This is a genomic window from Planctomycetia bacterium (assembly GCA_034440135.1).
Lineage (GTDB): Bacteria > Planctomycetota > Planctomycetia > Pirellulales > JALHLM01 > JALHLM01.
This window is the reverse complement of sequence record JAWXBP010000293.1, coordinates 1-47,067: the sequence shown is the minus strand read 5'-3', so window position 1 is coordinate 47,067 and position 47,067 is coordinate 1. Positions and strand designations below refer to the sequence as shown.

Genomic DNA, 47,067 nt, shown 5'->3' with positions numbered 1-47,067 from the left:
TGCGAAAGCAACCCTGCGAAGACGCCCTTCGATCGCCGAATTTCCCAACGCCGATTGCCGCAACCGCGGGCTCTATCAATTTCGCGTCCGCGGCCTGACTAAGGGGCATGCGGCCGAAACCCGCAGCACTACCATGATTCCCGTGGTTATCGGGGACATGTCCGCAGGCTCCTATACGATCGTTCGGCAGTTGGAATATGAAGCAATGCACCTAGTCGCACCGGCAACTGCTACGACAACGCTGCGATGGAACGCTTCTTCTGGTCGCTCAAGCACGAGTGGACTAAGCACGAGAAGTTCGACACGCCAGCAGCCGCGCGCTTGAGCGTGTTCAAATACATCGAAACCTTTTACAATACCGAGCGGCTCCACCAGGCCCTCGGCTACCAGTCACCGACCCAATTCGAAGCCGATCACGCCCCGGCCCAAGCGGCGTAACAAACTAACCCCGCCGCTGTCCGAAAGTCCGAGGGTGTCGCACTTCCATCGAATCAATAGAGGCGGCTGGCACTTTCATAGTCCGCTCACGCTTCTGGCTCCAAGTCTGTATTGGCGTTAGACCTAACCGCCGTTTCTCGCCGCCAATCCGTCGTTGACGATTCGCACTCCCCCGGGCTAGACTAGGCGATGGATGAAACGATTTGGGAAATTCTGTCCCAAGGCTAGTCGTGGGTTGTTTGGCCGGGCTCGGCGGACCGATGCTCTTGTGCCCCTCGCGGCGTGAATACTGACGTTTAGGAGCGAATTTGACGGAGACTTTGACCCCGCCCGCGACTGGCTTCGCGGAACTCGGACTTTCGGACGTGATGCTCGCCTCGCTCGACGCGGCGGGCTACCTGGAGCCGACCCCCATTCAGGCTGGCCTGATTCCCCGCGCCCTGGCCGGGATCGACGTCCTGGGACAAGCCCGAACGGGTACCGGCAAAACCGCCGCCTTCGCGATTCCGATTCTGGAACGGCTGCGGCCGCATAGCGAAGTCCATGGCACTCAGGCCCTCGTGCTCGTGCCGACGCGCGAGCTGGCCGTGCAGGTGCGCGAGGAGATCGCCAAGCTGGCCCACGGCCGCAAGACGCACATCGTCGCCCTGTACGGCGGCAAGCCGATTCGCGGGCAGATCGAAAAGCTCAAGCGCATCACCGAGATCGTGGTCGGCACGCCGGGGCGCGTGATGGATCACATGGCCCGTGGCACGCTGGTACTCAGCAACCTGCAATGCGTGGTGCTGGACGAAGCGGACCGAATGCTCGATATCGGCTTCCGGCCGGACATCGAGAAGATTCTGCGGCGCTGCCCGGACTCGCGCCAGACATTGCTGCTAAGCGCCACAGTGCCGCCGCCGGTGGAGAAGTTGGCGCAGCGCTACATGCGCGATCCGGAGACGATGAACTTCTCGCCGAAGGACGTCACGGTCGACACGATCACACAATACTATTTCACGGTCGATCGTGATCGCAAGTTCGACTTGCTCGTGAAGTTGCTGAAGCGCGAGCAGCCGACGCAGGCGATCGTGTTTTGCCGGACCAAGCAACGGACCGACAAGCTGCACGAACATCTACGGCGCAAATGGCCGGGCGTCGATTGCATTCACGGCGATCTGCAACAGAGCTCCCGCGATCGGGTGATGAAGGCCTTCCGCGAAGGCAAGATCGCCTGCATGGTGGCGACCGACGTCGTGGGGCGCGGCATCGACGTCAGCAACATCTCGCACATCATCAACTACGACATCCCGCAGTTCTGCGACGACTACGTCCACCGCGTCGGCCGCACCGGCCGGATGGGACGCGAAGGCGTGGCCTTCACCTTCGTCTCGCCGGAAGAGGGCGGCGAGCTGACCCGCATCGAGATGCGCATCAACTCGCTGCTGGAACGCGCGGAACTGGAAGGTTTTCAACAGTCCGACAAGCCGCAAGGGACGCCAGAAGAAATTGCCGCCGCGGAAGCGGAACAAAACGGCGAACAACCGCCCGCCACGCCGAAGATGGGCCGCGGGGGACGCGCGCCGCGAAGGATTCGCAAGGCGCTGTAGGGCCGCTCCTCGCGCGCTGTTGTGGCACGGTCTCCCGACCGTGCCACGGTGCGGCCTTGCTAAGTACACCCGCATAAAGTTTGATGCGGGGTGCCACTGGCGGCTTGTCCGCCAGTGCTGGAGTTGGGCTTGCTATCGAGACCAAAACCGCACTGGCGGACAAGCCGCCAGTGGCACCCATCACATTGTTACTTCTGCGTGTGCACTTAGTCAGGGAGACCTTCGGTCGGGCGGGTGATACGGTCGGGAGACCGTGCCACAACCTGGCTAGTGCCACAACTTGTAGACGTTGCAGAGCACCCGCCATGGCGCGCATGAACCAACTTGGGCAGCCGATTGGCGAGGCCTTGCCGGATTGGTCGCCGCCGCCGTGCCCGCCGCGCGCGGTCATCGAAGGCAACTTTTGCCGACTCGAGCCGCTCGACATCGATCGCCACGCCGAAGCGCTGTTCGCCGCCTACGCGGCTGACGTCGAAGGGCGGGGCTGGACGTATTTGCCTTATGGTCCGTTCGCCACGCTCGCGGTGTTTCGAGACTGGATACGTCAATCGTGTCTGGGCGATGATCCTTTGTTTTTCGCTGTGATTGACCAGGCCAGCGAGCAGCCGGCCGGCGTCGCGAGCTTGATGCGAATCACGCCGGCCAGCGGTTCGATTGAAGTCGGGCATATTCACTTCGCTCCCAAGTTCCAGCGCTGCCCGGCGGCCACCGAGGCGATGTTTTTGATGATGCGCCGCGCCTTTGAGCTGGGCTATCGTCGCTACGAATGGAAATGCGACGCGCTCAATCTTCCGTCGCGCGCGGCCGCGCAACGCTTGGGCTTCTCCTTCGAAGGCAGCTTCCGCCAGGCGACTGTCTACAAAGGCCGCAACCGCGATACCGCCTGGTACGCGGTGATCGACGCTGATTGGCCCGCGCTTCGCGAAGCGTTTCAAGCGTGGCTTGCGCCGGAGAACTTCGACAGCGACGGGCAACAGCGCGTGCGGCTTTCGGAACTGACGGCGCCGATTCTCAACGGGCACGGATGAAGCGACGGCGCACGTTCATTGTTGTGACGCGTGAAGTCAGAACGATTTGCAGTTAAGGGGAGTTAGCGCGGAACAACACACGGCTTGTCACTCCCGCTCCTCCGAGAGTCGCTTTACGTGCATGAGCACCCTGTCGTGAACCCGGTGAATCAACACGTCGGACCATGCCGACCAATACCATTGAGGGAACATTTCTGATCGATACCAGGTTCGCCCTTCCAATCGCGTCTTCGCGTTGGGGAGGCTAACTAAATGAAACTCGCCACGCGTCGTGCGCAAGAAGCCATCCAAATGAGGCGGATGAATGTCCCGATAAAGACTCAGTTCATGCATAGGCGCGGCCTGTTTGGTGACATTGAACGCGAGTCGGCGTGGTTCGTCCCAAACCGTGATCGGTTCAACAAACGCGCCGGTACTGAACTCACAATGGCGGATAGCACCGACGCCCTGGCCAACAATCCTCGCACGTTCCGGACAGGCGATGCCCCAATTGAAGTACCACGCCCGTTCTTGCGGAAGGTCGGGAAAGGCCACGACGTTCGTCCACACGGCCGATGGTGGTGCGTCGATCTCCACAGTTGTCAAAATCACTCGTTCCGGGGCTTTCGCCAACCAAGATTCACCGACCGCCCAAAGGGGCAATACGAAGACCACCGCTGCAAGGTCGGCGCCACTGCGACGAGACGCATCGGCAATCGCTTTCCCCAATAGTCCGCCAAGGGTAGCCACCGAAACGACCATCGGCGCAGCCATCGCGAGACAGACCACTCCTTCCAGGGCGAACAAGAGCATGGCGACGCAGCCGAAAAACGCGGCGGCTCCTCCAAGGCATGCCGACGCCAAATAAGTCCGTGGCACGCGACGATTGTATAGATAGGCGGCGCAAGCGCCCATCAACAGCGGCGTGCCGAGAAACAGCGACGCGCCATAAGTAGCCAAGAGATAGACACTGATCCAGACCATGAAACCGCCGAGTATTAGACTTACGGCGACAGAGAGAGCGGCGTTCAGGGGGCGATCCCGCTCTTCGGTTGGCCTCGGGAACAACGTCCAGTAATCGCCCGGTTGGCTTGGCAAGCAACACATTGCCAACATGAACAGCAGATTGACAAGCGGAATCAAGACGATAAATCCGAGCCAAGGGGAACTGCCCGCGTCCGCTGATCGACGGATGCTCATTGAGACGGCGATCCAGAGAAACGGCAACGTCCATAAATAAAGCACCCAGGCCAGCCACTCTGGCGCCGGGCGCACTAGAGACTCGCGGGACGCAAGCAGCGGATTGATGAAATCCCACGGCGTGAAGATCGTGGACGCGAACTGCCAGAAGATCAGTGCCTCCACGCCATACTTGAGAATCATCAACAGCAGACCGCTGCCCGCATAAGCCGCCGGTCCCACTCGCTGGGAAACTCCAAACCACATTCCGATTGTTTTCAAATCGCTGATTCTGCGCATCGTTACTGCGTCCCAATCGTTAGGTCAAATGGCTTGTGGCGACTGCTATTCGACGGGTGATCCTGCATCCTGAACGCCGACGCCCATTCAAGAGTAACCGAGAAATCTGCAAACGTATAACGCCTTTGCCGTTAATGTTCATCCACAGCGTCGGTTGAGGCGACGTCGGGCGACAAATTGCACAATCGACAGAGAGGTCCCATGAATCAAGAAGTTGCACAAAACCGCGGGCGGCAGTTTAAGCTAATCGGACTTTTCCGGTACGTGACCATTTGCGGAGTATTGGCAGGGCTATCAGGATTTCTTGGAATCGGAACCAGTCTCTGCTTGATGTGCTTCGCCTTGGCATTGGGGGCGGGACAAGGTGCTTTGGGACTGGTGGCGCTCGTCGGCGCGTCGTTTGCCGCGGACATGCGAGAGATTGTGCCTGGCGATCAAGCCTTGGGAAGGCAATTTGCGTTACTGCTAACAGCCGCAGCACTGTGCGGTTGGTATCGGCTGAGCGCCGGTGGTTCCGAGTGAATCCGTCGTCACGGAGGAACGATCGCCGACGAGTTTCAGATACAGAAGGTTCAATGCCAGCGATCCCGGAGGGCTCCGAACAAACTCGCGCGTGCCGCGAGTATCGTCCGCATTACCACCAAGTCCGACTCGGCTCCCAGGGCCAGTAGCTTTTTCTTCGGCCGCCGAAGCGAAGCTCCAGGCCGGCGGTGATGGCGATGTTGTTCGTTGATTCCACGTCGTGGCCGCCGGCGAAGGCGTAGTGGTTGGTAAGGTCGAAGCGGAGGGCCAGGCGTTGGTCGATGCGGTACTTCGCACCGATGCCGATCGGGATCGCGAAGAGCGTGTCTTTGGCGCGGTAGCCGGTGTCGTCGGTGAAGTCGTGTTGCAGGAGCCCGAGGCCGAGCGTCAGGAACGGCCGCAATCTGGATTCGCCCCACGGGTAGTACATGAAATCAAAGTCCCAGGCGGTGACTTCGTTCTTGTCGAGGAACACGGCAGGGTCGGTGGCGCTGAGATTCATCTCGACCAGGCCGAGGCGCGTTTCCAGGCCCCAATACTCGGAGAAGTCCCAACCGAAACGCCCGCCCACGAACACGCCCGGTTCTTGCTCAACGCGTCCGCTGATCAATTCCGTGCCGAACATGCCGCCGACGAAACCGCCGATGGAGAGCGGGCGGTTCGTCCAACTGCGGGTGCGCTCCGGCGCGCGGAGTCGTTCGAAAAGCTCCGATGCGTCGTGACGCGTATGATGCCAACGGCGCCGCAGACGATGCCCCGCGCCGCGCACGCCGGGCGGGCATTCATCTCCATACTCTTCGTAGCCTTCGTCGGGCGCGAACTCCGACGCCACCCAATCTTGTTCCGGTTCCACGAAGGGAGCGTCGGCGAGCGGTTTCTGTTCGGTGGGAACCGCCTCGATTTCCACTTCGGCGCTCGTCCGTTCAATCTCCGGCAAGATGCGGAGCGATTGGGCGACGGCAGGCGCGCAGTAGTTGAGAGCCGTGATTGCGGCCAGCAACGCCGTACTCAGCTTGCGCCAACACGCCATCTGCGCGCACCATGCCCAGGTAGGGAACGAGGGGGCGGGATTATGGAGAGGCGGCGCGGCGACGTCAAGGTAGGTTGAGATTCTCCAGTTAACGCACTTCGCGCCGGGGGACTCGATTGACTCCGCTAAGCCGCTAAACCGCTAAGCCCAGGGAAGGCCCCAATAGTCGTCACCATTGGCAACGACAAGTGTGGCCTTCCCTGGGTTTCTTCCTGCGCAGCGAGTTATGGAATAGCAAAACCTAGGGAAGGCCTCCCTTATCGATGATGATAGCGACGACTTCGCGGGCCTTCCCTGGGCTTGGTGGAAACGTCGCTTGCTGAGCAGATGCATTCTCGCCTTGTGGCGAAGTTGGCGTTTCGCTATTTCTACGCCGCCTTGCGGATATCAGGGGGTGAACGGCTGCGCGCCTGGGAGTTGGCGTGCTGGTCCGCGGGTTGTTGTTTTTCCATTCCATCGCGCTTACGGAACGAGCCCGAATGATCGGCCTTCGCGTCCACACGTGGTCGAAACATCTCCTGCTTGGGGTGTTGGCGGCGCTCGGCGTGCAACTCGGCCTGTTGGGAGCACTGCGCGCGCAGGGTCCAGCCTCCGGCCCGCCTGTCGCCGCCGGACAGTTACCACCGCCGCCCCAGCCGAGCCCGATTGTCGCGGCGGAAGCAGTCCCGGCCGGCAAGCCGACCGCGCCGAACGTAGCCGATATCCGCTTGGACGGCATTCCCGAAGGGCAACTGGCGCGTGTGATGAAGCACGTCGCGCAGAACGTGCGAACCCGCGCTGGACGCCCGTTTGTCGCGGAACAAGTAGAAGAAGATGTGCGGCGATTGATCGCCACTCGGCGCTACGTTGACGTCGATACCCTCTATCAAAACACGCCCGACGGGCAGATGATCGTGATTTTCCGGCTGGTCGAACGGCCGACGATCGAATATGTGAAGTACGTCGGCAACAAAGTGAGAAGCCGCGTGCTGGGCAAAAAAACCGGCCTGAAAGAGGGCATGGCGAAGGACCCTTATTCCGTCGATGAAGCGCGGCGGAAGCTGGAGGAGTTTTATCAGGAGAAAGGCTACAGCCGCGCGCAAGTCACGGTGATGGAAGGCAACGATCCGCAGGACCGCGGCGTGATCTTCCTCATCAACGAAGGCGGCAAGCAGAAGGTTTGGAAAACGGAGTTCGAAGGCAACACGATCGTCAGCGATGGACGACTCAAGACGCTGGTCCAATCGAAGCCAGGCATTCTGTGGATCTTCCGCGGGCAAGTGAATCGCGATGAGATCGAAGAGGATAAGAACCGACTCTCCGCGTACTACCGCAGCCTGGGCTTCTTCGACGCGCGGATCGGGCGACGGCTCGACTATGACGAAGCACAGAAATGGCTGACGGTGACCTTCGTGATCGACGAAGGCGTGCAGTACAAGGTGCGGAACGTCTCGATCGTCGGCAACACGAAGTTCGCGGCGGACGGATTGAGCCGAGACTTCAAGCTGGTAGCCGGCGACTATTTCAATCAAGCGAAGATGAACCGCGACGTGGCCGACTTGCAAGACAAGTACGGCATCCACGGCTACGTGTTCGCGGCCGTGGAAGCGACGCCGACCTTCAATGACGAGCAAAAAGGCGTACTCGACCTCATCTACCGACTGGACGAAGGGCAGCAATATCGCGTCGGCCGCATCGATCCGATCATCAAGGGCGACCATCCGCATACGCGATTGTCGACCGTCTTGAATCGCGTCTCGATTCGCCCCGGCGATATCATGGACCTGCGCGAATTGCGCAATAGCGAACGACGGTTGAAGGCTTCCGGCCTATTCGTCGTCGATCCCTCGCAGGGGGAACCGCCGAAGATCGTGTTCAAGCAGCCTGAAATGGACGAAGGCCAAGTGGCAGAACGTCCGCAGAATCCGAACAATTTCCGTGGCCAAAGCCCGGACCCGGAACGCGCCGAGGGCATGATCTCGGCCTTCTCGGATCGTGTGCGCGGCGCAACGACGCGCAGCGCCGTGATGCCCATTCACCCGAACGCGTTGCCGCGTCAGCCGCGGCCGCCGGTGCGGGTCTCACCGCCACCGCCGCCACAGATTCGCGGTCCACAAGATCGCGTTCCGTTGCGCGTCGATACGTCGCGGGTGCGCGGACAAAGCCCCGGCGAACACGTCTGGGGACAGGCGCCGCAACAGCCTTCGGGGCAGAAGCTGGTGTCGCAACGTCCGCCCGTCAACAACGCGCCGGGAGGATACCCGACGACTTGGCGTCCAGGAAATCAGCCCGTCTACACCGCGCAGAACGCGCCGAACGGTGGGTACGCGGCGTCGCCTTATCCGCAGTCGAACGCCGCCCCCAGCACGGTCTATCAGCAGTCCGCGCCAGGCGCCTATTCCTCGGCGCCCAACTATGGCGTGCCGCAGACCATCGCTCCGGCGCCAGGCGGCTATCCGGCCACCGGCCCGCAGGGCTACAGCCTGCCGCAAGGGGGCGTGCCGACCTATGAAGGTGGAGGCCCGGCGCTTTCCGGTCAGCCTGCGCCGACTGGCACCGAACTCTATCCGCAAGGCGGTTACGGATTCCTCGGCACGGGCGATCCGACACAAGGTCCTTCGATTCCGACGACGCGCGAACTGCCGACGTTGCCGATCGTCCCCACAGTCGAAGAAACGCAAACCGGGCGATTGATGTTCGGCGTGGGCATCAACTCGAACGCCGGCGTGGTCGGCAACATCGTGATCGACGAGCGCAACTTCGACATCTTCCGCGTCCCGCGGAGTTGGGAAGAGATTCGCAACTTCACGGCGTTTCGCGGCGGCGGCCAGCAGTTTCGCATCGAGGCAGTGCCGGGCAATCAGTTGCAACGATACATGATCACCTTCCGCGAGCCGTACTTGTTTGACTCGTTGGTGAGTTTCGGCCTGAGCGGCTTCTTGTTCACGCGGCAGTATTTTGGCTGGAATGAAGATCGCATCGGCGGACGCGTGAGCTTCGGCTACCAGTTCCCGCATCGCCCCGACTTGTCGGTGAACCTGGCGCTCGGCGGGCAAAACGTAGAAGTCAAGAATCCGCGATTCCCCAGCCCGCCGCAGGTGATCGACGTGTTGGGCGACAACGCGCTCTACACGGCGCGGCTATCGCTCATGCACGATACGCGCGACAGCGCGTTTCTGGCCACCGAAGGACACATGTTCGAGATCTCCTACGAACAGGCGTTCGGCGATTTCACCTATCCGCGCGGTTCGATCGAGGGGAAGCAGTACTTCCACACCATGGAACGCGCCGACGGCTCCGGGCGCCACGTGCTGAGCTTCAGCGGACAAGTGTCCGCTAGCGGCGACGAGACGCCCGTGTTCGAGAATTTTTATGCCGGCGGCTTCTCGACGATCCGCGGCTTCGATTTCCGCGGGGCGTCGCCACGGATGTTCAATGTGCCGACGGGCGGTCGCTTCATGCTCTTGGGCTCAGTCGAGTACATGGTGCCGCTGACGCCGGACGACATGCTTCGCGCCGTGGTGTTCTGCGATGCCGGCACCGTGGAAGAGGACATCGACGTCAACAAAGACAACTTCCGCGTCGCACCCGGCTTCGGTTTGCGGATCACCGTGCCGGCCTTGGGTCCGGCGCCAATCGCCCTCGACCTGGCCGCGCCAATCGCGCATGCCGGCGGGGACGACATCCAGAACTTCAGCTTCTTCGTGGGCTACAGCCGATAGCGACAAACAACTGACTCGACGTCCGTTAAGCCCAGGGAAGGCCCCCGAAATCGTCGAGGATGACACGATTTTGAGGGCCTTCCCTGGGCTTTTTGCGTCCAAGACTCGGAAACCGGTCCATGATCGTCGATTGACACTCTGGCTACCAAAACATATGCTTTGGGTGTTGCAGTTTGCCCAATCGGAAGATTCGCAAAATGGCGGTAGTCGGTACTCACAGCCTGGTTTCGAGCGGCGTCGGCGCAGTCCGGCGAGCGGTCGATGTGCGCGTGATTCGGATCGCCATTCGAATTACCGGCATGACGCCGCGGCCTTGAGGGACGAACTGCCAGCATTCAAGCATCGCAGTTACCACAGCCCCGAGGCCACCGGCCGATCGGGGCTGTTTTCGTTTGCGGGAAGTTCACCACGGAGACACGGAGGACACGGAAGAGAAGCGGGTAAGACAATTTGAACCGCGGAGGCGCTGAGACGCAGAGGAGTAAGGGGAATGACGAATTTCTAAATCCGAATGTCGAATCAAATCTGAATGACTGAAGGCTGAATGACGAAAGGTGGGATCGTTTCGGTCAACTCAAACGGCCTTCGACATTTGTCATTCGAATTTGATTCGACATTCAGATTTAGAAATTAGAAATTCCGCCACTCACTCCCTCAGCGCCTCCGCGGTTCAATTTGCCTTTCCCTCCGTGTCTCCGTGCCTCCGTGGTGAATCTGAACTGAAGTTGAGGATTGTACATGCGCCGCGTACAGATTTATGACACCACGCTCCGAGACGGGAGCCAGGGGGAAGGCGTTAGCTTTTCTCTGCAGGACAAGCTGCTGATCACCGAGCGGCTCGACAGCCTGGGCTTCGATTTCATCGAGGGGGGCTATCCCGGCTCGAACGAAAAGGACGCGGCCTATTTTGCGCGCGTGCGCGAGATGGAACTGGGACACGCCAAGGTCTGCGCGTTCGGCATGACGCGGCGGCGCGGCATCGCGGCGGACCAGGATCCCGGCATGCAGGCTCTGTTGCGCTCCGACGCGCCGGTGATTACGATCGTCGGCAAGACCTCTTCGTTCCATGTGGAAGAGGTATTGCGCGTCAGCCTGGAAGAAAACCTGGGCATGATCGCCGACAGCATCCGCCTGATGCGTGCCGAGGGGCGCGAAGTGATCTACGACGCCGAACACTTTTTCGACGGCTGGAAGTTGAATCCCGAGTACGCGCTCAAAACGATTCAGGCCGCGGCCGGCGCCGGCGCGATGTTGATCTCGCTCTGCGACACCAACGGCGGCACGATGCCGGAAGAGATCGCCGCACTGGTCCGCGCCGCGCAAGCGGGGCTCGACATCCCGGTCGGCATCCATTGCCACAACGATTGCGAGCTGGGCGTCGCCAATTCCCTGGCCGCCGTCGACGCCGGCGCCGTCCACGTGCAAGGGACCATCAATGGCTTCGGCGAGCGCTGCGGCAACGCCGATTTGATCTCGGTGATTGCGAACCTGGCGGTCAAAAAGCGCGGCTATGAAGTGTTGACGGGGCAAGGGGTCGAGCATCTGACGGAGCTGTCGCGCTTCGTCTACGAAACGGCCAACATGAATTACCGGCCGAGCCAACCGTTCGTCGGCCAAAGCGCCTTTGCGCATAAGGGCGGCATGCACGTTCATGCCGTCGCCCGGGCCACGAGCAGCTACGAGCACATCAACCCGGAAGTCGTCGGCAACGAGCGCCGTATTCTGGTAAGTGAACTCTCCGGCCGCTCAAACATCGCCGCGCTGACGAGCAAGCACAATCTGGCGCATGACCAGGAATTGATGACGAAGATTCTGGACGAGGTCGTGCGTTTGGAAAACCAGGGATTTGTGTTCGAAGCCGCCAACGGCTCGTTCGAGTTGCTGGTCCGCAAATGCGCCGGGCAGTACCAGCCGCATTTCGAACGGCTCAGCTACTCGGTCCGCGTGGAGTCCGATCGCAACGATAATGTCGTCACCGAGGCCCGGGTGAAGATCAAAGTCGGCGAGGAAGTGCGCCACGAGGTGGCCGAAGGGGACGGCCCGGTGAACGCGCTGGACGCCGCGATGCGCAAAGCGCTCAACGGCACCTTCCCGAACCTGCAGCACATGCAGCTTGTCGACTATAAGGTCCGCGTCGTGAACAGCGAGGCGGCCACGGCGGCCGGGGTGCGTGTGGTGATCGAAAGCCGCGACGAACACGACGTCTGGGGCACGGTCGGCGCCAGTGAAAACATCATCGAAGCCAGTTGGATGGCGCTGGTCGACAGCATCGAATACAAGCTCTACAAGGACGAATCGCGCGGGGCCGCTGTGGACAAAGTGGTTCAGGCCATTTGAAACGCAGTGGCGCGGAAACGCAGAGGGGATTCTGGAGTTGTTGATCGCGCGAATTCCGCTCTGTACCCAAGCACTGAAAACTGAACACTGAAAACTTCAAACTCTGCTCCGCGCCTCTGCGGTTCAAAACAGAATTGCACTCGCTCTTTCCCACATCGCAACATGACCGAACTTGCCAAGCAGTACGATCACGCCGCCGCTGAGAGTCGTTGGTACTCCTGGTGGGAATCGCGAGGGTATTTTCATGCCGAGCCGAACGCGGCGCGGAAGCCTTATACGATCGTGATCCCACCGCCGAATGTGACCGGCGCTTTGCATCTGGGTCATGCGCTCAATAACACCTTGCAGGACGCGCTGATCCGCATGAAGCGGATGCAGGGCTTCAACACGCTCTGGATGCCGGGGACCGATCACGCCGGCATCGCCACGCAAGCCGTGGTCGAACGGCGATTGCTGCAAGAAGAAAAACTCAGCCGGCACGATCTGGGGCGCGAGAAGCTCGTCGAGCGCATCTGGAAGTGGAAGGCTGACTACGAGAAGCGCATTCTCGGGCAACTCAAGCGAATTGGCGCGAGTTGCGATTGGTCGCGCACGCGGTTCACACTGGATGACGTTTGCGCCCGGGCGGTACGGCATACGTTTTTCAATTTGTTTCAGAAGGGCCTGATCTATCGCGGCAAGCGATTGGTGAATTGGGACACGTTCCTGCAAACCGCGGTGAGCGACGACGAGGTATTCCACGAGACCACCCAGGGGCACTTCTGGCATTTTCGTTATCCGGTGATCGACCCCAAGCCCGGTGAGCCCACGCATGTGGAGATCGCCACGACGCGGCCGGAAACGATGCTCGGCGATACGGCTGTGGCAGTACACCCGGACCCCGCGGCGGCGTTCGATAAGGTCGAAGCGGACCTGCGCGCGAAGCTGAATGAGGCCGCCGAGAAGGACAAGCCGGCGATCAAAGCTCAACTCGCCGATCTAACGAAGCGCCGCGCGGAACTGTTGCCACGATTGATCAAGTTGCGCGACATGGCCAAGGCGGGGCGTAAACTGCTCTTGCCATTGTTGAATCGTGAAATCCCGCTCGTGACCGATCTCTGGGCGAAGCCGGAACTGGGCACGGGCTGCGTAAAGATCACGCCGGCGCATGATCCGAACGACTACGAAGTCGGCAAGCGGCAGTCGCTGCCGATGATCAACATTCTCAATCCCGACGGTACGCTCAACGAACATGCCGGCGCGTACCAGGGATTGAAAAACCTCGTGGCGCGCGAACGCGTCGTGGCGGACCTCGACGCGCTAGGGTTGCTTGGCGACGTGGAAGATCGCGAAATCGAGATCGCGCACTCGGATCGCTCGAAAACGCCGATCGAACCGTTCCTGGCCGATCAATGGTTCGTAAAGATGGATCGCTTGGCGCAATCGGCCATGGACGCCGTGAGCGACGGCCGCGTGAAGATTTTTCCGCAGCGCTACGCGCGAGGCTACTTAGATTGGCTCGGCGAAAAACGCGATTGGCCGATCGGCCGGCAACTGTGGTGGGGCCACCGCATTCCCATCTGGCCCGCGCCGACGGTGACCGAAGCGGAATTGAAGCAGGCTTTTGCCGGACGGAACGACGTCTCCTGGCAACGCGACGAAGAGCGCGACCAATGGTTGATCTGCGCGCAGGAGACCGACCTTGCGCCTGACGCGATTCAAGGCCACACGATTCACCAGGACAACGACGTGCTCGATACCTGGTTCAGTTCAGCGCTCTGGCCGCATTCGACGTTGGGCTGGCCGCAGCAAACGCCTGAATTGAAATACTTCTATCCCACAAGTGTGCTGATCACGAGCCGTGACATCATCACGCTCTGGGTGGCGCGGATGGTGCTTACAGGACTGGAAAACATCGGCGACGTGCCGTTCCGCGAGGTGTTCATTCACCCCAAGATTCTCGACGGCGACGGCGAGACGATGTCGAAGTCGAAGGGAAATGGCGTCGACCCGATCGACGTGATGGAAAAGTTCGGCGCGGATTCGCTGCGCTTCGGTCTCGCGTATCTCACGACCGAAACGCAAGACGTGCGGATGCCGGTCGATTTCGAATGCCCGCACTGCCAGCATTTGGTGCCGCAGACCAAGAAAAACCGCGTGCTGCCGCGCGTGCCGTGCAAGCACTGTGGGAAGGAGTTCTCCACGCAATGGGCCGAAAAGCCAGCCGACGTGGCGCTGCCGCGCGGCGCCGTGGTGAGCGAGCGTTTCGAGCTGGGGCGCAACTTCTGCAACAAGCTTTGGAACGCCTCGCGCTTCGTGATGATGAATCTCGAAGGTTACACGCCTGCCGCGGTGAATGAGACGGAGCTGCCGATCGAGGATCGCTGGATCCTGAGCCGGCTCTCGACGGTGACCGCCGGCGTGACTGAGGCGCTCGACACATATAAGTTCTCCGAGGCGGCGCGGTTGCTGTACGACTTCGCCTGGGACGACTTTTGCAGCTTCTACGTCGAGATGGCGAAAAGCCGCTTCGACGACGAGCAGCAGCGTCCGCTCGCGCAGCGCGTGATCGTGCATACGCTCGACGCGCTGCTCCGACTGTTGCATCCGTTGATTCCGTTCATCACGGAAGACGTCTGGCAATTGCTCGGCGAAGTTGCGCCCGAACGCGGATTGCCCCAGCCATCGAAGGCCAGCGAGAGCATCATGGTTGCCACCTGGCCGGAGACGAACGCCGCGCAGCGAAACGCGGAGTTTGAAGCCCGGTTCGCGCGCTTCCAGGAAGTGCTGCGCGCCTTGCGCGAGATTCGCAGCCGGCAGAACATTCCGCCCAAGACGCCGATCCGCTTCACGCTGCGCTCGAACGACGAAACGGCGGAGTTGCTGCAGCCGATGGCCCCGTATTTCGAGAGCATGGCGGGCGCGACGGCCACGGCCTGGGGGCCGAACGTCGTGGAACCGACGACGTGCGCGAAGATCGCCGCCGGCGGCGCCGAAGTGGCTGTCGACATGACCGGCCTGATCGACGTCGAGGCGGAAATCCAACGCAACGAAAAGGAGTTGGACCGCGTCCGCGGATCAATCACCGGCAAGGAACGCCAACTGTCGAACGAGAATTTCACGAGCCGCGCCCCGGCCGCCGTAGTCGACGCTGAGCGCAAAGCCCTCGAGGAACTCCGCGAACGCGTCGGCTCCCTCGAAAAAACCCTGACGACGCTGCGTTCCCAGGCGTAGTACGGTGCATTTTGAACCGCGAAATACGCGAAATCACGCGAAAACTGCATTGAAAAAGATTCTCCTGGTGCTTGCTCTTGCGACGTTTCTCGATGTAATTGCTGTTCGCGAGATTTCGCGCATTTCGCGGTTACGAATTCTCACGGTATGCTCTTATTATCGTGTCCACTCCACCGGCCTTACACCGGCCGGCTACAGCCCCAGGCGATGACCTTCGATGAATGCTCTTCGCGGTCTTGCGCACGTTGCGTGCTTTCTGATCTTGGCGTCGTCCGTTGCCGCGCAACAGGCCGATCCGAATGAAGCCGCGCGGAATCGATTGGCGGACGATGAAATCGCCGGCGCCGGCATCAAGGACGAGCGGGTCGTGGAGTCGATTCGCACCACGCCGCGTCATGAGTTCATGCCGGCCAAGCAACGCAAGTTCGCCTACTTCGACATGGCGTTGCCGATCGGGCACGGGCAGACGATCTCGCCGCCGTTCGTCGTGGCCTATATGACCGAGCAGTTGGAACCGAAGGCGACCGACAAGGTATTGGAAATCGGCACCGGCTCCGGCTATCAGGCCGCGGTGTTGAGTCCCCTGGTGAGCGAGGTGTATTCGATCGAGATCGTGGAACCGCTGGGTAAACGCGCGGCGGCGACGCTCGAAAAGCTGGGCTACGAAAACGTGTTCACCATGGTCGGCGACGGCTACAAGGGCTGGCCGGAACATGCGCCGTTCGACAAGATCATCGTCACCTGCTCGCCGGAAAACGTGCCGCAGCCGCTGGTGGATCAGTTGAAGGAAGGCGGACGGATGATCGTGCCGCTCGGCGAGCGGTATCAGCAACTCCTGTACTTGTTTACGAAAGTCGACGGCAAACTCAAGAAGGAACCGCTCGAAGCGACGTACTTCGTGCCGATGACCGGCGAGGCCGAGGAGTTACGTCAGGTCAAGCCGGACGATGCGACGCCCGCGCTCGTGAACGGCGATTTCGAGAAATTTGACGCCGAGAAGCGACTACCCGAGGCCTGGTACTACGTTCGCCAGGCGGAAGTGATTGCGAAGGACGGCGACGCGTCCGCCCATTTCCTCCGCTTTCACAACGACACCACAGGGCGCGACGCGCACTGCCTGCAGGCAATCGGCATCGACGGCCGCGAGGTCAAATCGATCACCGTCGGTTATCGCATGCGCGGCGAGAACCTGGTGTCCGGCGCGAACCGCGATCAGTTTGCGACGCTCTACGTGAATTTTTTCGGCGAAGACCGAGCGCCGATTCGCCAGGAAATCCTCGGCCCGTGGACGGGCGACATCAAGTGGACGGAAAAGTCGGTCAACATGGTCGTGCCGGTCAGCGCCCGAGGAGCGGTGATCGGCATCGGTCTCTTCGGTGCTACCGGCACGCTGGAGTTCGACGACATCACGGTGACGGGAAGCCAGCGGTAGAATGTCGATTTTCTAAATTTGAATGACGAATGAAATCCGAATGCTTAAATGACGAATGAGTCTGGTACGCCAAAACCATTCGTCATTCAATCATTCTTCCGTCATTCGGATTTGGAAATTCGTCATTCCATTCACTGCTCCTTTTTCGGCAGCACTGCTCGATCCCGCAGCCAGGCTTCGCAGGTCTCCGGCCAGGCGCCGACGCCGGGAAGCTTGCGGCCGAGGCCGACGCCGTGCGGGCCTTTTTCGTAGATGTGCAATGCGGCGGGCACGCCTGCTTTGCGTAGTGCCGCGTAAAACAGCAGGCTGTTTTCCGGGAGGACGACGGTGTCTTCCGTGGTGTGGAGCAGGAACGTCGGCGGCGTTTTTTCGGTGACTTGCTGGTCGTTCGACATCGCCGCCACCAGCGCCGCATCGGGCTCTTCGCCTAAGAGATTGCGCCGCGAGCCGCTATGCGTAGTCGGCAACTCCATCGTGATCACGGGATAGCAGAGGATCGCGAAATCGGGCCGGCAGGAAACGCCGTCGATGGGATCCTGCGCATTCGGGGCGCCATCGTCGAAATGCGTGGCAATGGTCGACGCGAGGTGCCCGCCAGCGGAAAAACCAATTACGCCGATCCGCACCGGATCGATTTGCAACTCAGCCGCCCGCGAGCGCATCAAGCGCATGGCGCGCTGCGCGTCTTGCAAGGGCGCGGGATGATGGTAGCGGGGCGCAATGCGGTAGCGCAACACGCCCGCCGTGACGCCGAGTGAATTCATCCATTCGGCGATTTGCAAACCTTCGTGATCGACGGCCAGATGCCCATACCCTCCACCGGGACAAATCACGATGCCGACGCCGACCGCCTTCTCCTCCGGCGCGCTATAAATCGTGAGCGAAGGCCGATCGGCCTCCTCGTCGCCGACGGCGCCTGGCGCGCCCGCGGGCCAAAGCAATTCGAGGCGAGGCTCGGCGGCGCGCGAACGCGTGGGAATGAGGCCGATCACGGCGACGAACATAAGCACTGAAAACAACTGCATGGCGCGATGCACGGAACACTTCCTTTGCAATGATTGTGCGTCAAATAAATGTTTGATGGCGAAGCTACTCCGAAACCACGGCCGCGCGGCCCCAATAGCCCCACTCCTGGTTCCAGTCGTTGGCTGCGTTGAGTAATTCCAACTTCACTGGTTTGCCGGCGAACGCACTCAGGTCGACCGTTAGATCGGCCCAGCCTTCCGCGGTGGTGTCCGGACCGACCATGGTGTCGAGCACCGTTTCGCCGTTGGCTTTCACGACGAGTCGCCAATCGCTCTCGTCGTCATGGCAACCGACGGAGAGTAAGAGTTGCGATTTCTTGCCGGCGGGCAAATCGACTTCGCTGGTGAGTATGCAGGGTTGCGATTCGCTCACCGGGTGCGTGCGCACGACCGTCGCGCGGCCGCGGTATTCGCTCAACAGCGAAATCCCGTCTTCTCCCGAAGTGGCCATGGTGAAGCCGGGCGCGACTTCCGCCAAGATGCCCGCGAACTCCGCCGGATCGCTCGCGTCGCGGGCCTCGACGAGTCGCACGCCGGGCAGTTGCCGCGCGTTCGGATCACTTGGCGGGCGATCGAGCGTGATGTACGCGAAGAGATCGGCGATCTCCTGAGCGTTGAGTTGTTTTTCCACGTCCTCGGGCATCAGCGAGAGCTTGCTCACGCCCATCTCATCGACATCGGCGCGGGCAATGGTCTCCGTCTTGCCGCCTTGCACCTTGAGCACGACACGATGATCGCTGTTCTCGGCCAACAGGCCGGTCAACACGCGGCCATCGGTGGTATTCACGGTCACGGCCTGATACGCAGCGCCAATCACCAGGCTCGGGTCAAAGACGTTCGAGAGTAACTGCTCGAACGAACTTCGGCCGTTCACCGTAATGTCCGGGCCGACTTCCTGCCCTTCGCCATACATCTTGTGGCAAGTGGCGCAGAGCTTGGTGAACACCGCCTGACCGCGCTGGGCGTCGCCGGACGTGGCGCGAATAACGTCCCGCATCTGGGCAATGATCTGCTCGCGCTCCGGGCTGCGCTCCAGCCGCATCGCGCCCCACTCGGCAGTCGCCTGATCGACCAGTTCCTGATCGCTGCTGGACAGCAATTTGCGCACGTGATTTACACTGATCGCCTCGCGCGGGACGCGATGGTCCTTGACAGCGGAGAGCAGTTGCTTGGCCCAGGCTGGACGGGAGGTAAGCAACTCGATCGACGATGGGCGCAGCTCGGGTTCCATCTTGCCATATGCTGCCAGAATCATTGCGCCAACTTGTGGCGCATCCAGCCGGCCGAGACCGGCAATGGTTTGGCGACGAAGTTCTTGGCTGTCCGCACCTGTCTCGGCAAGTAGCGATCCCACGGCAGCGAGAACGCCTTCGTCATTCGCTGCAATCAGTGCCGCGAGTGCTCGCGCTCGCATGGTCGGAGCCAACGCAGCATTGCTCAACAAGGTGCGCGCTACTGCGACGCTGTCTGCTTCGCCCCAACTGGCCGATAGCAACACGGCGTCACGATACAACGGAGCGTCCACGCCGTCCTTCACGATCCCGTCGACGCGATTGGCAATCGTCTGATGCAGCTTGTCCGCCGAATAGCCAGTAATCTCACGATTCTGAATCTTTGATGCGATGACTTGCAGCAGCTCGCGCGCCAGATCGATATTGCCATGCGCCGTCGAAGTAAGCAGATCAAACAAGGCCGCCACGGCGCGCGTGTCGATCACCTTCGTCTCAAGGAGGCGACGCGTGAAATACGGCATCATGCCGTTTAAGCCGGGTTTGCCAATCGCGTCGCTGCGTCGCAACGCAGCAACGACAACTTCGCTTCGGCGCTCGTCCATCAACGGCTGCAAATTGTTCCAAACAATGTGCGGCAGCAACTCGTCGTCGCCGCTGGTCGCCAGCACCTTGAACAGGAGCGGCAACGGATCGATGCCAGCTACTTTCTGCGAAGCAATCACCACCTGTAGCCGCACGTCGGGCGAAGCATCGTCGGCCAGCGCAATTACGCGATCGCGCACTACCTGAGAAACTTGCTTCATATTCCCGGCAGCGCGGACGCCCCAGGCGCGGAAGCTGGGATCTTCGTGGGTAAGGAGCTGGAGGTGAAACGCCTCGTCGAGCGGGCCGCCGCCGACCAATGCCCAGATGGCATGCATCCGCGCTTTGCGCGGGGCATTATTGTCTAATACGAGTGCCGCCACTTGATCGCGCGACGTCTTCCGTTCGGTCAGCAGTTGTTGCGCGAGATCGCGGAAATACACGTTCGGGCTATGCAGCCGCTCGATCAACTGCGCGTCCGTTTCTTTCGCCAGATCGAAGGCCGGCGCGCGCGGCGTGTCTTGATAACGGATGCGATAGAGACGGCCTTTGCCGCGATCGATCCCTTCGGGATCGCGGTTGGCGTCTTGATAGCAGTGATAGCGATCGTACCAATCGAGGACATACAAACAGCCGTCCGGGCCGGTCTTCTGCACCACCGGCATGAACCAGGAATCGTTCGCCGACAGGAAATCGGGATCCGGCTTGGCGAAGTACGTCGACCCGGCGCGCTCCAGGTAGTCGCAGTTGATGCAGTTGCCGTGGATGTTGCCCATGTAGAGCTTTTCGCGGTACTGCTCGGGATAGGCGGCGCTATCGAAGTAATGGATGCCGCAATAGGCGGCTTTCTGATGCTGATGCTTGACGATCGACTCGATCCGCCAGGTGTGCGGCGGATAGGGCCCGCCCTGGCGCAAGTAGTAGCCGGTCTCGGTTAAGTGCCAGAGGTGATCGATTACGCACGCGCTGATAAACGCGCTCCCTTCGCGATCCCACGTCACGCCCCAAGGGTTGCTGGTGCCTTCGCAGAAGAGTTCGAAGTCGCGCGTCAACGGATGAATGCGAAACAACGTGCAAGTGAACTCGTGTTTCTTGCCGCGATGTTCCACCACCGCCGGGTTGAACACGCCGTTCAGCCCGTAGAGCCAGCCGTCGGGGCCCCAGGTGAGCGAGTTCGGCAACTCGTGCGTATCGTCGCGGCCGAAACCGGTGACCACGACTTCTTGCTTATCGGCGCGGTCGTCGCCGTCGGTGTCTTGCAAGAACAGAATGTCCGGCGAGTTCGCCACCCACACGCCGCCATGACCGACCGCGATTCCAGAAGGAATGTTCAAGCCTTCGGCAAAGATGGTGACTTTGTCGACGCGGCCGTCGTGATCGGTATCTTCCAGGATCTTAATGCGGTCGCGCCCGGGCCCCGGTTCGCGGCGCGGGTATTCGAAGCTTTCCGTGACCCAAATACGGCCGCGTTCGTCGAAGGTCATCGCGACCGGATTCATCAGGTCGGGCTCGGCGGCCACGACTTCCACGGTGAAGCCCGGTGGCACCGTCATCTTGGCGACCGCTTCCTCGGGCGACAGCGCCGGCCCCGGGGGCGCGTCTTGATTGTGCGGAATCGAAGCGTCGCTCTCCGCGGCCTGCGCCGGAACTTGACTGGCGACGATCAAGGCGAGCAAAGCAATCCAGCGAAGGAGGAACATGACCGGCGATCCATGGCGGAGAAGTGGGATGCGCTGACGCGACGGGAACGCCTATTTTGCGTGAAGTTCGCGCCGGTGGCAACCTGACGCGCGAACCTGTCGCCTTGGCGGGGCCGGCCGGGTCCGATACATTGCGCGAGTCGCATTTTTGGCCTGTTTTCGCGAGCTGCCGCATGGAATCCACTGCCCACGACTTTCTCAAAAACCTGCTTTCGGTCCCCAGCCCGTCCGGCTACGAACAGCCGGCGCAGAATGTGGTCCGCGAGTATATCAGCCGGTACGCCGACCATGTCTCGACCGATCTGCACGGCAATGTGATCGCGGTGAAAAACGCCGGCGCGCCGCTGCGGGTGATGTTCGCCGGGCATTGCGATCAGATTGGTTTGCTGGTGTCTTACGTCGACGATCAGGGGTTTCTCTCCGTGCAAACGATCGGCGGCTGGGATCCGCTGGTGCTGATCGGCCAGCGCGTCACTGTCTGGACGCCGACGGGGCCGGTGCATGGCGTGATGGCGCGCAAACCCATTCACTTGCTGAGCGACGAAGAGCGGAAGCAGGTTCCCAAGATGAAGGACCTGTGGGTCGACATCGGCGCGAAGGACAAGGCCGACGCGCATTCGGTGGTCAACATCGGCGATCCGATCACGTTGGAACTTTGCTATCACGAAGCCCGCAACGGGCTCGCGCATGCGCCGGCGATGGATGACAAGTGCGGCGTGTGGGTCGTGATGGAGGCCTTCCGCCGCGCGTGTGCTGCGCCGCTCGATTGTGCGCTGTACGCCGTCTCCACGGTGCAAGAGGAAGTGGGCTTGCGCGGCGCGAAGACGAGCGCCTACGGCATCGATCCGCAAGTGGGCATCGCCGTCGACGTGACGCACGCGACCGATTGCCCCACGATCGACAAGAAGCAAGAGGGAGACGTGAAGCTCGGCGGCGGACCGGTGATCTACCGCGGACCGAATATGAGCCCGGTGGTTGTGGATCGACTGATCAGCGCCGCGAAGGCCAACGAGTTGCCCTATCAGCTCGCGGCCAACGGCCGCGCCACCGGGACCGACGCCAACAGCATGCAAATCAACCGCGCCGGCATGGCCGTCGGCCTGGTGAGCATCGCGAACCGCTACATGCACTCGCCGGTCGAGATGATCAGCCTCGCCGATATCGATCAGGCCGCGGACCTGCTGGCCAAGTTCGCAGCGGGATTGAAAGCGGACGACCGGTTTGTGCCGTAGGAATTCGTTGTTCCAGTTGAATTCAGAGGAACCACGAAAGACACGAAAAGCACGAAAACTTCAATACAGCGTTGAAAGCTGGATCGTGGAGTGTTCGTATCAATGGCATGAGTTCGCAACGAACTGTGGCCCTGAAACACTTTTCGTGCCTTTCGTGCTTTTCGTGGCTCCTTCTCCTACGAAGTCATTGGCGCAGAGTTCGAATCGCGTTCCACACGGCCATCAAATAGACGCACGTAAAGGCGAGAAACAATAGCGTCAGGACGTGGTATCCCAGCCACAACCACCAGCGCGTCAGATGCGGCCGCGCATTCAGCACCGCTTGCAGACCGAGCCGCACGCCCCAGAACGTCGCGCCGTATGCGCTGAACGCCAGTGCGAGGCGATCGCCGCTGGCGATTTCGCGACTGCATCCAAGGCAAGTCGCGCCGAGCGCGATGATCGACATCACGGTGTAACCGCCGTAGACCCAGTACAGCTGCCGTTGCAATTCGGGCAGCATGTTCAGGCTTTGCTTCCAGTCAAGCCGCAGCGGCACAAGTGCTGACGCGCAAAGCACGCCTAGCTGGCCCATGCCAATTAGCCAAATCGCGGTCTCCAGTTCGATATTCATCTTGCGCCCAGCGCCTCCATGAATGGGATCATGACATGGGTGCGAAACGGCGCATGGAACAGCAATTCCACGGGCGCGAGAATCACGACTGCCGCGAGCAGTCGCCCACGAATCGCATTGTGCATGCCCAGTCGATGCGCCAGCGCGGTGTGCTCGAATTGAACGGCCATCGCTTGAATCAAGAAGTACAGCGTCGGGCGTCCGTATCCTGCACCGGCGGGGAGCGAGATCACAAGATCGTGGACAACGCCGCTGAACAAGAACACTGCCCAAGTCGCCGAGGCGACTCCCATTCGTCGTGCGACGGGTCGGAAAATGCATTGTACGGCGAGGTCGCGAAAGCCGGTGTTCCAACGCTTCCCCCAGAACTCGCTGACGCTCGACGCCGCCCAAGGCGCGTTCATGATCGGTCGCGCGTCGGCGCCCTGGGCGCGCCAATAGTTCGCCAGTAGTCGAAACACGCCGAAGTGCAACATCAAGATCGTGCCAATCATGCCAAGCCACGCGATCAACGTTTCTCGCTCATCCGACAATTGAGGCGCGACAATCCAAAACAGGAACGCACCGAACGCAATCGAAGCAGCCGCCCAAAGTGAGTCACACGTCAAGTCGCGGTGCGGCGTTGGTTCACTGCTTTGGCTTACGAACTCATTCGCGTTCATACCGGGCCAAGCGAGTAGAAACGCGGCTTGCTTCCAGCAAGGCGCTGAGCACTCACGCAGCCGCATCCAGACGACTGCCTTGCAAACCGCATAGATCAGAATTGCCAAGAGCCACATTTGGCCCCAGGCAGGAATGCCGCTTTCCATAACTACCGGCGTCCGGCCCTTGAATCAAGCTTCCCTGTCCTGTGAACCGGCGAAAACGGCGTGTACTTAACAGATCGCTGAGATCAGTTAGCCGGCTTGATCTACGGACGCCGGCGTTTCCTGCAGATTTGTGTAGTTTGCGCATGGAAATTGCGCGAACTTGGATAAATGCCGGCCTTGGCCAACGTGCCACTAGATTGGGTTGTTGGCTCCCTTGTCGTGGCTGGATATGCTGGAGGGTGCCCACCGGGCGCGCTATTGCGTCGCCCACTCGCCTACCATCCAGGAGCGGACATCCATGAAGAGAACAGTGATCGCATTGTCGGCCGGTGCAAGCTTTATGCTGAGCGCCGTATTGAGCGCCTCGGCCGAGGCCCCGCCAACCACCACCGGGCCGAATAACCCAAACCCGCCGGGTGCGTTTCCCACTTCAGTGACCGCGACCAACGTGAACGTGCTGTCGCTTCCTGGCAGCGAATTCGACGGCGCCGGAGCGAACGATCTCAAGGTCTCGTTCCCTTCCGCCGGACCCATCAAGTGGACAAGTACGCGATTCAACGAAGGAGACCTCGCGCTCAGCATCGGGCCGTTCGACCCGAATGATCCGAGCTACTACCCACCGAATGCGCACGGGGAGTACAAGCCCGGCCGCGACGGCCAACCGTTCAGCAACGCCACCTTGGCGTGGCGTCTGAGCAAAACGACCGGCGCGACATTGGTCAGCGTCCGCACCAACGCCTATACGCCGAACATTACGTCCAATGGCGAGGCGGTCGGCACGTTGCATGGCGTCGCCTATGCCCTCACCCAAGGTTCGCAGGGCTATGGCTATCGCATGGACGACGGCGTCTTCGAAAATGGCGGCGGCAATAGCCTCGACGTCGTCATGGGCGTGGCGGGCTACGACCGAGACAAAGGCGAATCTGCCTTCGACATCGCGGCGGCCTACTTCCCGTACGAGCAAGGGTGGCAAGGCGCGTGGGTCGACTCCGGCGCGGGCGAACAGGGTCAAGCGACCATCACCCAAGGCCATCCCGACCTCATCGGCTCGACAGTCGCCAGTTGGCAAGAAAGCTCGCCCGGGTCCAACCTCTATGAATTTGGCAACGGTCGCGTCGAACTGCCGGATGTGGATTCCGCCACGGACGGCATGCTCTTCGTGGCTCCCGCCAGCGATTCGAACAACGCCACGAACATCGCCGCCGCAGCGCCGCGCGACGGCGGCTGGGACGTGACGATTCGTCAGGAGCAGGGAGATCAGCTCGGCAATTTCCCGATTAACGCGGTGACCGCCTCGCCCTATCAGTTCCTGTACGTTCCGTATACTGCGACCGATCTGATTGGCGGCTGGATTAGCGGCGCAGATGGCGCCGTGCTGCAAGGCGCCGGCACGACGCAGTTCGACGTGACGCGCACCGAAGCCGGCGAGTACGCGATCAGCGTGTTTGGCGAAGGCGACCAGAAATTGACCGGCGACGACGGCATGCTCATCCTGTCCGTCGCCTCGCACGACGCTACGTTCGCCGAAGGCAATGTCGCCGCGCGCACCATGCTGTCGTATCAATACGACAACCTGGACAGTGGTAGTTTCATCGTCCAGTCGCGGATCGACGCCGCTACGGAAGGCGGGACAAGCGTCTTCGGCGACTTGCTGGAGTTGACCGATACGGATTTCTATTTCGCCTGGGTCGATTTCGAAAACCCGCTTAACTTCGACGCGGCGCCCGGCCAGCTTGGCGATACGGACGGCGATCTGGACGTCGATATCACGGACCTGAACAACGTCCGCAATAACTTCAGCGGCGAGGGCCTGGGCGATACCGACGACGACAACGACGTCGATATCACCGACTTGAACAATGTCCGCAACAACTTTGGCGCGGGCCAGCCTGGGGGCAATGCCGTGCCCGAACCGGCGACCTGGGCGTTGGCCTTGGCCGGGATCGCCGCGGCCAGCGTCATTCGCCGCCGCAAGTAGTCGATTGCTCAACGAGTCGTAAACGCAACAAGCCCCTGGAAGCTCCTTCCAGGGGCTTTGTCATTGCCGTCCGTAGTCGCCCGTTTTCTGTGCCGCCTATCTGGCGCGACGACGTCCAACAAAATATGTTGCCAAGCCGCCGACCGCCAGCAAGGCCCAAGTGGCTGGTTCCGGCACGGCGTTGGCGCCCGGACCGACGCCGAAATTATTGCGGACGTTGTTCAGGTCCGTGATATCGACGTCGTTGTCGCCGTCGGTGTCGCCGAGCCCTGTGCCGCTGAAATTGTTGCGGACGTTGTTCAGATCGGTAATATCGACGTCCCGATCGTCATCCGTGTCGCCAAGCACAATGTTCGTGCTGTCGGAGGTAATCCGCACATTGTCGAAGGCAAGAATCTCATTGTAAAACGTGCTGTACGCTTCGAAACGGATGACCAGATTCGTGGCTCCCGCTGGGAGATCGAACGTGAAGTCTTCGAGAACATTGCCGAGCGCCTGCCCTTGATAGACCAGGGCTTTGGTGTCATCGCCGACGAAATTGGCGACTGTCACCGAAGGCAAAGGACCTTCCCCGTCAGGGTCGGCCAGAATGCGCAGAAAATCGTTGTTCTCGAAATCGATGTTGGTGCCGGCCATGGCGACGGTGATTTGAAGCCCGGTCTCGCCCGTCACGTCGATCGGGGCCAGCGTAAGCGAACGTGGAATATTGTCGCCGCCGGCGCCATAGGACGGTTCGTTGATGTCGGCCCCGGCAAAGAATCCGGTTCCCTCTTGCCCGGAAATGCGTCCGCCGAGCAGATCTGCGCCCGTGTCCACGACGACGAGCGCCGGGCGTTCCTGCAGGACGACGTCCGGAATATACGTGGTCAAGGCGATGTCGCCCGAGAGTTTCACAGGATCGGAAGCCAGGTGATCGCCGAGCACCGTCCAGTTGTCGATCGTGATGGGACCGATTTGTCCACCGCCCGGATTGAACGCGACCGAAACCTCGGAGGCGAAATCGGTGGTGTTGTCGAAGCTCACCCATTCGAAGTCATAGTTGCCGGTCTGCAGCGCCACGCTGCCAAAACTGTCTTGAAACGCGTGCAGGGCGTCGTCCACGATCACGTCGTCGGCGGCATTGAATTGACCGTTGCGGTCGACGTCGATGCGGAATCGTCCGCCGTCGTCGCCGCTGAGCGCGAAGGAATACGTCGCAGCGGCATCGACGGTGAGTTGCCCGAGGCCGCGGACCGCGAAGCCATCGCCGGGCGCTCCCGGCACGGCGCCATTGAAAGGCCAGTTCCCACCTGTCGGCGCGGCGAGGTCGGCCGTGGTGACGGTGCTGGTAGCGGTCGTACCGCCGAGTTGTCCGGCGATGAGTTGATCGACTTTGGCGAGCGAGTCCATCGTCGGCGCGACCGACGCGTTGAACGTGGCCACTACTTTTCCGCCCACGGCAATCGTCCGCCCGGGCGCGAAGAGCGATTGCGGATCAGTGGTCCATTGAATCGTACCGCTCTTGCCGCCAGCGGCCGGATGCGTAGGATCGGTGATCTTCACCTGCCCATTCGTCACGGGCACCTGAGCGCCAATGCTCGTGAGCCCCATGTCGTCCAGGCCCGACGAGTTCCAGGTAATCACCGGAACAGCGTACGCATTGAACTTCGTCGGCGGCGTCACGTCCGTGGGGCTCGCATGCAGGATCAAGCGGGCATTCGCGGCGGTGGGAAGCGGAAAGGCGTCGAGCGCAATTCCTTCGACAGTGTGGCCAGCTGCCACCAGGCGATCGCGCACAAAGAGATCAGCGGCCGTGGTGGGCGGCGGCGTCATGTAGGTGACTAAGTTCGTCGCGCGGCCTTGCGACGCCCAGTTCACGGTGGCATCAAAGACGTCGAGTGCATCGTCGGTCCATTGCGTGGTGTCGATGTCGTGCGTCCATAACAGCGATGCCCAACGGGCCGGCGCCTTATTGATCACGCCGACGTCGCCAACATTGAAGTTGTGCTCCCAATACGATGGTCCGCCGCCGGCGTCGAAGATGAAATCGGTGCCCCGGCCGCCGACGGTGTAGCGCACGCCATCGCCATCTGTGTTGAAGCCCTCCGCGTAGGGCAGTTGGGCGCGGGCGGATGTGACGGTCAACAGCCAGGCGACGCCCGCGACAGCAAATCGCGATAAGGCGCAGGAAGAAACGAGAAGCGAACGACGCGACATGACCAGCCTCCAAAGAAAAGTCCGCCAAGAGTCGTCGGCGCGCACCGCGATCCTTCGCGTCGGGCGGGCAAACGCCAGCCAAACGGGCGTGGTGAACTACCACGATATCGGGACGCCTAAGAAATCTCGGACGAGGGAAAAGCCGCGATGAACGTCAAACCGCACTCAATCAGCGCCCCACGAAGTGAAACAGGGCGCACTGCGAATCAACTCGAGTGAGTCGAGCGAGAATATATCGCGGGGTCCGGCGTGGAGCAAGGATTTTTTCGACGATTTTGCTAAATCGCTATGGGCATCGCGCAGTAAGTCGATGGCCGACCTTGGTCTTTGTCGTCTCGGCGCGCGAGCCAATCGCTCGGCGCCGTTGCCGTTCGATGGCTGCATCACGCCGCGGGTGCAGCGGCGGCCGCGGCCATGCGGCCCGCGAGCTCGCGATCCAGATCCAGCATTGCGGACGGATCGCTTTTCACCATATTGAACTTGGCGACGATCTCGCGCGCTGTGCGCTCTTCTTCCACTTGCTCGGTGATGAACCACTGCAACTCGACCAGCGCGGCGAACGCTTTTTCCTTGAACGCGAGTTCATAAAGCGTGTTGATCCGCTCGCTGACGTGAATTTCCTGTTCGAGCGCGGATTCAAACACTTCGACGACCGAGTTAAAATCACCGCGCGGCGCCGTGATTTGCTTGAGCATGACCTTCGAGTTCCGATCCTGCATGAACCGAAAAATCTTCATCCCGTGGCCGTACTCCTCCTGGCTCTGCACCTGGAGCCAGTGCGCGCAGCCGAGGAAGTTCTGCCGCTCACAGTAGGCGGACATGGCCAAGTAGTTGTACGAAGAACCCAGCTCCGTGTTGATCTGGTCGTTGAGCGCATCTTGCACGGTTTGGCTGAGCATGGCGGGAACCTTTCGCGTATTCGCAAGGAAATTTCGGTGTTCAGGACAAGTCGCAAGAACTCGCGCGACGTCCGGATTCTAGCCGACAAGCGGCGCGAGGGAAGGGCGACATGCCGAGGCTGTGCGAACAAGTCGCAAAAAACCTCCTGCCAGGAGAATGAGTCTCAATTCGTGGGCACTTTCCGCCTGCTCCGGCCGAGCTCTGTGACCTCGGCCAGAGCAGGCGTCGCCACTACTCCGCTTTCAACTGCTCAAAATAATCCATCATCCTGCCATACAGCCGCTGCGTTACGATCGGGTCAGGCGTCATGTGGGTCAGCCCGCGCAATGGCAGGAAATCAAACTCCTGGCCGGCGCGAAACAAGGCGTCGGTGAGCTTGACGCTGTGCTGAAAATAGACGTTGTCGTCGGCCGTTCCATGGACCAGGAGCAGTTTTCCGGAGAGTTTGTCGGCGTAGGTCAATACGTTGCTGACGCGATACGCCTCGGGGTTTTCGTCCGGCAGTCCAAGATAACGCTCCGTGTAGTGCGTATCGTAGTCGGCCCAATCGACAACAGGCGCCCCGGCGACGCCGACTTGAAAAACCTCCGGCCGTTGCAAGAGCGCCATCGCCGTGAAGTACCCGCCAAACGACCAGCCGTAGATGCCGACGCGCCTCAGGTCCATTTCGGGGTAGCGCGCCGCGAGCGCTTCGAGTCCGCGAACCTGATCGGCGAGCGGCAAGGTAATAAAATCGCCGCGAATGGCGCGCTCGTATATGCGTCCGCGGGCAGGCGTGCCGCGTCCGTCAATTGAGACGACGATGAAGCCGTGATCCGCAATCCATTGATCGAACACGTACTTCGCGGAATTCGCCACCACGGTCTGCGCATGCGGGCCGCCATAGACGCTGACAATCACCGGGTAACGAAGCGCTGCATCGAACTCTCTCGGGCGCACCACGGCTGCGTGCAACTCCGGATCCTGTCCGACGCGCGTCAGCTCGACGTTCGGCACAAACCCCGGTGATTCGGCGAGCTGTGCGAGTGAGCCGACGAACTCTCCGTCGCCTTTTTCCACATCAAATCTTCGTTCACCCTTTAGATTCGCCGAGACGCGCACGGCGAGGCCGCCGCGGTCCGACCAGATGCCGGCATGGTTTCCGGCGCCGTCCGTGATACGTTCCGCGCGCGGATGCTGAGCGTCGAGTGAGACGCGAAACAAGTGTTGCTCGGTCGGATTCTCGCCGCCCAAGACGATGGCTTCGCGACGTTCCTCTAGAACGGCGATGAGCTCGCGATAGTTCAACTCCAATCCCGTGAGCGGCCCCAGCAGATTGCCGTCGCGATTGCGCAGTTCAAGTTGCCACGCGCCGTTGCGTTCGGTGCTCCAGAGGAAATGCTTTCCTTGATCGATCCACCGCGGCAATCCGAGGTCGAGGTTCAGCCAGGCTTCATCTTTTTCACGTAGCAGCTCGTGCGTGGTTGACGATCCCTCGTCGACGGTCAGCACCAGCTCTTCGGTCTGCCGGCGATTCTGCACGACGATCGTCAGCGGCGCGCCTTCATCCCATGTCGCGGCCGCCAAATACGGATAGGCCTCGCGGTCCCATTCAATCCAACGCGTGTCGCCTCCGGACGCCGGAATAACTCCCAAGCGAACCGCCGCGTTCGCCATGCCAGGACGCGGATAGCGCCAAGGCTCCGGCGCCTTGCCGGGGTTTGCCGGGTCGGCAATAAACAGTTCTTCCACATTGGCGACGTCGGTTTCCTGATAGGCGATAAATTTGCCGTCCGGGGACCACCAGTAGCCGTGCATGCGGCTCATTTCTTCCTGCGCGACGAACTCGGCGAGCCCGTGCGTCAACGTCTCCGTCGCGCCGGTTGTCAGGCGACGCTCCGCGCCGCTGGCCACGTCGATCACGTAGAGGTCGCCATTTCGCACACATGTCACGGAGCGACCGTCCGGCGAAAACTGCGGATCAATCGGGTAGCCGCCTTCGCTCTTCAATTCTTTGGTCGCCCCGTTGGCTCGTTCAACGACATACAGGCGCCCGGACAGTGGTACGAGTACCAGCGCGCCGTCCTTCGAGAGATCGAACGAAGCGATGCCGCGCGCGGCGAGCCGCATCCGTTCGCGCCGCGCTTTTTCCTCCGCGGTCAGCGATTCGTCCGCGCCGCCGAGAAGCTGATCCGACGTGAGCAACACCCGCTCCGCGCCGGTGCGGGCGTCCCAGCTATACAGATCTCGCACGAAACTCCGCGGCCCTGAGCGCAGAAACAACACGGCGTCGTCCGTCGACGGCACGGCAATGGCCGCAGGCAGCCCATGCGTGAAGCGGTAGGTCTCGGCGTAACGCTTGAGGAAGTCGTCGTCCATCGTTGCTTCGTCCGCAAATAAGTTTGTGGGCGCGCCGCCAATAACGATGGCGCACATCGTGAAATAACTGACGAGGATTGAAGCGCGAATTCGATTCAGCGGAGCGAAACATCGCATAGAGTGGCTCATGATTTCAAGGCAGATTGCTTCGCCGCTAGTAGAACGCAACATCACTGGATCGGGCAAGTCAGAGCAATTGGCTTCGACGGGGCGAATCAGTGTTCGACTGTGGGAGGCGTCTCCGACGCCGATGCGAGCGGCGCGAGCTTGGTCAATCGGGCCTTTCGCGCGGAAATCGCCAAATCCATCGGCGTCGGAGACGCCTCCCACAGCCGACCAGAATAGCTTAGCAACCAGTGGCCCTGCATTTCGCTCTGAGCGACACGTTTGAGCTACGTCCCGCGCGTGAACCCGAACCATTCGATATGTTTGCGGGGGCAATAGCGGAGACCATGCTGAGCGCAATACGCTTCGAGCCAGTCGGCGCGAACGGCCAACTCTTCGACCGTCGTTCCTTGCGGCATCAGCAGCACACGGGAGCGGTCGATTTCGGGAATTTCCGTCAAATACGCCTCGACATCCTCGCAATCGGCCGGGGCGTCGATCACGAATTTGAGCTGGTAGGAGTGCTGGGCTATGAGTCGCCGGACGACATCCGGCGCGTGCCGATCGCGCTCATGGCGGACATGCCAGCGGGCGTCGCGCTCTTGGCTCGGAGTCGAGTTCGCCCGCTTGGGGCTGATCGACATCAGGTCGCAATCGACGGGCAAAAAGAGCGTGCCGGCGGTTTCGATGGTGATCTGCTTGCGGAGCGCGCGCAGCTCCGCGGTCAGCGGCGAGAGCTCGGCGTGCAACATCGGCTCCCCGCCTGTGATGACGACGTCTTCGACGTCACGCCATTCCGTGGCGCGGTCGAGGACCTCCGCGACGCTCTGCTCTTCCCCCTCCGGCGCCCAGGACGTGTAGGGCGTGTCACAGAACCAGCAGCGCAAATTGCAGCCGCTGGTGCGGATGAAGATGCTTTCGCGGCCAGTCAGCAAGCCCTCGCCTTGAATCGAAGCGTAGATTTCGGCGATGCGCATGATGAACGGCGGCCGTGCTCCGACTAGCGGGCCGACGCCGCGGTCGTATCGATGACCTCCCAGTGGCCATGCTCCTGGCTGGCGCGCCAGAGATCGCCAACGTCGCCGTTCAACAGTTCCGCGCGGAACATGCTGGCCAGCGGCTCCGGCGCGACGAGCGCCACGATGTCATCCTTGTGTTTGCGAGCGATTTTTTGCAACGCCGTCGCCACGCGCTGCCGCGCTTCGGTGACGGTCTCGCCGTTCGGCGGGCGCACGCATTCCGGCTGCTCCTGCCATTGCCGGTAAACCCTCGGCTGGCAGCGCCGGACTTCGTCGATCAACATGCCCTGCCACAAACCGTGGTTCAGGTTGCGCATGTTGTCCATTTCTTTCAACTTGGCCCCCAGCGCAGTCGCCAGGGCCTCGGCGGTTTGACGGGCCGCCGCGCATTCGCAGGTGTAAATGACCTTGATGCCCTGATGCTTCAATTCATCAATGGCGCGGGCAACCTCGTGATTGCCTTGCTCGTTCAGCGGGATATCGAGATCGCCCTGAATACGTCCCTGCGCGTCGTAATCCGTCGATCCCGGACGGACCAGAATGAACTGTGTCATGGCTGGCGCCAAATTACCTCCCAGTGGTGGTGAAAGCCGTGCGCGCCCGCTCTTCGAGCTGGCTCACGCTGACGGCATAGTCGGGCGTGCCAAAAATGGCCGACCCGACCACAAACAAATGCGCCCCCGCTTCGGCGCAACTCGCGATCGTCGACATGGCGATGCCGCCGTCGACTTCGAGCGATTGCTCGGGGCCGATGCGGTCGCTCAGGTATTTCAATTTCTCGATCGCCACGGCATTGAAGGCTTGGCCTCCAAACCCGGGCATCACGCTCATCACGAGCACGATGTCGCATAGCGGCAGATAAGGCTCGATCGCCTCGACCGGCGTATCCGGATTGAACGCCAATCCGGCAGCCGCCCCAAGGTCTTGTATCTGTTGCAAGATCGGCGCCGGATTCGGCGCAGCTTCGATATGAATGGTCAAACTGTCGGCGCCGGCGTCGCAGAACTGCGCCGCGTACCTGGCCGGCTCGGAGATCATCAAATGCACGTCCAGCGGCAGATCGGTGAGTTTACGAATCGCCTCCACCAGGGGCATTCCATAAGTGAGGTTGGGCACAAAATGACCATCCATCACGTCCAGGTGCAGGCCCCGCACGCCAGCGTCTTCCAATCGGCGCACGTCGCGCTCCAGATTGCCGAAATCGCACAGCAGCAGCGATGGCAGCACGACCGGCGCAGCGCCGCGCAATTGAACGACCGATTGACGGGAGGGCATAAAGCGAGTGCCGGAATCCTGGCCGGTGGACGCAATAATGCTCCACGCGCGGTTCGCCGGTTGGGTGAGAAGTTCGAGTCGAATTCAAACGGCTTTACGTCGACCGTTTGCCATCTAAGATGCCGCTATCCTACCGGGCGCGACACGTGACCAACTCGCACGACCGAATCGACACTTCACTTGCGGCAGCGGTAGACTTGCCGTCAAGGACAGGGTGTATTGTATCACCCACCGAAAAATCCGCCAGCGCAGAGCGAGTAATAATCAAGCGTCGCTGTATGAGCGTTCCTGATACCCAGAATTTCGGCGAAAAATGAGCATCCTAACTACTTCACGTCCAGATCCTGCGCCCTGGGCAGATCCTCCAGGCTCGCCAAACCCGCCAATTTCAGAAAGCGCCCGGTGACGGCGTATTTGGCATTGCGGCCAGCCCCCCGTTCAACGCGAAGTAGCTGGCGCCGCACGAGTTGCGCCAACAATCCGCCGCTGGGACGCCCGCGCAGGCGGCTCACCGCCTCGCCATTGAGTGGACCTTTGTAGGCCACGATGGATAGTACTTCGACGGCCGCGGTGGAAAGCCGCTTCTCGCGGTTTTGCCCCCGCACTGCCGCTCGTGTCGCCTCGAAAGCGGGGAGCAGCTCCAGCCGATAGCCCGCGGCGTCGGATGCAATGTGAAAAGGGCAGCCATTCGACGCATATTCGTCGTTCAATTCGGCCACGAAGGTTTCGATCTCCGCCGCCCTCACACCGCGCATCAGACCGGCGACACGCACCGCGCTGAGGGGAGTGCCGTCTGGGTTGCCGACAAACAGCATCGCCTCCAAAATACTGCGCGGTGTCACTTCGCACGCGTCGTCGTCGTCGGCGGCAGCGCCGGTTGGCGTTTCCGTCAAGGGAACGCTATCAGCCTGGGAAGCAACTGCCGACGGATCGCTTTGCGCTTCATACGGCTCGTCGCCGCGGCCCAGCAATTCCGCAAAGGCGGTGCTGAGATTGTCGAGCGTCATCCCTTGGTCGTCGGGCACGTCACGGAACCCAGCCAGATCGAGCGGAGAGCCGGTCTCGTTCACGTGCGGCGGTTGGTGTTCGTCAGCGGACATCGGAATACTCGCAGCAGAATTGCCACCGCACGTTATCATGCGGCGTAGCGCACGAGAATAGGAGGCGAGAAGCAATCATTGCATAAGGGTGGAAACTCGTCGCCGTTCCATTAGACTGGAAGCTCACGGGAATCGCAGCCAACTTCGCGCGGCTTGGGGGGGACGACGATGGACGAACAACCAGAGCAACAGGTCGATGAAACGCCGGCCGCGCCGGGCGAAGCGGCGGCGCCGGTGGGCATCACGAAAGAGGAATTGAAGTCGGCCTACAACGCCTTCAAGAAACGCTGGAAACTGACGGCCCTCGATCAGGAATCTCGCCTCGGGCGCAACCCGTTGACCTCCGGCCAAAAGTCGTCGATCGCCGGCATCCGGCCGCCGAATCAGTTCCCACAGGAAGTTTGGGACGAGCTGACCAAGCAGGGCCGCATCAAGTACACCGGCTCCGGGTTCTACGCGATGCCGTAGGATTTTCAGTCGCCACCATAGTCTCCTTTCGCTCCGCGAAAGGTCCGGACATTTCGCGGAGCGAAAGGAGACTATGGCCAACTATGCCGCTCAACTCGGCTCCGCCCAGACGCGCACTTCCCCGTCGTCGTCGACTTCGACGTGAATAAGGCTAGGCCGGCAGCAGACCGGGCAGTCTTCGATGTACTCCTGCTCCTCGCCCGCCGAGAGGTCGATCGGCACGACGATTTCCTCGCCGCAGGCGTCGCAGATATACGTGGCGTCGTCTTGCATCGCTTCGTCGAATTCAAGTCTCAGGGCGAAAATGTACGGCCAGCCACACGGTCGGCTGGTCCGGCGACGTCCATTCCACGCGGTGCCGGCGCCGCGCTGGGATGTGCAGATTGTCGCCGGGGCGCAGCTCGATTTCTTGGTCTTCAAAACGCAGTCGCGCCGCTCCTTGGAGCAGCACGACCCATTCGTCTTCGTCTTGGTTGTACCAAAAACCCTCGGGCGAGACGTGCCCTCGCGAGACGATGCGCTCGATGCGAACGCCGTCGCCGCGTGCGAGCACTTCTACCAACTCGGCAGGCAACGTATCCGGAACGTCGTCGAAAAGGTTACTCATCGGATTCGCCGACGAACTCAAAACGCGGCTTCGTTTCGCCGTTCACGACGACTTGTTCCAGGAACATCGCTTTGGGCCGCACCCACAGTCCGCGATCACCGTAGTCTTGGCGATAGACGACGAGTTCTTCCTCGGTCTCACTGTGCCGAGCAACGCCGAACACAATGTACTCGTTTCCTTTGTAGTGACGATAGCGACCGAGTTGCATGGGTATGCGCAGTGTCAGTGCAAGTGCGTTCTTAGTTTTCCACGAACCCAGGCGCGCGACGCCCGGGGCCGGGGCGATCGGTCAACGAATCGCCCAGATCGTTCCGCGCCAGTTCTGCATAGGCCTGCAGTTTTTCGACGACGTCCGGGTATTGCGCGGCAACGTTGCGGGTTTCGGCCACGTCGTCCACCAATTGATAGAGTTCCGGCTCGTCAATCGTGCGCAACTCGTATCGGGAAGGCGTACCGTCCCGTCCGCCTTGTCGGCCGGCTAATGCGATGTACGTGTGCGGAAAGTACAGTTTCCAATTGCCGCTCGAAACTGCCTGAAGCTCATTGTCGCGGTAGTAAAAGTACAGCGCCTCGTGCGGCGACTTCGCGTCTTTCGGTCCCGCCAGCAGCGGCCAGATATCGAGCCCATCGATTTTCGCCTTGGGCAATTCCGCGCCGGCAAGCTTGGCGACGGTCGGCAGGATGTCGATGGTCATCGCCGGTTCCGCGCAGACGCGTCCGGCGGGAATCTGCTTCGGCCACCGCGCCAAGAGCGGGACGCGGACGCCGCCCTCCCAGACGGTGCCTTTGCCTTCACGGAGTCCGCCGCTGGAGCCGGCATGATCGCCGTAACTGAGCCAGGGGCCGTTGTCGGAGGAAAACAGCACCAGCGTGCGCTCATCGAGCCCATTGCGTCGCAACGCCGCGAGGATCTCGCCGACCGACCAATCGATCTCTTCCATCACGTCGCCGAACGTGCCAACGCCCGACTTGCCTTGATAGCGATCGCTGACGTACAGCGGCACATGCACCATGCTGTGCGGGACATACAAGAAAAACGGGCGCTCGCGATTTCGATCGATGAAGCTCGTCGCGTGTTCGGTGTACCAGGTGGTGAGTTGCCGCTGGTACTTCGCCGTGACCGCCGGAATCTTGATGCGCTCGCCATCCCAGAGCGGCAAATCGGGATAGCCGATCTCCTTGTCGGGATTGGCCGCCTTCTCTGCTAAGAAGTCGGGATGGTATGGCCACATATCATTGGAATACGGCAAGCCGAAGTATTCATCGAAACCGTGCCGCGTCGGCAAGAACTGGGGCTGATGCCCGAGATGCCATTTGCCGTAGATGGCCGTAGCATAGCCGCGGGACTTAAGAACCTCGGCCAGCGTCGTCTCGCCGTCATGAATCCCAAATCGCGTCCACGGATTGAGCGCCCCATGGAAGCCGACCCGATTTGAATAACAGCCAGTCAACAGCGCGGCGCGCGATGCGGAGCAGACAGGCTGCGCCGTATAGAAACGCGTCAAGCGGGCGCCCTCGGCGGCCATGCGATCGAGATGCGGCGTGCGGTAGTCTTTCGCGCCATAGCAGCCCAAGTCGCCATAGCCGAGGTCGTCGATGTAGATCAGCACAACATTCGGCGTGGGCGCCGCCGTTGCGGCAGCGTGGCCGTACGTGGCAAGGCTCAACAAAGCAATCACTGCCCACATTGGGTGGCTGCCACGCGTGTTTGACATGAATGGGCTCCGCCTTCGTGTCCTGGATTCGATGTCGCCCAGCATACGCGAACCGGGCGGGCCGACCAAGCCGCACGATTTCCATGGCGCCGCAAACGACCAGTCAAATTGCGCAGCGATCTATTCGCATCCGCCGGAGTTTTCAGCGATAATGGACGGCAGCGAGCAGGAGCAAACAGGCACAGAGCACAGGGCAATCGTGATGAGATTTCAGGCGGCGGCGGCGGTGTTGGTCGGCCTTTGGGCAAGTGCGGCGGGGGCGCAACAAAAATCCCTGGTGATCGGCATCGACGGACTGCGGGCCGACGCGTTCGATCTGGCCAATACGCCCTTCATGGATAGCCTGATCGACGGCACGTTCGGCGCGTTTCACGGTGCGTACAGCAATCAAGCTCAGTCCGAAGACATCACCGTTTCCGGGCCGAATCACTCGAGCATGCTCACCGGCGTCCATCGCGATCGGCATGGCGTGACGGACAACTCCTACTCGGGAATCAACTTCAATCGCTTCCCGGACTATTTCACGCGGATCGAGAACGCGCATCCGGAATGGAACACGGTCCGCCTGATGACCTGGACCGACGGGCACAACGCCATGCCCACCGGCGCGGACTACGCCATCAACAGCAGCGACGCGGGAATCACCGCGCAGCTCGCGCAATTGCTCGCGGGCAATCACCCGTCGATCAGCGCCGATCCCGACGCGATTTACTTGTTTCTCGATGACGTCGATCATGCTGGCCACAGCGTCGGCTTCTGTGGCGTGCGCGCCGATTGCCCGGCGTATTTTCAGGAGATCGAACAAGTCGATGGACAAGTCGGCCAGTTAATGAACGCGCTCGCCGCGCGGCCGAATTTCGACGTGGAGGATTGGCAGATCGTCATCACTTCCGATCATGGCGGTAACCCCGACGGCGGTCACGGCGGCGGTACGCCGGAGAAGCGGACGATTCCGTTTCTGGTGAGCGGCCGCAATGTGGCGCCCGGGACGCCTTTTCCGGCGCCGCGCAATGTCGATGTGGCCAAGACCGTGCTCACGCATCTGGGCGTGGCGATCTCGAGCGATCTTGATGGACATGCCATTGGCGTTTCACCGACCGCGCCGCCCGCGGTCACGCTCGGCGCGAACCTGGTCTTCAATGGCGACGCCGAATTTGATCGCGCGATGGCCGTGCCGGGGCCGGATCAATATGCCAGCGGTTGGGTCGATCCCGACGTGGGCGGGATGACGGTGTTTCGCGGCAATCTTGCCAGCAATGTTTTCTCCGGCGGGCAGATCGGCGCGAGCGCGATGCGGCAGACGATCGACCTGGCGGCCGCGGCAACTCAAGTGGATGCCGGCGGACTGCACTATATGTTGTCCAGCGATCTGGGCGGCGTCGGTTCGGAAGCCGACAACATTGGCCTAACCGCCACGTTCATCGGCGCGAGCGGCGCCGTGCTCGGCGTCGATCAACTCGCGCCGGTGTCGGCGGCGGAACGCGGCAACGTAACGAAAACAATCGCGCGGCAATCGAGCTTCGGCGTGCCCGTCGGTACGCGAAGCGTGCAGTTGGAGTTGTCGGCTTCGCGCGTCGCCGGTTCGACCAGCGATGGCTTCGCGGACAATGTCTCGTTGGTCTTGGAAGATGGGGCATTGCCGTTTCCGTCGCGGCCGCAGTTACAGTCAGGGTTGGTCAATTATTTGCAATTTGAGAACGACTACCGCGATAGCTCGGGCAATGACAACAACGCCGCGGTCGGCGCCGGTGCGCCGCAATTCATCGGCGGGCGATTCGGCCGCGGCGTGGCGATCGACGGCGTCGGCGAGCATCTCACGCTCGGCGCGCCGGACGATCTGCAATTCGGCGAAGACGCGGATTTCACCGTGGCCTTCTGGCTGCGCAGCACCGGCAATCAAACGGGCGATCCGGCCATCATCAGCAACAAGAATTGGGATGCCGGCCTGAATCCGGGCTGGGTGATCGCCTACGAAAACAATGGCAATGACATTCAAGTCAACGTCGGCGACGGCACGCTGCGGTCCGATATCGACGACTTGGAAACGACGTCGGGCCTCTGGGAGTTCGTCGCCGTAACGTTCGATCGCGACGGCGCGATGACACTGTTCACCGACGCCGACAACGACGGCATCTTGAACAGCCTCGGCATCACCGGCGGGCAGTCCTCGCTCGCGGCGCTCGGCAATCTCGATACGCCGTTCGGCCTCGCGGTCAATATCGGCAGCGACGGCACCGGCGCCTATGCCAGCAACTTGCGGGCGGATCTCGACGACCTCGGCATCTGGCGCCGCGCCCTGAGCCGCATCGAAATCGAAATGCTCTGGAATCACGGACAAGGCGCCGAGTTGGCGACGCTGATCAGTGAGAGCCTCGTGCCGGGCGATGTGGATGGCAATGGCATCGTCGATCGCGACGACTACCTGATCTGGAACCACCACGTCGGCTACAACAACGGAGTCGGCAAAGGAACCCTCGCCACGCTGGCCCTCGGCGACGTCGATCAAGACGGCGACGTCGATTTGAATGATTTTTCGCTGATCGCCACGAATGTCTCGAACGGCGTGGCGCTGCCGGAACCGGGTGCGCTGGCGCTCGTTGGCTGTGGCGGGGCGGCATTGCTACTGTTGCGACGACATCGCCGCAAGTAGTTCGAATTTCCCCCGACAAGAAAGTCCCGGGAATCTCACTTGCAGCGTTACGACGTCTGTAGTAAATTGCCGCTTACGACGACTGTCGTAAGGAGGCCCCAGTGGCTCGAAACGGTACGAATCCGACTCCCGCCGTGCGGTTGACTCCCGCCGAGATGGAGCTGCTGCAGATACTTTGGGAGCGCGGCGCCGCAAGCCTGTCGGACGTGCATGGCGCGCTCGAACGGCCGCTCGGCTACACCACGGTGCAGACTCGGCTGAACCGGATGCAGGCCAAGGGCGTGGTCGAGCGCGGCGATGAACGCCCGGCGCTTTATCGTGCGTTGGTCGCGCCGCGCGACGTCGCGGCCGGAGACCTCAAGCTGTTGATGAAAAACGTCAGCGGGGGGAGCGTTGTCCCCTTGGTCGCACAGTTGGTCCAGGACCGACGGCTTTCCGCGGCCGAGATCGCGGAATTGAAATCGCTCATCGCCGCCGCTGAACGACGTTTGCATTAAACGACTCGTCCACCGCGAGGATTCGCCAGCATGTTCCCCGGCACTTCCGAATGGCTGCCAGCGATGGTTCGAGGCACGTTATTGCTCTCCACGGCGGCCTGCATCGTCGGCGCGCTGATTTGGGCGCTCCGCATTCGCGCCGCGAATTTGCGTTGGCGAACCTGGTTCGCCGTCCTCATTTGCGGACTTGGCTTTGTTCCTCTGACAGTGCGATTGCCGTGGCACAAGGCCAGTGTTCCGGCCGTACCGTCAACGGATCGTGTGGCCGAGATCGCGCCGCCGCGCACCGTTGAACTCAACAACTTGCTGGAGGAACAGGAGTCGCCGATCACAGATTTAGAGGACGTCACGGCGTTTGAGCCAGTCGAGGAGCCTGAGGTTCCTGCCGCGAAAGCGACCTCGCCTCTTCCTCCAATAGCAGAAACCGCACTGAACGAGCCCAAGGTTGCTTCAAGTTGGCCTCGCGCTCTGCTCGGCGTGTGGCTAGTGGGCATGATCGCCATCTTCGGCCGTGGTGTTTGGCGCTACGCGCGATTTCTGCGCTCGCTACGAAACTGCGTAGTAGCGCCACCGGAATGGGCCGGCGACTGGCGCAAACTTCTTGACGAAGCGCGCGTACGGCGCGACGTGCCATTGCTGGTTGGCCAACACTATGGCCCGGCGCTGTGCCGACTGCCGCGCGGGTACGCCCTCGTCGTGCCTCCGGCGATGTGGGAACGCACGCCAGCGGACGCGCGGGACGTGATCCTGCGGCATGAACTAGCGCACTATCTGCGCAACGACCTGACCTGGTCGCTGATCGCCCGCTGGCTGGCCGCGCCGCACTGGTTCAATCCGCTGGCACACCTCGCGGTGCGCCGCTTGGATGAAGCCAGCGAGTGGGCCTGCGACGACGCGGCCACCGGCGGCCAGGCCGATCGGCAATTGCTGCTCTCGAAAACCTTGCTCGAACTCTCCGAATCCAACGGCGCACCGGGCGCGATGCAAGCCGCCGTGAGCGGAAACGTGCTGGCCCTGCGCATTCGACGTCTACTTGAACCGACCTTGCTGAAGGAGCGAACCATGAAACGCGTGTTGGTCGCTACGGCCTCGCTGCTTTGCCTAATCGCCGCTGGCTTTCGGTTTGAGCTGGTAGCGCAGGAGACTAAGCCGCCTGTGAAAGCCGCGCCGACGTCGGAAGTTGCGACTCCGAGTTCCGAAGCGACGCCGGCTTATGTCATTGAGCCGCCGGATGTGTTGTTGATCGACTCTGTCAAGCTCGTGCCCAAGTCGCCACACAAATTGGAACCTTCGGACACCTTGTTTATCCAGGGTTCCGGGCTGTTGCCCGAATCGCCGCTCGCAGGGCAATTTGCGCTGGAACCCGGCGGGCGCGTGAGCCTCGGCGCCGAGTATGGCGCCCTCTTGCTGAATGGTCTGACGCTGGAAGAAGCGCAACAAGCGATCGTCGAACATCTACAGAAGACGGTGGGCATTCGCAGCCCGGAGATCGGCGTACGCCTAGTCTCCTCCGCTGGTGGCCCCATGATCCGCGGGGAACATCTCGTTGCGCCGGATGGCACGGTCAATTTGGGCACCTATGGTTCGGTCTTTGTAGCGGGCATGACCGTGCCCAAGGTGCGCGAAGCGATCGAAGCACACCTTGCGAAGCAAGCCGATCAGGTCGCGATTTCGGTCGATGTACTCAAATACAATAGCAAGTTCTGCTATATCATCCTGGAAGATGACGCATCCGGCGACCAGGTCGTCAAGCTGCCAATGATCGGCAACGAAGCCGTGCTGGACGCTTTCGCCTTGGCCACGGAGAACACGGACGTGCGAATTGGCCCGCGCACCGAGGTTTGGATTGCCCGCGCCGGAAACAACGGCTCGGACCAAATCCTGCGCGTGGAACTGCGCAAGATCATGCGCGGAGATGCTTCCGCCACAAACTTCCGACTCAAGCCCAACGACCGGATGGTGATCTCGCAGCCGCTCAAGAAATGATTCTCAGTAATGGGCGACCTCCCATGACTCGTGCCTACGCCATGCTCAACCAGGCGCTTTCAGCGACAAGTCAACTCTGGCATTCCCCGCCCTGGCAGGCCGGGTTTTATGCCGAGGTGCGGGGGCATTCTCTGCGCGACCGCATTGGGCGGTTGCTGGAACCCACTTCTCCGAAGGAGCGGAAAATGAAACGTGGATTGTTGACGCTGGCGCTCGCGTGTTGCCTGGCGACTGGGCTGTTGCGGTTCGAGCTGGTGGCGCAAGAGCCGTCTTCGACGCCGTCGAGCACGGTCAAGAAGCCCCCGGCCGTCTCGCGGGAGTTGTTGCGCTACGACGGCAAGTCGTTCGATGAATGGCGCGGCCTGCTGCAAACCGAGCTTAGCCCCGAGCGGCGGCAAGTGGCCGTCGAGGCGATCGCCGATCTGGGCCGGCAGGGCTACGATCGCGAAGCCGCGGAAGCGCTCGTCCAGATGCTCAAAGCGCACGCGGACGACCTCGGTGCCAGCAAGGCGAAGAATGCCTTGTTCAACAGCATTAGCGCCGGCATCAGACGGCTGGATTCCGAAATGACTGTGGCATTGCTGGCCGAGGTGATCCGACAGGGCGAAGAAAAGGAACAGGAAGCGGCCATTAGCATTTGCCATGGAATGGGTACTCGGGCGAAGGCTGCCGGACCGGCGCTCCTGGACGCCGCCTCAGATACGAATCGCTCGACCATTGTGCGGTACCGGGCCCTGTTTTGCGCCACGGACGTCGATCGCGACGCCGAACGGCTGCCGGCAGTGTTTCAAGAGTCACTCGATCCCGCCAAGTCATCGCTCGAACTGCGCGGCCACACGCTCGACATCGTCTGGGCGCGTATCAACGCAGTCGATGCGGGGGACTTGCCGGCGAAGCTGTTCCCGTTGGTGGTTCCTTGCCTGGACGACCAAGACGAAAACATTCGCGAATCGGCGATCAACATCCTGGCTGCGTCCGGGCAGCACATCGCGGGAGTGCTGCCCGAGTTGATGGAGCCGCTTCACCGGCTCGATCCGGAAATCGCAGCCATGAAGAATGAAACCGAATCCGACCGCGCTGCACGAGCGGAGCAACGGGCGGCATCGCGCCCACTGTACGACGATCGCTATCAAATCCTCGTCGAACACGCGGGCTTGCATTCTTCGGCGCCCTTGCGCGATTGTTTTGCAACGTTGAAGTCGGTGGAGCGACCATTCGTGCTGGAGGTGCTGGGCAGCGTCATCGAATACAAGCACGATCGCAGCGAGCTGCGCGACCTTGACAGCTTTTTCGCGGGCCTCGCTGAGGACGAAAACAGCGGTGTCGCCACTGCATCGAGCACTTATCGAAAAAAGGTCACTGAGCGACTCGTAGAAATCGGCACGAATGGCGAACGGGACGTGTTCGAGAAGCTCAAGGCAGCGAAACAACAACGCGAGCGTGATTCCGCGCGGCGCACGCGGTAGGATGGGTGCGCTTCGGCGGAAACCCCTGGTCGGTGAGCTTCAAGGCCGCGTTGACGACGCTCGACGAACTCCTGCCGCTTTTACACGCGGTCTCGACTGACGCCTGGTATGAAACCTTGCTGACCAGCGTCTGACAGCACGTTGTTGGCAACCGGCCCAATCGTTTCGAACCAAAACGGATCGAACGCCGACCAAAACCGTTCGAACTTTTCCAACCCCACGCCAAATCGAAAAACTCCGCCTGGCGGCGTGAGTTGCGCGGGCTAAGTGCCATTCGTGCGTGACCTACGACACTACATCTCCGTCCAACCCAAGTACGCAAAAAAGTTCATCAACCAAGGATGCGTCCAAGGATTCCACGTCGGGTAGCTCACCGAGATCGCCGAGAGCGCGAGGAGCGTTCCGGCCATCGCGCGACGCCAGCGCGCGTCGGCGCACCAATCTGCCGCCGGCAAGAGGCCGATCAGCCATAGCGGGGCTAACCAGAACACCCAGCGGAAACCGCTCGTTGAGCCGCCGTAGTTGCGGTCTTTCAACGGGAGCGAGAGGAAGAAGGCGATGCAGATGATCGACAGCGCTGCGATGAACGCGACGAGCCATTTTTTGCCGCCGTAGTCCTCGCGCGCCAAGAGCACGAGGCCTGGAATCGTCAGCAACCAGATCGGCGTCAACGAAAAAATGCCGTGATGGCCGACGAGAGCGTTCAACGCGTAGATCTTCGGATCATCTTCGCCCTGGTCAATTTTGCTGCGAGATTCGCGCTGCGACCAGTAACTCTCACGCACCCGCCCCTCGCGCGTGTATTCGTAGTCGTACCAGTTGTTGTCCGCAGCCCGCTGGCCGTAGGGGATGATCAACGTGCCATGGGCCGCATAATTCGTGCCGAAATACGCGACCGCCACGAGTAGCGCGGCGGGCGTGGCGGCGACGAGTGTTTCGCGCGGCCAGCGGATCAGAAAGGCCAAGCCGAGCAAGCCAAGAAACGCCGCCGCCGGCAATTCGTTGGCAGCCGTGAAGGCGGCGAACAAGCCGACCAGCGCGAAGCGCCACCATTCGCGACGCTCGTCGTACCAAATCGGAAAACACGCCGCGAGGCAGCATATCGCGCTCGCAGCCGCGATCAGGTGATTGTTGATCACCACCGTGAACGTCGTCAGCAACGTGCCGAACGCGGCGCTCGCCACCATGAAGATGCGGCCGAAATCGGTCGTGCCGAATCGCTCGGCCGCGCAGGCCAGGCACACCAGCATCGTCGCGAATGCGAGGCCGTTGATGGTGATCACCATGAACCGGCCGATTTCATACGGATGCGTGCCGAGCGTTTTCCCAGTGAGCTTGTGAATCAGCCAGTATTCGCCTGCCATCATGGTGGAAAAAAGCGGCGGCTTGCTGGAATACAGCTTGCCCTGATCGGCCGGGTACGCCGCGCGGCCCTGTTCGTCATGCTTGACCATGTCGATGGTGTCCCAGGTCGGTTCCTGGATCACCTCGTCGATCGCGTAGGTGCCATGCTCCACGAGCGCGCGGACCGTACACCAGCGACTGCGATCGTTGGCGCTCAGGAAAGGGCGCTGCATCCGCCGTTTGTCCTGCACTACTGCGGCATATTCCGCCAATGCGGCCGTGAGCGCATCGCCGGTCAATCCATCGGCTTCCAACGCCTTTTTCTTGTCGGCGACAGTGCGATCGATGACGTTTTTTTCCAGCCGCACAAAATCGACAGAGTTGACCGCCAGGATCCGCCCCGCGGCGTTGCCGAGCGCGATGGCAATCAGCAGGCCGTAAATCGCGCGGCGCAGCGTCGCGCGCGAGTCGTCCCTATCCGTGGCTGCCGTCATGCTGGGCGTCTCGCGCGTCGAAGGCGCCGAGCGTCCGCTCGGCGATGGAATACGTATCGGCGTCGCGCCCATGATAAGCCGTGATCAACTCCGCCAACAGGCCGATGGACAGCATCTGCCCGCCGATCAACAGCGCGCCCAGGGCGTAGTACATTAGCGGCCGATCGTGCAGATGCACGTCGTCCATCGGCGTGAGCCGGGAGATCACCCACAGCGCCGCCAGATACCCCAGCGCCGCGAGCCCGAAGGCGAGCGAGCCCAGTGCCAAAGTTCCCAGCACGTGCTGCGGGCGCTGTCCGTAGCCCGTGAGGAACTTAACGGTCAGCAAATCGAGGAAGCCTTTGACGATCCGGCTGACGCCGTACTTGCTGTGGCCGAATTGGCGCGGACGGTGATTGATCGCGATCTCGCCCACGCGAAACCCGCGGGCATGGGCCAGCACCGGCACGAAGCGATGCAACTCGCCATACAGCCGGATTTCGCCCAGCACTTCGCGGCGATAGCACTTCATCCCGCAGTTGTGGTCGTGCAAACGGACGCCGGTCAGCCAGCCGACCAGCCAATTGAACACCCGCGAAGGCCCGACCTTGTGCCAGGGATCGTGCCGGATTTTTTTCCAGCCGCTGACGACGTCGAAGCCCTTGTCCAACTCGTCCAGAAAGCGGGGAAGCTCGCGCGGATCGTCCTGCAGGTCGGCGTCGAGGGTCGCGACAATGTCGCCATTGGCGGACTCGAAGCCCGCGGCCAGCGCGGCCGCTTTGCCGAAATTCCGCCGAAAGCGAATGCCGCGCACGCGTGTATCGGCCCGGGCGAGGCGAGAAATTTCCCCCCAGGAACCGTCGGTCGAGCCATCGTCGATGAACACGATTTCCAGGTCGAACTTGCGATCCGCCGCCACGGCCACGAGTTGCGCATGCAATTCGGCCAGGCTTTCGGACTCGTTGAAGACCGGAATCACCGCGGAGAGC

At 61.4% G+C, this 47,067-nt stretch carries 34 protein-coding genes and 1 pseudogene; 16 read left to right on the top strand and 19 right to left on the bottom strand.

What is annotated here, in order from left to right; genetic code table 11:
- Positions 1-225: 225 nt before the first annotated feature.
- The 3 genes and pseudogenes from SGJ19_17840 to SGJ19_17830 all read left to right on the top strand — a co-directional run bounded on the left by SGJ19_17840 (position 226) and on the right by SGJ19_17830 (position 3,055).
- Positions 226-438, top strand: a pseudogene (locus SGJ19_17840) (integrase core domain-containing protein).
- A 368-nt stretch (positions 439-806) separates the two neighbouring features.
- Entirely contained in the window at positions 807-2,027 is a 1,221-nt protein-coding gene (locus tag SGJ19_17835; protein ID MDZ4782112.1) for a DEAD/DEAH box helicase, read from the top strand.
- 305 nt (positions 2,028-2,332) lie between these two features.
- Positions 2,333-3,055, top strand: coding sequence for a GNAT family protein (locus tag SGJ19_17830; protein MDZ4782111.1), 723 nt, complete (start codon positions 2,333-2,335; stop codon positions 3,053-3,055).
- Between the two features lie 87 nt (positions 3,056-3,142).
- On the opposite strand, the gene SGJ19_17825 is transcribed toward SGJ19_17830, so the two are convergent.
- The gene (locus SGJ19_17825; GenBank protein ID MDZ4782110.1) at positions 3,143-4,480 is read right to left on the bottom strand and encodes a DUF805 domain-containing protein; all 1,338 of its coding nucleotides are present in this window, start codon (positions 4,478-4,480) and stop codon (positions 3,143-3,145) included.
- Positions 4,481-4,714: 234 nt separating this feature from the next.
- Between SGJ19_17825 and SGJ19_17820 the strand changes: the two genes are divergently transcribed.
- The gene (locus SGJ19_17820) at positions 4,715-5,035 is read left to right on the top strand and encodes a hypothetical protein (GenBank protein MDZ4782109.1); all 321 of its coding nucleotides are present in this window, start codon (positions 4,715-4,717) and stop codon (positions 5,033-5,035) included.
- Between the two features lie 112 nt (positions 5,036-5,147).
- Here SGJ19_17820 and SGJ19_17815 read toward each other — a convergent pair whose 3' ends face one another.
- Entirely contained in the window at positions 5,148-6,065 is a 918-nt protein-coding gene (locus tag SGJ19_17815) for an outer membrane beta-barrel protein (protein ID MDZ4782108.1), read from the bottom strand.
- 479 nt (positions 6,066-6,544) lie between these two features.
- On the opposite strand from SGJ19_17815, the gene SGJ19_17810 reads away from it, so the two are divergent.
- From SGJ19_17810 to SGJ19_17795, 4 genes are all read left to right on the top strand, one after another.
- Positions 6,545-9,766 (top strand): BamA/TamA family outer membrane protein, encoded by a 3,222-nt coding sequence (locus SGJ19_17810; GenBank protein MDZ4782107.1) that lies wholly within the window; start codon positions 6,545-6,547, stop codon positions 9,764-9,766.
- Between the two features lie 738 nt (positions 9,767-10,504).
- Complete coding sequence (gene cimA / locus SGJ19_17805; protein ID MDZ4782106.1) at positions 10,505-12,103, top strand: citramalate synthase; 1,599 nt, start codon at positions 10,505-10,507, stop codon at positions 12,101-12,103.
- Positions 12,104-12,265: 162 nt separating this feature from the next.
- Positions 12,266-15,316, top strand: a complete 3,051-nt coding sequence (locus tag SGJ19_17800) for a valine--tRNA ligase (GenBank protein ID MDZ4782105.1) — start codon at positions 12,266-12,268, stop codon at positions 15,314-15,316.
- Between the two features lie 217 nt (positions 15,317-15,533).
- Positions 15,534-16,748 carry a protein-L-isoaspartate(D-aspartate) O-methyltransferase gene (locus SGJ19_17795; GenBank protein ID MDZ4782104.1) on the top strand — a complete coding sequence of 405 codons (1,215 nt, stop codon included), beginning with the start codon at positions 15,534-15,536 and terminating at the stop codon, positions 16,746-16,748.
- Positions 16,749-16,879: 131 nt separating this feature from the next.
- Here SGJ19_17795 and SGJ19_17790 read toward each other — a convergent pair whose 3' ends face one another.
- Together SGJ19_17790 and SGJ19_17785 are read right to left on the bottom strand one after the other, a co-directional pair.
- A complete protein-coding gene (locus tag SGJ19_17790; GenBank protein MDZ4782103.1) occupies positions 16,880-17,785 on the bottom strand; it encodes an alpha/beta hydrolase in 906 nt (301 codons plus the stop codon).
- A 52-nt stretch (positions 17,786-17,837) separates the two neighbouring features.
- The gene (locus SGJ19_17785; protein MDZ4782102.1) at positions 17,838-21,287 is read right to left on the bottom strand and encodes a PVC-type heme-binding CxxCH protein; all 3,450 of its coding nucleotides are present in this window, start codon (positions 21,285-21,287) and stop codon (positions 17,838-17,840) included.
- 173 nt (positions 21,288-21,460) lie between these two features.
- On the opposite strand from SGJ19_17785, the gene SGJ19_17780 reads away from it, so the two are divergent.
- The gene (locus SGJ19_17780; protein MDZ4782101.1) at positions 21,461-22,519 is read left to right on the top strand and encodes a M42 family metallopeptidase; all 1,059 of its coding nucleotides are present in this window, start codon (positions 21,461-21,463) and stop codon (positions 22,517-22,519) included.
- Between the two features lie 184 nt (positions 22,520-22,703).
- On the opposite strand, the gene SGJ19_17775 is transcribed toward SGJ19_17780, so the two are convergent.
- Complete coding sequence (locus tag SGJ19_17775) at positions 22,704-23,132, bottom strand: hypothetical protein (protein MDZ4782100.1); 429 nt, start codon at positions 23,130-23,132, stop codon at positions 22,704-22,706.
- Positions 23,129-23,626, bottom strand: coding sequence for a membrane bound O-acyl transferase family-domain-containing protein (locus SGJ19_17770; protein MDZ4782099.1), 498 nt, complete (start codon positions 23,624-23,626; stop codon positions 23,129-23,131). The genes SGJ19_17775 and SGJ19_17770 overlap by 4 nt, the downstream gene beginning before the upstream one ends.
- A 613-nt stretch (positions 23,627-24,239) precedes the next feature.
- Here SGJ19_17770 and SGJ19_17765 point away from each other — a divergent pair.
- On the top strand, positions 24,240-25,919 hold the full coding sequence (locus tag SGJ19_17765; protein ID MDZ4782098.1) for a PEP-CTERM sorting domain-containing protein: 1,680 nt from the start codon (positions 24,240-24,242) through the stop codon (positions 25,917-25,919).
- Between the two features lie 96 nt (positions 25,920-26,015).
- Here the strand turns inward: SGJ19_17765 and SGJ19_17760 are convergent, their stop codons facing one another.
- The 7 genes from SGJ19_17760 to SGJ19_17730 form a co-directional block, all read right to left on the bottom strand.
- Positions 26,016-28,115, bottom strand: coding sequence for a PEP-CTERM sorting domain-containing protein (locus SGJ19_17760; GenBank protein ID MDZ4782097.1), 2,100 nt, complete (start codon positions 28,113-28,115; stop codon positions 26,016-26,018).
- Between the two features lie 383 nt (positions 28,116-28,498).
- Positions 28,499-29,014, bottom strand: coding sequence for a ferritin (locus SGJ19_17755; GenBank protein MDZ4782096.1), 516 nt, complete (start codon positions 29,012-29,014; stop codon positions 28,499-28,501).
- 232 nt (positions 29,015-29,246) lie between these two features.
- Positions 29,247-31,373: a DPP IV N-terminal domain-containing protein gene (locus SGJ19_17750; GenBank protein MDZ4782095.1), complete on the bottom strand. Its 2,127-nt coding sequence runs from the start codon at positions 31,371-31,373 to the stop codon at positions 29,247-29,249.
- Positions 31,374-31,765: 392 nt separating this feature from the next.
- Entirely contained in the window at positions 31,766-32,455 is a 690-nt protein-coding gene (locus SGJ19_17745; protein ID MDZ4782094.1) for a 7-carboxy-7-deazaguanine synthase QueE, read from the bottom strand.
- Positions 32,456-32,478: 23 nt separating this feature from the next.
- Positions 32,479-33,051, bottom strand: coding sequence for a histidine phosphatase family protein (locus tag SGJ19_17740; GenBank protein ID MDZ4782093.1), 573 nt, complete (start codon positions 33,049-33,051; stop codon positions 32,479-32,481).
- Between the two features lie 13 nt (positions 33,052-33,064).
- Positions 33,065-33,772: a ribulose-phosphate 3-epimerase gene (rpe, locus tag SGJ19_17735; protein MDZ4782092.1), complete on the bottom strand. Its 708-nt coding sequence runs from the start codon at positions 33,770-33,772 to the stop codon at positions 33,065-33,067.
- 326 nt (positions 33,773-34,098) lie between these two features.
- On the bottom strand, positions 34,099-34,872 hold the full coding sequence (locus tag SGJ19_17730) for an SMC-Scp complex subunit ScpB (protein ID MDZ4782091.1): 774 nt from the start codon (positions 34,870-34,872) through the stop codon (positions 34,099-34,101).
- A 168-nt stretch (positions 34,873-35,040) separates the two neighbouring features.
- Here SGJ19_17730 and SGJ19_17725 point away from each other — a divergent pair, with 168 nt between their 5' ends.
- Positions 35,041-35,340, top strand: coding sequence for a hypothetical protein (locus SGJ19_17725; protein ID MDZ4782090.1), 300 nt, complete (start codon positions 35,041-35,043; stop codon positions 35,338-35,340).
- Between the two features lie 90 nt (positions 35,341-35,430).
- On the opposite strand, the gene SGJ19_17720 is transcribed toward SGJ19_17725, so the two are convergent.
- The 4 genes from SGJ19_17720 to SGJ19_17705 are packed head-to-tail and all read right to left on the bottom strand — an operon-like array spanning position 35,431 to position 37,662.
- On the bottom strand, positions 35,431-35,613 hold the full coding sequence (locus tag SGJ19_17720; GenBank protein ID MDZ4782089.1) for a CPXCG motif-containing cysteine-rich protein: 183 nt from the start codon (positions 35,611-35,613) through the stop codon (positions 35,431-35,433).
- Positions 35,614-35,626: 13 nt separating this feature from the next.
- Positions 35,627-35,947: a cupin domain-containing protein gene (locus SGJ19_17715; protein ID MDZ4782088.1), complete on the bottom strand. Its 321-nt coding sequence runs from the start codon at positions 35,945-35,947 to the stop codon at positions 35,627-35,629.
- Entirely contained in the window at positions 35,940-36,155 is a 216-nt protein-coding gene (locus SGJ19_17710; GenBank protein MDZ4782087.1) for a DUF1653 domain-containing protein, read from the bottom strand. The genes SGJ19_17715 and SGJ19_17710 overlap by 8 nt, the downstream gene beginning before the upstream one ends.
- 31 nt (positions 36,156-36,186) lie before the next feature.
- A complete protein-coding gene (locus SGJ19_17705; GenBank protein ID MDZ4782086.1) occupies positions 36,187-37,662 on the bottom strand; it encodes a sulfatase in 1,476 nt (491 codons plus the stop codon).
- A 31-nt stretch (positions 37,663-37,693) separates the two neighbouring features.
- Between SGJ19_17705 and SGJ19_17700 the strand changes: the two genes are divergently transcribed.
- The 5 genes from SGJ19_17700 (at position 37,694) to SGJ19_17680 (ending at position 44,395) form a co-directional block, all read left to right on the top strand.
- On the top strand, positions 37,694-40,312 hold the full coding sequence (locus SGJ19_17700; protein MDZ4782085.1) for an alkaline phosphatase family protein: 2,619 nt from the start codon (positions 37,694-37,696) through the stop codon (positions 40,310-40,312).
- A 101-nt stretch (positions 40,313-40,413) separates the two neighbouring features.
- Positions 40,414-40,809, top strand: a complete 396-nt coding sequence (locus SGJ19_17695) for a BlaI/MecI/CopY family transcriptional regulator (GenBank protein MDZ4782084.1) — start codon at positions 40,414-40,416, stop codon at positions 40,807-40,809.
- A gap of 30 nt (positions 40,810-40,839) precedes the next feature.
- Positions 40,840-42,795 carry a M56 family metallopeptidase gene (locus tag SGJ19_17690; GenBank protein ID MDZ4782083.1) on the top strand — a complete coding sequence of 652 codons (1,956 nt, stop codon included), beginning with the start codon at positions 40,840-40,842 and terminating at the stop codon, positions 42,793-42,795.
- A 23-nt stretch (positions 42,796-42,818) separates the two neighbouring features.
- On the top strand, positions 42,819-44,261 hold the full coding sequence (locus SGJ19_17685; GenBank protein ID MDZ4782082.1) for a hypothetical protein: 1,443 nt from the start codon (positions 42,819-42,821) through the stop codon (positions 44,259-44,261).
- Positions 44,262-44,266: 5 nt separating this feature from the next.
- The gene (locus SGJ19_17680) at positions 44,267-44,395 is read left to right on the top strand and encodes a hypothetical protein (protein MDZ4782081.1); all 129 of its coding nucleotides are present in this window, start codon (positions 44,267-44,269) and stop codon (positions 44,393-44,395) included.
- A gap of 159 nt (positions 44,396-44,554) precedes the next feature.
- Here SGJ19_17680 and SGJ19_17675 read toward each other — a convergent pair whose 3' ends face one another.
- Complete coding sequence (locus SGJ19_17675) at positions 44,555-46,099, bottom strand: hypothetical protein (protein ID MDZ4782080.1); 1,545 nt, start codon at positions 46,097-46,099, stop codon at positions 44,555-44,557.
- Positions 46,080-47,067: glycosyltransferase family 2 protein (locus tag SGJ19_17670; GenBank protein ID MDZ4782079.1), on the bottom strand; the 988-nt coding region annotated here is incomplete at its 5' end. The genes SGJ19_17670 and SGJ19_17675, both read right to left, overlap by 20 nt.

What these genes read in the sequence shown, in the direction of transcription:
- SGJ19_17750 (MDZ4782095.1), bottom strand. Translation starts at nt 31,373, where the DNA reads ATGGACGACGACTTCCTCAAGCGTTACGCCGAGACCTACCGCTTCACG.
- SGJ19_17830 (MDZ4782111.1), top strand. Translation starts at nt 2,333, where the DNA reads ATGGCGCGCATGAACCAACTTGGGCAGCCGATTGGCGAGGCCTTGCCG.
- SGJ19_17675 (MDZ4782080.1), bottom strand. Translation starts at nt 46,099, where the DNA reads ATGACGGCAGCCACGGATAGGGACGACTCGCGCGCGACGCTGCGCCGC.
- SGJ19_17760 (MDZ4782097.1), bottom strand. Translation starts at nt 28,115, where the DNA reads ATGTCGCGTCGTTCGCTTCTCGTTTCTTCCTGCGCCTTATCGCGATTT.
- SGJ19_17705 (MDZ4782086.1), bottom strand. Translation starts at nt 37,662, where the DNA reads ATGTCAAACACGCGTGGCAGCCACCCAATGTGGGCAGTGATTGCTTTG.
- SGJ19_17690 (MDZ4782083.1), top strand. Translation starts at nt 40,840, where the DNA reads ATGTTCCCCGGCACTTCCGAATGGCTGCCAGCGATGGTTCGAGGCACG.
- SGJ19_17785 (MDZ4782102.1), bottom strand. Translation starts at nt 21,287, where the DNA reads ATGTTCCTCCTTCGCTGGATTGCTTTGCTCGCCTTGATCGTCGCCAGT.
- SGJ19_17800 (MDZ4782105.1), top strand. Translation starts at nt 12,266, where the DNA reads ATGACCGAACTTGCCAAGCAGTACGATCACGCCGCCGCTGAGAGTCGT.
- SGJ19_17755 (MDZ4782096.1), bottom strand. Translation starts at nt 29,014, where the DNA reads ATGCTCAGCCAAACCGTGCAAGATGCGCTCAACGACCAGATCAACACG.
- SGJ19_17780 (MDZ4782101.1), top strand. Translation starts at nt 21,461, where the DNA reads ATGGAATCCACTGCCCACGACTTTCTCAAAAACCTGCTTTCGGTCCCC.
- SGJ19_17795 (MDZ4782104.1), top strand. Translation starts at nt 15,534, where the DNA reads ATGAATGCTCTTCGCGGTCTTGCGCACGTTGCGTGCTTTCTGATCTTG.
- SGJ19_17725 (MDZ4782090.1), top strand. Translation starts at nt 35,041, where the DNA reads ATGGACGAACAACCAGAGCAACAGGTCGATGAAACGCCGGCCGCGCCG.
- SGJ19_17720 (MDZ4782089.1), bottom strand. Translation starts at nt 35,613, where the DNA reads ATGCAAGACGACGCCACGTATATCTGCGACGCCTGCGGCGAGGAAATC.
- SGJ19_17775 (MDZ4782100.1), bottom strand. Translation starts at nt 23,132, where the DNA reads ATGAATATCGAACTGGAGACCGCGATTTGGCTAATTGGCATGGGCCAG.
- SGJ19_17835 (MDZ4782112.1), top strand. Translation starts at nt 807, where the DNA reads ATGCTCGCCTCGCTCGACGCGGCGGGCTACCTGGAGCCGACCCCCATT.
- SGJ19_17710 (MDZ4782087.1), bottom strand. Translation starts at nt 36,155, where the DNA reads ATGCAACTCGGTCGCTATCGTCACTACAAAGGAAACGAGTACATTGTG.
- SGJ19_17715 (MDZ4782088.1), bottom strand. Translation starts at nt 35,947, where the DNA reads ATGAGTAACCTTTTCGACGACGTTCCGGATACGTTGCCTGCCGAGTTG.
- cimA (MDZ4782106.1), top strand. Translation starts at nt 10,505, where the DNA reads ATGCGCCGCGTACAGATTTATGACACCACGCTCCGAGACGGGAGCCAG.
- rpe (MDZ4782092.1), bottom strand. Translation starts at nt 33,772, where the DNA reads ATGCCCTCCCGTCAATCGGTCGTTCAATTGCGCGGCGCTGCGCCGGTC.
- SGJ19_17730 (MDZ4782091.1), bottom strand. Translation starts at nt 34,872, where the DNA reads ATGTCCGCTGACGAACACCAACCGCCGCACGTGAACGAGACCGGCTCT.
- SGJ19_17700 (MDZ4782085.1), top strand. Translation starts at nt 37,694, where the DNA reads ATGTCGCCCAGCATACGCGAACCGGGCGGGCCGACCAAGCCGCACGAT.
- SGJ19_17765 (MDZ4782098.1), top strand. Translation starts at nt 24,240, where the DNA reads ATGAAGAGAACAGTGATCGCATTGTCGGCCGGTGCAAGCTTTATGCTG.
- SGJ19_17815 (MDZ4782108.1), bottom strand. Translation starts at nt 6,065, where the DNA reads ATGGCGTGTTGGCGCAAGCTGAGTACGGCGTTGCTGGCCGCAATCACG.
- SGJ19_17770 (MDZ4782099.1), bottom strand. Translation starts at nt 23,626, where the DNA reads ATGATTGGCACGATCTTGATGTTGCACTTCGGCGTGTTTCGACTACTG.
- SGJ19_17745 (MDZ4782094.1), bottom strand. Translation starts at nt 32,455, where the DNA reads ATGCGCATCGCCGAAATCTACGCTTCGATTCAAGGCGAGGGCTTGCTG.
- SGJ19_17740 (MDZ4782093.1), bottom strand. Translation starts at nt 33,051, where the DNA reads ATGACACAGTTCATTCTGGTCCGTCCGGGATCGACGGATTACGACGCG.
- SGJ19_17820 (MDZ4782109.1), top strand. Translation starts at nt 4,715, where the DNA reads ATGAATCAAGAAGTTGCACAAAACCGCGGGCGGCAGTTTAAGCTAATC.
- SGJ19_17810 (MDZ4782107.1), top strand. Translation starts at nt 6,545, where the DNA reads ATGATCGGCCTTCGCGTCCACACGTGGTCGAAACATCTCCTGCTTGGG.
- SGJ19_17685 (MDZ4782082.1), top strand. Translation starts at nt 42,819, where the DNA reads ATGACTCGTGCCTACGCCATGCTCAACCAGGCGCTTTCAGCGACAAGT.
- SGJ19_17825 (MDZ4782110.1), bottom strand. Translation starts at nt 4,480, where the DNA reads ATGTGGTTTGGAGTTTCCCAGCGAGTGGGACCGGCGGCTTATGCGGGC.